The organism is Pseudomonas ogarae, from assembly GCF_014268695.2.
GTDB classification, from domain to species: domain Bacteria; phylum Pseudomonadota; class Gammaproteobacteria; order Pseudomonadales; family Pseudomonadaceae; genus Aquipseudomonas; species Aquipseudomonas kilonensis.
In genome coordinates, this window is record NZ_CP077086.1 from 978,676 (window position 1) to 1,035,673 (window position 56,998).

Below are 56,998 nucleotides of genomic sequence, written 5' to 3' on the forward strand. Positions count from 1 at the left end.
GTCACCCGAATCGGCCGGCAGGAAGTGCTGATTCGCACGGCCGACCAACTGTTCAGTGTCACCCAGGGTAAACGTCAACTGGACCTCCTCGAACAGACGGTGCCTGAAGGGCTCGATGAACAGGCGCTGCTTGACCACTACAAGGGCCTGGCGCGCGAGCATCGATTGACGCTGCCCTATACGCCGGTCCATCACTATCTGATCCCGTTCGAGGATCCCCGGCAACCGCGCTACACCACGGCCTGGTATGACGCGGGCGACGACCGCTTTCTCTATATTCGCGACGACATGGCGGTGCTCGGCGACCCTCAGCTGTCAGTCGTCATGGGCACGTCGGCGTATTTCTACGATCCCGACGGGTTCCAGATCTGGCAGACGGATTGCGCCACGGGTTTGCTCAAGTGTCGCTACCTGTTGTTGCTCCAGGAGGGGCAAAGCACCATTCGCAGCCTGGAAGCGGATGCGGAAGGGGTGATTCATGTGGTGCAGGAATACCTCCTCGATGATCAAACCATCCGGCAATACCGCTACCTGATTCATGACGGGCAATTGCTGTTGAGTTCCGTTACTTACGACACGGCGCCGCAACTGCAGGCACTGCTGTTGACCAGCGATACCCTGACCGAGTGGTCGTCCGTACTCGGCAACTTTCTGCGGCTGCCACCCGGGCCTACGAATAACGGGGCGACGACTGTCGATTGGCAGCCGGCTCCGTACGTTTCGATCTGCTGGACGATTGCGCCCGATTCCCGAGACCTGGCGTGGGTACGCAGCAGCGATCGACGGCTGATCCTTGCGCAACCCGCCAGGCCTCATCCCCGTGGCTGGGATGACTCGATCAAGAACCTGGACGGGCTGATGTTATTGCCGATGGCCGACGACAGCGATGTGTTCTTCGTTTACCAGCGCATCACCTCCAACCAGACGCTCTGCCGACTGCAACGCAGCGTGTATGACGGTCGGGCGATGTGGACCCAGCAATGGGTGCAGCCTGAGGGGCTCAAGCAAATCCTGGCCGTCGACGGGGGGTATGTGGCGCTCGATGAAAACGGGTTGTTTTTCAACCTGGGCGCGCAAGAAACATTGCAGTTTGCTGGCGTGAGCGAACAGTGGCTCAAGGGGCGCGCCCGATGGTGGCAGGCTCTGGAGCCGTTGGCCACGCGCTACCCGGGCAAGGATTTTGCCATTGCCGGTCTGCGCAACGTCGCCGGTGACGGCAACCTGTGTGCCTGGTATGTGAACAGCCGATTGTTGTTGTGCGATCCGGGACTCGACAAGGAAGTTCGCTTGCTTGGCGTGACGCCCGACAATCAGTCGGTCTGGCTGTTCGATCAGTCGAGCGGTGAAGTATTGAACCAGGCATTCTTCGACCCGCAGCGGCTTGACCAGGCATTCGGCACTGGCTCGCAATTGTTGCCGGGCGGCAGCCTGCCGGCGTATCAACGGGAGTGGGCGAGCTGGCGGTTTGCCGAGGTCACGCTTGAGGGCAGCGGTTTGCGCGGGACCAGCGTGGACGGCGTGGCGTTGGCGCTGCGTTATCAGGAAGCGGGGACCATCACCGGGGTCAACCACGACTGGGTGAGCGCCCAGGGCGAACACCTGGTGGAAGCCCTCCAGCGCCTGCTGGAGCAAGCGCAGCATGCGGAGTTCGTGTCGGTGGAATCGGAGCCTGGAAGCCTGCAATGGTATGACGTGCAAAGTGCCCGGCTGCTGCGGGTGACCGGCAAAAACCTGCCCAGGAACTTTACCCTGCTCGGCACTCAGGCTCAGGTTAACGTGCTGCTGCACAAGCATCAGGATGGACGAGTGCTCATCTATCCGGACAAGCGCAGCATCGGGCCGTTCGATTATGTCCAGCGCAACGCCCAGGTGCTGGTCGTCGAAGGGGCGAAGGTCGGCCGCGATCTCTTGCCGCTGATTCCCGATGAGGTCAACACGTTGATCCTGCGCTTGGGCCAAGGCGCGGTGACGTGTCATTTGACGAAGACGGAGTGGCTGAAACTGGACTCGGTCATTGTCGACTGTCGACATGCCCTGGGTGAACCACCCGCCACGGCAAGCACATTGATCTGGGCATTCGATGAGCCTGGAAAACTCGTGTTCGAGATTGTCCAGGCGCATCTGGTCATTGTCGATCCGGACAGTGAGCACTGCCTGATCTTGCGTGATGTGTGTTCCGCCGACCCGGTCTTGCGCGGTGAACTATGCCTGGGCTTCAACGCTGCGCAGGCCCTCCCGGTGTCGACGTTCGTGGCACGGTTACGGGACCTGGGTGGGGTCGGCAGTGCAACCCTGAAGGAGCTGCTGGCGCCGGCGCCGGTCGAAGGCTAGGCGGTCCACCTTCAGGGGACCAGGTAGCCCCTCACCCCGGTAAAAATGATCTGCGCCGCCAAGGCGCAGACAAACAGCCCCATCAGGCGGCTGACGATCTGCAAGCCCTGGTCGCCCAGGATTCGTTCGATACGGCTGGACAGGTAGAGCACGACACCGACGGTGAAACTCGCCAGGGCGATGCTGATGATGGCCATGAGTTTGTCATCCCAGTGCGGCTGGCTCACGCCCATCACCAGCAGGGCGCCGATGGTGCCGGGGCCGACGGTCAACGGAATGGTCAGCGGGACGATGGTCACGTCCTGCTGCACGTTGTCGGTCTGTACGGCCGACTTGCCCTGGGCCATGCCCAGGGCCGAAATGAACAGCACACTGCCGGCGCCGATACGGAAGGCATCCACGGTGATGCCGAACACGCTGAAAATCACCCGCCCGAACAAATACAGCAACACGCTGGAGACCAGCGTCGCCGTCGCGACCTTCCAGGCCAGGCGGCGTTGTTCCTTGCGCGAATAGCCGCGAGTCAACCCGATAAAACACGACAGCACGAAGAAGGGGCTATAGAGCACCAGCATCTTCAGGTACACGCTGAATAGTACGTGGAGCATGGTTCGGACTCATTGCGAAAGACATCGCCGGAGTCTATCAGCCTCTGAATCGACTGTCGGCATTTGATTGGATGTAGTGAAAGGGTGTTTTTTATTCGATGGGTTGTGTCTGCTTTTGTTTGAATAATATTAGTTTGGTGGTTTTTATTTTGAGGTTACAAGTTGAGAGTTGTTGTATTTGGTTAGGTTGATTAGTGTGGGGCTGCAGGTCATGGAGTGACTTGCTTGATAACTTAAGGAATAACTTATGAGTTTTGAAGTGTGTGACAGCAGCGTGGCCGCCTGTGTGGCGCGTCTGGAAAGTTATGATATCTATCCAGATATCAGTCCCCGCTCGTTGTATTCGGGTGATATCGAGCCTCCGGCGAAGGGATCGGTTGTCGGTGAAGGTATCCTGGCCTTCGCCGGTGGTCTTTCTTCGCAACACCAGGAAGATGCGCAGCATGCCTTTCTCTTTGCGTCCCTGGTCGCCAACAGGCAATACCCTCTCGAATCCCAGGGGCGAGAGTGGTACTACAAGTTTGTAGAAGTCATGACGAACGCCGGTTGGGTCGCCACGCAGCGCTTCTATGATGACCTGAGCGTCGCCGGTAACACCGTTCGGATGGACAAACTGGTGTTGGACATCCTCGCTTCCGTAGTGTCGGGTATTGCCCTCGGAAGCGCGACTTCGGCGTTGCTGTTGAGGGTTGCCGACAGTGCAATCACTGCCCTGCAGAAGAAGGAAAAGACCCTGACCCTTTTCGAGCGAAACCTGCTGGAACATGGGGTGGGCGGAATGGCGGCCGGTACCTGTGTCGAAATCGACGGTGAAGTCAGCATGCTGCTTGGCACTGTGCGCTTTATCCGGCGCAACAGCGCGACCCAGGTCTTGTTTGCAGATTGGAACAGTCGTGAAGTGAAGTTGTATAAAGGTGAGTCGGTTTTCAGGAAAGTGCCGAGTATTGTCGAACGAACCAGAGGCATCATTATTGGTCGGCTGGGTAATCATGCCGTCAGCAAGATCGAAGAGTACGAAATCTAAGTTTCATTTCAATAAGGCAGCCGGATGATCGGTTGCCTTGTTTTTAGGAAGAATAAAACATGGACAAGGAATATTCGGTTTTTGTTAACGCGGCGGCGATTGTTTTAGTTTCCTCCACTGTTCGGGGAACAGGGGTTGAAGACTTGATGAATTCGGTCTTGCTCGCGCAATTGGTGGCTAACAAGAATCTGCAGCGCATACCAAGCGCTGATTGGTACGCTAGTTATATGGACGTCCTGAGTGTCGCCTGGATAGCGGGTGCCAAACGCCGAAAGGACCTGCTACCGAAACAAGACGCTGCCAGCTCGCCATTGGAGTGGGTTACAGCAATACCCCTGGACGATCGGCCGGACCAGCAACAGCAGATCATGGCGGTGTTGGACCGTGTCGCCGCTTTACCCGGCTCGCTGCCGGCGCTGAGTATCCTGCGCAAGCATATGCAAAAACCAAACGAACCTGAGCCGACGCAGAGCCCTTCAGCGTCCAGCCCCGTGCGCTTGTTGGTGATCGTGGCGCACAGCCCCGTTTCGATGACCGGTATCTGTTTGCAATTCAGCACAGGGAAAGCGATCAATGCCAACCCTTGGGGGCAATGCTTTGATGGCAAGGACATCGACGGTTGTGTGTCGGCGCGTTATTTGCGCATGCAACTGAGCGAAACATTGTTCGCGCCGGCCCGCGAGGTTATCGCCCGTAAGGTAGGGACTGTGGTGGACGACAACGTGGTGGATATCACCGGGGTTATCGAGGATTCGGTTGTTCGTCCTGCCGAGGAGGTCGGGCGATGACCGGGCCGATTCCATCCGCTGCGGTCGTTGGCGGCAGTGTCGTTTCGTTCGCGGCCGGTTTGCCCGCGTCCCAGCGCGAAGACGTGTACTTGAGCACGCTGTATGCGCAACGGGCCACCTGGACGGCCTACCGTGCCGGACTGTCAGGGAACTGGTTTGGCTATTACTGCAACCAACTCAAATTCCTGGGATGGGACGTACCGCGCCCGCAGACGCTGCCAGCCATTGAAAGTCCGATGGGGGTGGGAGCGACACAACATATCGAGGCCGGTCTTGGCGAAGCTTTTCACGCCCCGGCCAGTGGTGCGTTGGTGGCATTGGAGAGCAATCCCAAAGCGCTAGAGCTGTTCGAATCAACCAGCCTGTCGCGCGACACAGGCATTTTCCAGATGATTCCCTGCGTGCCGAACGGTACCCATAGAATTGCAATGGGCGTGTATCACTGCCAGTTCCAACTGCGTCGACAGATGTCTCGATTCTTGTTCATCGAGCGTGGCGACTGGGTGCGCAGCAGTGTCGAGCAAATGACTGTCATCAACTTCAATACGCTGTACTACGCCACCTTCAGGGAAAAGGTAAAACGTTCGGTGATGTCCCAAACATCCACCTACCTCAGTGCCTTGGAACTCTGAGGCGTGCTCTCTCGCTGGCTTGGATTGGTTCAATAAGTCGATGCAGTCGGTTTTTGCTGATCGCGCTGGGCCACCCAGTGTTCGATCAGCTCACGCAACTGCGACAGCTCCACCGGCTTGGCCATATGCCCGTCCATCCCGGCCTGGCGCGCGCGCTCCTTGTGCTCGGCCAGGATATGCGCGGTGAGCGCCACCACGGGGGTGCGAGTCCTCTGGTTGCCCATTTCCCAGGCACGCAGTTGCTGAGTGGCGGAAAACCCGTCGAGGATCGGCATCTCGCAGTCCATCAGGACCAGGTCGTAGCGCTGCTCCTTCATGGCCTTGAGGGCTTCTTCGCCGTTGCTGGCAGTGTCGGGTTGCAGGTTGAGCTTGCCGAGCATGCCGCGGATGACCTTGGTGGAAATGCTGTTGTCCTCGGCCACCAGAATGCGGAAATCGCTCGGCACCTTCACCGGAAGGGGAGGGCCGGCGTTCACCTGCACATTCGTCGCCAGGCCCCGATTGCGCTGGTTCAGCTCGTCCGCCAGGGTGGTCTTGAGGGTATAGCCGGCCACCGGTTTGGCGAGGATGCGCTTGACCCCGCTGTTGCGTGCCACGATCTTGCTCGGCGCGTTGCTGATACCGGTGAGCATGATCAACAGGATGTCGTGGTTCAGGCTCGGGTCTTCCTTGATCTTGGCCGCCAGTTGCATGCCGGTCATGCCTGGCATGTTCTGGTCCAGCAACACCACGTCGAAATAGTCGCGCAGGTGGGCCTTGGTGCGCAGCAGCGCCAGGGCTTCCTTGCCCGATGGCACCGCACTGACGTTCAGGCCCCAGGCGCTGCACTGTTGCACCAGTACTTTGCGGCAGGTGTCGTTGTCGTCGACGATCAATACCCGCGCCCCTTGCAGCGGGCCATCGAGGTCGGAAGTCGGATGTTCGAGGCGATCCGGGTCCAGCGGCAGGGTCAGCCACAGGGTACTGCCCTGGTTGCTGCCGCTTTTGATACCGAATTCCCCGTGCATCAGCACGATCAACTGACGGGCGATGACCAGGCCCAGGTTGCCCCCAAGGCGCGTGGCCGACAGGAAATTCTTGCTGTGCAGCTCGGCGTGCATCAGCGTGTCGCGCTCTTCGGCGTCCATCGGCGTCCCGCTGTCCTGGACTGCGATGCGCAGGCGCGGCTGATTGCTGCGCTCGTCGAGGGCGACGACGATCAGCACTTCGCCCTCATCGGTCTTCTTCAGGGCGTTTTCCAGCAGGCTCAGCAGCGCCTGGCGCAGCCGCGTCGGGTCACCGCTGATCACTCGTGGCACCTGGGGCTGGATGAAACTGATCAGCTCGACATTCTGCTGTTCGGCTTTGGCCCGGAAGATACTCAGGCAATCCTCGATCAGTGCATTGAGGTCGAACTGCACGTCGTCCAGTTCGATCTGCCCGGATTCGAGCCGGGAAATGTCGAGGATCTCGTTGATCAGGGTCAGCAGTTCATTGCCGGCGCTGTGGATCGTCTGCACGTAGTCGCGCTGCTTGACCGACAACGGGGTACCCAGCAGCAGCTCAGTCATGCCCAGCACACCGTTCATTGGGGTGCGGATCTCGTGGCTGATCTTGGCCAGGAACTCGGCCTTGGCATTGATCTCGGCATTGCTCGCCGCCAGGTCGCGGCTGATGCTGAACCGGCTTTCGTTGATCGAGCGCTGGCGCTCGCCCAGGGCGACACTCATCAACAGGCCGCTGATGCAGATGAAGATCAGCAGGGTGATGATCAAGCCCTGGGGAGGGACTTCCGTGAGCCCTTGCAGGGCCGGAAGGATGATCAGCGTGCCCAGGTTGAAGACCACCATGGCCGCGACGAACAACCGGGCCGGGCGGTAGCCCTTTTGCCAGTGCCAGGCGCTGACGAACAGCATGCTCAGGCCGGCCAGGGCCACCAGGGCATAGGTCATGATATTGAGCGGCAGCGTGTTGACGAACAACAGCAACAGGCTGCACAGCATGACGAACACGATGTCCCCCAGCAGCAGCCGGTTCAACGGGTGCGGTCCCAGGGGCGCGAAGAAACGGTAGGCGAACATCAGGCCGCAGGGCGCGGTCAGCAGCAAGGCCAGGTAGGCCCCGGGCGTCTGGACGGCAGGCCAGTCGGGCAGCCAGGGCCCGGCCAGGTTCAGCAACAGTGCGAGGCTGAGCATCAGCAGCCCTTCACAGGCTGCCAGCCACAGGCAACTGCGTGAGCGGGTGTAGGCATAGCGGGTGAGGTTGTGCAGGATCAGCATGGCGATGCAGCCGAACAGCAACCCATAGATCAGCGTCTGGTTCTGATCGGCCGCCGCCACGACGGCCGATTGCAAGATGACGTAGGGGCGCAGTTCGTGGCGCGAGGCCAGTCGCAGGTAGACATCCAGCGATTTATCGCTGCGTGGCAGGGGCAGCATGAAATCGCTGCTCGGTACCACCGGTTCGGTGTGCGGCGTGGCATTGCCGCTGACCTGTTGGTCAACCAGGGCGTCGCCGTCCAGCACATAGAGGTTCAGGCGTGACAGGTCGGGGGCGAAGATGCGCAGGATCTGTTCATGCCGGTCGGGGGCCAGGCGGAAACGCAACCACAATGCCCCGCCGGGCTCGGCGGCCTTGAGGCGGTCGAGGTCGATGGGGCTGAATTGATTGGTGTAGCGGGCAGAACGGATGTCGCTCAGCGTCAGGTCGCCCTGTTCGTCGAGCAATACCGCCCAGCCACTGCCTGGCGCGGCCTGGGCCGGGAGCATGCAGAGCAGCGTCAGCAGGGTGACGGTAAGGCCTATGGCAATCCTGAGCCAGCGCACGGCGAAATCCCTTCGTAGGTTGATGCCAGATTATAACTATGCGCGGCGCCGGAACAGTCAGGCAAGGGCCGCAGACCCTTGCCTGGCTGAATGGCTGGGTTATTCCAGATTTTCGCCACGCTCGCGGGCAATGGCACGGTAGCCAATGTCCTTGCGGTAGAAGCAACCTTCCCAGTCGATCTCGGCGGCAAGCTTGTAGGCCTGCTGCTGAGCTTCGTCGACACTGGCGCCCATGGCGGTGGCGCAAAGCACGCGACCGCCAGCGGTGACCACTTGCCCATCCTTCAACGCCGTGCCTGCATGGAAGACCTTGCCTTCCAGGCGGGCCGCGGCGTCCAGGCCCTGGATCGCGCTACCCTTGGCGTAGTCGCCCGGGTAACCGCCAGCCGCCAGTACGACACCGACGCTTGGGCGCGGATCCCACTGGGCTTCGACCTTGTCCAGTGCCTGGGCCAGTGCGGCCTCGACCAGCAGGACCAGGCTCGATTGCAGGCGCAGCATCACCGGCTGGGTCTCAGGATCGCCGAAACGGCAGTTGAATTCGATGACTTTTGGGTTACCAGCCTTGTCGATCATCAGGCCAGCATAGAGGAAACCGGTGTAGACATTGCCTTCCTCGGCCATGCCGCGCACGGTCGGCCAGATCACCAGGTCCATGACGCGTTGGTGTACCTGGGCGGTCACCACCGGGGCTGGGGAGTAGGCACCCATGCCGCCGGTGTTCGGGCCGCTGTCGCCGTCGCCGACACGCTTGTGGTCCTGGCTGGTGGCCATTGGCAGGACGTTCTTGCCATCGACCATGACGATGAAACTGGCTTCCTCGCCGTCGAGGAACTCTTCGATCACCACGCGGGAACCGGCGTCACCGAAGGCATTGCCGGCGAGCATGTCGCGCACGGCGTCTTCGGCTTCGGCCAGGGTCATGGCAACGATCACGCCTTTACCGGCAGCGAGGCCGTCGGCCTTGATCACGATCGGTGCGCCTTTCTCGCGCAGGTACGCCAGGGCCGGTTCGATTTCGGTGAAGTTCTGGTAGTCGGCGGTCGGGATCTTGTGACGCGCCAGGAAATCCTTGGTGAACGCTTTCGAGCCTTCCAACTGCGCGGCACCAGCAGTCGGGCCGAAGCAGTCCAGGCCACGGGCGCGGAACAGATCGACCACACCGGCGACCAGCGGCACTTCCGGGCCGACGATGGTCAGCGAGACGTTCTTTTCGGCGAAGTCGGCCAGTTGCTCCAGGGCCAGCACGTCGATGGCGACGTTTTCGCATTTGGCTTCGATGGCGGTGCCGGCATTGCCCGGTGCCACGAAAACCTTCTGCACACGGGGATCCTGGGCCACTTTCCAGGCCAGGGCGTGTTCGCGGCCACCGCTGCCAATGATCAAAACATTCATTTCAAAAAACCTCGGATGACGCTGATTCTGGATGCAGCGCTAAAGCTGCCTTTCTGTGGGAGCGAGCTTGTGTGGGAGCTGGGCTTGCTCCCACACCAACCCAGCTCCCACAGTGGGTCGGTGTATCAGTGACGGAAGTGACGCATGCCCGTAAAGACCATTGCGATGCCAGCCTCATCGGCAGCCGCAATCACTTCAGCGTCACGCATCGAACCACCCGGCTGGATCACGGCCGTGATGCCGACCTTGGCCGCGTTGTCGATGCCGTCGCGGAACGGGAAGAACGCATCGGAAGCCATGACCGCGCCTTGTACCTGCAAACCGGCGTGTTCAGCCTTGATGGCGGCGATGCGGGCCGAGTTCACGCGGCTCATCTGGCCAGCGCCGACACCGATGGTCTGGCGGTTCTTGGCGTAGACGATGGCGTTGGACTTGACGTACTTGGCGACTTTCCAGGCGAAGATCAGGTCGTTGATTTCCTGCTCGCTCGGGGCGCGCTTGGTCACGACCTTGAGGTCTTCGCTGCCGATCATGCCGATGTCGCGGCTCTGGACCAGCAGGCCGCCATTGACGCGCTTGTAGTCCCAGGCCGGTGCACGATCGGCCGACCATTGGCCGCAGGCCAGCAGGCGGACGTTGGCCTTGGCGGCAACGATGGCGCGGGCTTCTTCGGTGACCGACGGGGCGATGATCACTTCGACGAACTGACGCTCGACGATGGCCTTGGCGGTCTCGGCGTCCAGCTCACGGTTGAAGGCGATGATGCCGCCGAAAGCCGACTCGGTGTCGGTGGCGTAGGCCAGTTCGTAGGCCTGGCGGATGCCGCCTTCGGCGTCCGGGCTCACCGCCACGCCGCACGGGTTGGCGTGCTTGACGATCACGCAGGCAGGCTTGACGAAGCTCTTCACGCATTCCAGCGCGGCGTCGGTGTCGGCCACGTTGTTGAACGACAGTTCCTTGCCTTGCAGCTGGGTTGCGGTGGCAATGCCGACTTCGGCGGGCTTGGCTTCCACGTAGAACGCCGCGCTCTGGTGCGGGTTCTCGCCGTAGCGCATTTCCTGGGCCTTGACGAACTGGGTGTTGAAGGTGCGCGGGAATTCGCTGCGGCCTTCGGTCGACAGGGTCTCAGCAGCCTGGTTCACGGTGCCCATGTAGTTGGCGATCATGCCGTCGTAGGCGGCGGTGTGTTCGAAGGCCTTGAGCATCAGGTCGAAACGCTGGGCGTAGGTCAGGCCACCGGCCTTGAGGTTGTCCAGTACGCTGGCGTAGTCGCTGGCGTTGACCACGATGGCTACGTCTTTGTGGTTCTTGGCCGCCGAGCGGACCATGGTCGGGCCGCCGATGTCGATGTTCTCGATGGCAGTCGGCAGGTCGCAGCCGGGCTTGTTGATGGTAGCTTCGAACGGGTAGAGGTTGACCGCTACCAGGTCGATCGGCTTGATGCCGTGTTCGTTCATGATGGCGTCGTCGATGCCGCGACGACCCAGGATCCCGCCGTGGATTTTCGGGTGCAGGGTCTTGACCCGACCGTCCATCATTTCTGCAAAACCGGTGTAGTCCGCGACTTCCACTGCGGCAACGCCGTTGTCCTGCAGCAGCTTGAAGGTCCCGCCGGTGGAGAGAATCTCGACGCCCAGCTGTTGCAGCTCGCGGGCGAATTCGAGGATCCCGGTCTTGTCGGAGACGCTGATCAAGGCGCGGCGGATCGGCAGGCGGGTGGTCTGGTCGGTCATTTCAATTTCCATCAAAAGCAAGGGAAGTCAGCAAAAAAGGCGACCGTTTTTTACGCGGGCGCCTTTCTGGTTTGATTGAATGCTTACAGCAGATCGTACTGCTTGAGTTTCTTGCGCAGGGTGCCGCGGTTCAGGCCCAGCAGCTCACTGGCCTTGGTCTGGTTACCCTTGACGTAGTTCATCACGCTTTCGAGCAGCGGCGCCTCGACTTCGGAAAGCACCAGGTTGTACACATCCGTGACGGCAGCGCCCTCAAGGTGGGCGAAATAATTGTGCAGCGCCTTCTCGACACTCCCGCGAAGGGTCTGGCCTTCTTCGCTGGGCGTATTGAGGTGCTGTTTCAAATTCACGTTGTCGCTCACGGGTGTTGTTCCACTCACTAAAGTCTCGGTCATCATCGTCATGCGGCCACCCCTTCGTCCCCTGTCAGGCTCTTGTAACGCTCAGCGAAGAACGCCTGAACGTCGGCGCATTGTGCTTGTGTACCATCCAAACGATTGAAACGGGCGCGAAACTCCCTGGCGCCCGGCAGGGTTGCGAGATACCAGCCCACATGCTTGCGAGCGATGCGTACACCCATGACTTCTCCGTAGAAGGCATGTAGCGCGGCCAGATGCTCTAGCAGAATACGTTCCACCTCGGACAACTGCGGCGCCGCGAGCTTTTCGCCCGTGCGCAGGAAGTGTTCGATCTCACGAAAAATCCATGGCCGCCCCTGGGCGGCCCGGCCGATCAACAGGCCATCGGCACCGGTCGCGTCCAGCACGTACCGGGCCTTCTCGGGCGAATCGACGTCGCCGTTGGCAAAGACCGGAATCGACACCGCCTGCTTGATCGCGGCGATGGTGTCGTACTCGGCTTCACCGGTGTACAGGTCGGCACGGGTGCGGCCGTGGATCGCCAGCGCCGTGATGCCCGCCTGTTCGGCGATCTTCGCCACTACCAGGCCATTCTTGTTCTCCCGGTCCCACCCGGTGCGGATCTTCAGGGTCACCGGCACATCGACCGCGGCGACGACCGCCTGCAGGATCTCGGTGACCAGCGCTTCATCTTTCAACAGTGCCGAGCCTGCGGCCTTGTTGCAGACCTTCTTCGCCGGGCAGCCCATGTTGATATCGATGATCTGCGCCCCCAGCTCGACGTTCGCCCGGGCCGCCTCCGCCAGCATCTGTGCGTCGCCACCGGCGATCTGTACCGAGCGGGGCTCGGGATCGCCTTCGTGGATCATGCGCAGACGCGATTTGCGGGTGTTCCACAAACTCATGTCGCTGGTGACCATTTCCGAAACCACCAATCCTGCGCCCAAGCGCTTGCACAGCTGACGAAAGGGCTGGTCGGTGACGCCCGCCATAGGGGCGAGAACCAGGCCGTTCTGCAATGTATATGGGCCGATGCGTACCGCCGACATAGGACTTCCCTGAAGTGGGGCCGGATCATGAGACTTCGAAAAAGGGTTGGCATGATACCCGCTCTCGATGACTGGATAAAGATCGAATTGGATAAAATCTGAACAGCTATTTTGTTATCGCCAGCGGTTTGGTCTGGGTGGGGTCAGTCAGAAAGCTGCCGTCAATCGGCCGACCCTGGCCGGTTTCATTCGGGGGAATGGAAGCTCAGGCTGTAGTTCACCGCCTTGGGCCCAGGGTCCAGGATATCCAGTGCGATGTGAATGGGCGTCTGGGGCGGCATTTCGCCGCGGTCCTGGAGGTCGCCACCCAGGTACTCCCCGGCCTTGAAGCGGCGGCTGGCGATCAGGTGCCCGTTGAGATCGGCAAAGCGCAGTTCCAGCAGCGGAAAAGGTTGGGAGAAGGGCGCACGGTTGTAGATGATCGCGTCCACCACCAGGGCACCGCTGAAGTCCGGATGGCTGCGCACCACCAGGTTGCTGCTCTTGATCTTGGCGATGTCGACCTTGGACGGTACGTCGCAGCCGATGGTCGGGCAGATTTGCAGGAACCATGGCCGGTACTGGTCCTGACGGGCCAGTTCCTCGAAATGGTAGGCGATGTACTGGCCGCCCAAGGCCGCGGCGGCGAGCAATATCAGCAGGCCCCATAACATGCGTCGCCCCCAGGGCGAGCGGCGTTTGCGCCAGTCCAGTTGCAGCGGGTCGTCGTCCAGGTCGTGGAGGGCTTCGGCGCGTATTCCCGGCTCCTGGCGTTCCCGTGACTTGCGCAGTGGCACCGGTGGCTCGGGTTCGTCGTCGTGGTCGTCGGTGGCGGACAGGCGTTCGAGGTGTTCGTCGGGCTCGTCGTCCGGCGCCAGGTGGAGGGGGGCGACAGGCTCGTCGTCCGGTTCCAGGGGTTCAAGGGCCAGGGACAGGGACGGCTCGGTGCGTGGCGGCCGGGCCGGTTCGTGGGGCTCGAACGGTTCGACAGGGGTATCGAGGATGGCTTCGGCGCGTTCGCTCAAGGTTTCGCTGTACAGGCTGTCGGGCCAGGCTTGCTGTTCGCCAGAGAGCGAGTCGCGTTGCGCGCTCAGGTTGTCTTCCCGGCGCCGGCCGGTGTTTCCCGGCGCGCGATTGTCGCGCCGCTCCAGGCGCGCCAGTTCCTTGTCCAGGTCATCCAGATCCAGCTCGGCGGCGCTCCATTGTTTCTGGCTGATCGCCCGGGGCGGGGCTTCGACCGCAGGTTTGGAGGTCGGCGCGACGGCCGGCGCCGGTTGCTTGGCAGTGCGTTGTTCCAGCAACTGTCGCGCGGCATTGAACACTTGCAGGCACGAGCCGCAACGAACCACCCCGCGGGCCACGCTCAATTGAGCATGGCTGACGCGAAAACGGGTATGGCAATGCGGGCACTGGGTGACGAAGCTGTCAGTCATGCGGCAATCCGGTGGATACAGGCGCTCATTCTAGCGCCGACGTCCGGTGATGCGCACCCAGCCATCGCGATTGGCGATGGGGTCCAGGTCAAAGTCCGCGGCATAAGCGGCGGCGACTTCTTCACCCTGTTCGGCCAAGATGCCCGACAGCGCCAGGCGTCCGCCCGGCTTGACCAGGCTCGACAGTTGCGGCGCCAGGGACACCAGCGGGCCGGCAAGGATGTTGGCCACCAGCACGTCGGCCTGGACCTGTGGCAAGTCCTGCGGCAAGTACAGCGGGAACAGGGCTTCGGCAATGTTGTTGCGCCCGGCGTTGTCGCGGGAGGCTTCCAGGGCCTGGACGTCGATGTCGGTGCCGACTGCTTCCCGGGCGCCCAGCAGGAGCGCGGCAATCGCCAGGATCCCCGAGCCGCAGCCGAAGTCGAGCACGTTGCAACCCTTCAGGTCCTGGCCGTCGAGCCATTCCAGGCACAGTGCGGTGGTCGGGTGGGTGCCGGTGCCGAACGCCAGGCCCGGGTCCAGCAGCAGGTTGACCGCGTCCGGCTCTGGCGCGGCATGCCAGCTTGGGACGATCCACAGGCGCTGGCCGAAACGCATCGGCTGGAAATTATCCATCCAGCTGCGTTCCCAGTCCTGGTCCTCGATCACTTCGCTGTGATGCTCGGGCAGCGGGCTGCCGGTCAGCAGCTCGAGATGGGCCAGTACGCTGGCCGCCTCGGTGCCGCCTTCGAACAGGGCCAGCAGGTGGGTGTGGGACCACAGTGGGGTGGTATTGAGCTCCGGCTCGAAGATCGGCTGGTCTTCGGCGTCCATGAAAGTCACCGATACAGCGCCTACTTCAAGAAACGCGTCTTCATAGGTTTCGGCTTGTTCCGGGCTGATGGCCAGACGTACTTGCAGCCAAGGCATGGCGGGCACCTTTGAAAAAAATCTACAGGGGGCAGCGCTGGGCTGCAAAGGCGCGCAGTGTACGCCAGGTCGCGGGCAAAGTGGATAAGCGAGTCTTGCGCCGTCAGGGTGGGTGTTTCGATATATATATGTATGCCATGGGCGTATCGCCGGGCGGATAAGGTGCCGGTCCACACAGCAGGGAGGAATGTGTATGGACATCACTGCCGAACGGCACAGCAACATGGCGCGCACGGGGCTGGTCTCTTCCCCGCAGGCGGCGACTGCACACGTGACCCTGGAGAAATTGACGCGTTGGCAAGTGGCTATCGACGCGCGACTGCAAACCCAGATGAGCTTGCTGGAGGTGCTGGAAGAGTACCTGCTGGTCGAGCTGCGCACCCATTATCACCAAGGCAACATCGATCCACACTTCATCGACACCCTGCTCGACACGGTGTTGCAGCGCATGATCGACCAGGCGCCTGTGGTTTATGAAGAAGAGCAGGACTTGCCCTACCGTTGGCCCGAGGGGGTAGACCTGGGGTTCGCCCCCGAGCGTCGTGAGTTCGTTGCCCGGGCGGTGGAAAGCGCGGCGGTGAGGTTTGTCTGTCACTACAAGGACTATCTGCGGCGGCATTGGCGAATCGTTTCGCAGGATGCCTCGCTCGAGGCGTTGGTCAGGCAAAAACTTGATGAGCATCGGTTCGCGGTCGACGGGCTTTTCCAGCCTGACCATCTGGCCGGCCTGGACGTCGATGAATTGCGAGAACAGATCGAAGAACTCCAGGACGCCTGGCGCCAGACGAGTCGCTTGACGGCGTTGGCCACAAACCGTGAGCGGCGGGATCTTGGAGCGCTCGCGCGATTGCAATTGCCGCATTGGCTGCGGGGTTTGAGCAATCCTGATCGTGAACGGCTGCGAGCGTTTGAAAACCAGGCCGCGCTGGCGCAGGTACAAGTCGATGAGCTGGTCGATGGCCTGGGTTCGCTGCGGGCCTTCGCTCGGCAATTGGCCAGGGACTATGCCAGGGATGAATTGGACATGGTGGTCGAGCCTGACAGCATTCGCGTGCAGTTACAGTGGCGAACGGTGATGGGGCAGCCGGTGCACACCTACAACCTGAGTGAGCTGGTGGCGGCAGGCCCGGTACGGCCGGACGCGGTGTCGGTGTTCCTGGTGGAAAATGGCGGCATGCTGCGTAACCAGTCCCTTTCGCCGGACTTCATTGGCCGATTGTTGGCAAACGTCGATGCGCCTGCCGGGTACCTGCAAGCACTGGCCGATCGATATGAGCGGGCGGACCTGAAAGCGGCCATGCTCGATTGGTTTTTGGCGCGCCTGCAGCACAGTGCGTTTATCGCGCGTTGTGCGGGCCAGTTGTCGGCGACCGGCCATGACTCGCTCAGTGCTCTGTGGGGGAGCGACGTTGCGACGCCAACCGCTAGCGTGTGGCGTGTCGCCGGTCTTGTGCTTCCCAATGGCCTGAAGTGTGCCGATCCTCTTCTGTTCTACCGCGAGGACGTGGGCGACGACGTCAGTGGCCTGCTGCTGTATGCCCCCGGCAAACCCGATGGTCAGGAGTGGGTCGAATTGACCTCGCTTCGGGCGCTGAGCGGGGAGGTCGGTGCCTGGACCCAAAACGAAGCCGGTCGCGAGTATCTGCTACAGCAACTCCCTGCGACCGATCATGGACGGGCCCGGGAGTATTTTGCCAGCGTGGCGGAGAAACCGGCTTCATGGGACTTGGGCAAAGATCTCAGGGGCCCGGTGACGGGGTTCAGGGCCTGTCTTCAGAACGCTGTCTTGACCGGCCTGGCCAATAACCTGACGCAAGTGGAGCTGAACGAGTCGCCTCGTTGGTACTCGGCGTTGCCGCTGGAGTCCCGGCGCAACATCAGTGGCTTGAACCAGGAGTTTCTGGTTCAGCGGCAGGTGTTCGATGAACAGATGGCCGACTATGAAGTCTTCATCGACTTCGCCAAGCGTACCTTCGCCCATTTGATTGCGCCGTACCTGCGTAGCAAGGGGGTGCTTGAAGCGGTCGATCCGGCCACTCTGCTCATCGACTACAGCCCAGGGCTGGCAGCCGAGAAAAAAACCGCCAGCCTGCTGGACCTTGCCATCTTCGGATATGAGCACAACTCGGATATCGACGATCCCACAAGAGGCGTGCGCTCTTCCGTCGGCCAGGATTTGAAGCAGGTCCGCAGCGCCGAACTGGCGTCATACATTCGCGTGGCTTACCTGGGGGAGCGATATGCCAAGCACATCCGCGCCAGCTTTCTCGATGCCAAGGACCCTGAGTATTCGAAACGCCGCGAGGCCTACCGCTACATGCTGTTGGCCCGGATGGATCGCGACCTGCGTGTGGCCCATGGCAAGTCGATGTTGAGCACCGACGAATTCCAGTGGCTCACCCGGCAAGTCACGCTGCTGAGCGATGGGCGGCCGATGAACAGCGCCACGCATCCTAGTGCTGCCGTGACGCGTGAAGGCGTGATCAAGTTGACCGTCGGCGGTCATGTCGTGCAAGGGGTCTACGTTTTCACTTACTTCGATCCTAAGGTTTTTTACTGGTTGTACACACCCGATGCTCCGGACGGGATCCTGTTTCGCAAGTACCTGGATTTCTCCGGGAGCATCGCCGTGCAACTGCATCATTACTTACTGGAGCGGGTCGCACTGAGCGCGCGTGCCGCTGCAGGGCGTTCGCTGGTGGCGCTGGCGACCGGGAGCACGCGTGTCGATACGGTGCGCGAATTCAATCGGGTCATGGACATCAGCGCTGAATTCGATGCCTGCATCGAGCGCGCTGTCACCGATGTGGAGGACATCACCACAAGTCGTGCCGAAATGATCAGGGATCAGGTGTTCAAGGGCCTGATCTTCGCGGCGGCTCCTGTGTGCATGGTCTACCCCCCGTTTGCCTTGTTGCTGGACATTGGCTTGGTGGCTGTCAGCGCCGGGCAGGCGGTCGAGGCGCATGGGCAGGGCGACACGGAAGGCGCGCTTGGCCACTGGCTGGCCGCGACCTGGGGGACGCTGTTCGCCACGCTCGGTGCCGCAAGCATGGCCACGCTGCTGGGGCGCGCGGCCAGGAACCTGAAGTTCGCGGTGAAACCTCTGTCGTTGTCCGCTCAACGCTTGAGGCGCGCGACATCAGGCATCGCCAAAGAGGCTGGGCCGGTGATCCCGCCCATACGCCTGAAGCCGCAGCAGGCGGTCAGCGGAACACCGGAGCACTTGCAGCCGGTGATTGAGGAGGGGATTTTTTTGGGCACCTATCGCAGCCCGCCCAGCGCAACGCAACCGCTAGGTGCCCACTATATCCGGAGCAAGGGCCGGTACTACCAGGTGATGGAGGATCCCTACTTCGGCGGGTTGTGCCTGGTGGATGCCAGGCGTCCCGGCGCGTTGTACAAGCTGCCCATCCGCAGGCTGGCGAATGGCAAATGGACCCATAACAAAGTCGGCTTGAGAGGCGGCAATGACCATGTGCGCAACCTTGGGCGAGTGGGGGAGTTGCGCGAAGCGTTTCCCGGGCATGTCTTTCCGGACGCAACGCGGGGGGCGTTGCAGGGCGAGGCTGTGGTGGCAAGGTTCAGCGAGACGGCGGACAACTATCTGTTCTCGCTGAATGCGCAAACGTGCGTGATCGCTTCGTTGTACAACCCTGCCACCAAGATGGGGGCGGTCATTCATTTCGATCACAACATCCGTGCGCTGATCGAGCGCAGCGTCCGGGACGTGACGCGGCGCCTGGGGGGATCGCCCAAGGATATTCGTGCCACGCTGGTGGGTGGGGATTGGCTGACGGGGGCTGACATTGGTGAGCCGGTCCGGTTGGTGATGAGGCGCCAGGGTCTGCAACCCACCTGGGATCACTGGTCGTATTCTTCCTGCTTTGGGAATAACTATGGTGTTGCGCTGGATCTGCGCAGTGGTATCACCTCAGTATTCAAGACCTCACAGAGTCAGGTCGAACGCTACTACGTACCCGTGCTGGCGAGGGCGAAGCAGGGTTCTGGTCCGGTATCGGTACGTGCGCGCGGGTTCATGACGCGCTTGCGCAGCGAACCGTTGGTGGCCAATGCCGACGGTGCCGTTCGCACCCACCAGGGCCGGCCGGCGACTGCGGCGCAACTTGCCTTGCAGGAATTTTCTACGGTGATGCTGGGCTGATGCCGCTGCCTGCATCGTGAGCGACAGGCAAAAAAAAGACCCCGGCCAATGACCGGGGTCTTTTTACATTACTTGAAGCATCAGTGCTGGTTGCCCAGCTTGTGTTCCAGGTAATGGATGTTGACGCCACCTTTGCAGAAGCCTTCGTCACGTACGAGGTCGCGGTGCAGCGGGATGTTGGTCTTGATCCCGTCTACCACGATTTCGTCCAGCGCATTGCGCATGCGCGCCATGGCTTCGTCACGGGTCGCCCCGTAGGTGATCAGCTTGCCGATCAACGAATCGTAGTTCGGCGGAACGGCATAACCGCTGTACAGGTGCGAATCGACGCGAACGCCATTGCCGCCCGGGGCATGGAAATGCTTGACCGTGCCTGGGCTTGGCATGAAGGTTTTCGGGTCTTCGGCGTTGATCCGGCATTCCAGCGCGTGACCGCGGATGACCACGTCATCCTGGGTGAACGACAGCTTGTTGCCGGCGGCGATGCTGAGCATCTCCTTGACGATGTCGATACCGGTGACCATTTCCGAAACCGGGTGCTCCACCTGAACACGGGTGTTCATTTCGATGAAGTAGAAACGACCGTTCTCGTACAGGAACTCGAAGGTACCGGCGCCGCGATAGCCGATGTCGATGCAGGCCTTGACGCAACGCGCCAGGACTTCCTCGCGAGCCTGCTCGTCGATGCCCGGTGCCGGCGCTTCTTCGAGGACTTTCTGGTGACGACGTTGCAGCGAGCAATCGCGGTCGCCCAGATGGATCGCATGGCCCTGGCCGTCGGACAGCACCTGGACTTCGACGTGACGTGGGTTGGTCAGGAATTTTTCCAGGTAGACCATCGGGTTGCCGAACGCCGCGCCAGCTTCGGAACGGGTCAGTTTCGCCGAGGAAATCAGGTCTTCTTCCTTGTGTACCACGCGCATGCCGCGACCACCGCCGCCGCCAGCGGCCTTGATGATCACCGGATAACCGACTTCGCGACCGATGCGCAAAGCGGTTTCTTCGTCTTCAGGCAACGGGCCGTCGGAACCCGGAACGGTCGGCACACCGGCAGCAATCATGGCGTGCTTGGCCGAGACCTTGTCGCCCATCAGGCGGATGGTGTCGGCTTTCGGGCCAATGAAGGCAAAACCGGAATTTTCGACCTGTTCGGCGAAGTCGGCGTTTTCCGCCAGGAAGCCGTAGCCAGGGTGAATGGCGGTGGCGCCGGTCACTTCGGCAGCGGCGATGATCGCCGGGATGTGCAGGTAGGAGTGCGCAGCCGACGCCGGACCGATGCAGACGGATTCGTCCGCCAGGCCCAGGTGCATCAGTTCTTTGTCGGCCTTGGAGTAAACGGCGACGGTCTTGATGCCCATCTCTTTGCAGGCACGCAGAATCCGCAGGGCGATCTCACCGCGGTTAGCGATCAGAACTTTTTCCAACTTCGCAGTCATCAAAGGCTCTCCGCGGTTCAAACGATGGTGAACAGCGGTTGGTCGTACTCAACCGGCTGGCCGTCTTCGACGAGGATGGATTCGATCACACCGCTGGTTTCAGCTTCGATGTGGTTCATCATCTTCATGGCTTCGACGATGCACAGGGTGTCGCCTTTCTTCACGGTCTGGCCGACTTCAACGAAGGACGGCGAGGATGGCGAAGACTTGCGATAGAACGTGCCCACCATTGGCGAACGGGCGACAGTGCCGTTGAGCGCTGGCGCAGCCGGTGCGGCTGGCGCTGCTGCGGCAACCGGCGCTGCTGCTGGAGCAGGCGCGGCGGCTGGAGCGTGCATCGGTGCCGGTGCATAGAACTGCTGGGCCGGGGTCTTGCTGTGGCGGCTGATGCGTACGGACTCTTCGCCTTCCTTGATCTCAAGCTCGTCGATGCCGGACTCTTCCAGCAATTCGATCAATTTCTTAACTTTACGGATATCCATGAATCATCAACTCCCAAGGGTCGGTCAGGGGCGTTTAACGCTTGTTTTCAAGCTGGTGCCTGTTTATCAAGCTGCTCTAGGGCGGCCTCCAGGGCCAGTCGGTAACCGCTGGCGCCAAGGCCGCAGATCACTCCCACTGCTACATCCGAGAAGTAGGAGTGATGGCGGAAAGGTTCGCGTTTGTGCACGTTGGACAAATGCACTTCGATGAATGGGATGCTCACCGCCAGCAGCGCGTCACGTAATGCGACGCTTGTGTGTGTAAAAGCTGCTGGATTGATCAAAATGAAGTCCACGCCTTCGCCGCGCGCGGCATGGATACGGTCGATCAATTCATATTCGGCGTTGCTTTGCAGATAGAGCAAATGATGGCCGGCGGTGCGGGCCCGCTGCTCCAGGTCCTGGTTGATCTGCGCCAGTGTCACGGCGCCGTAGACGCCCGGTTCACGGGTGCCCAGCAGGTTCAGGTTGGGTCCGTGCAGGACCAATAGGGTCGCCATCTGCTGTTCCTTGTTATCTGTGAGCAGGTATCAGAACCTGGAGACTATGCCGCAAAGCCTTTGTGACTGTCCAGTTCTCTGCAATAGCCAGCACGATGACCGATGTTTGCGCGAAATTTGTGACCCAGGTCCCTGATCCAGTCATACGGTTGGAGCTGAACCCCTGTGGGGAGCTTGCTCGCGATGACGGCGGCCCATTCAACCTCGATGCAAGCTGACCCGGCGCTTTCGCGAGCAAGCCCGCTCCCACAGGGGATTTGTGGTGAGCACAAAATTTATGCCTGCTGAAGATCCAGTGTGGGAGCGAGCTTGCTCGCGATGACGGCGGCACATTCAGCGTCGATGCAAGCTGACCCGGCGCTTTCGCGAGCAGGCTCGCTCCCACACTGGATCTGAGGTCTAAACCCGAAACGCTTGTACTGCCGTGTGCAACCGCCCACCGAGGACCAACAGGTTGTCGCCTTGTTCGCGCCCCTGGCCGATGCGCAGCAGGTTGTCGCCGCCCAGTTGGTGAATCCGCTCGCTGTGATCGCGTATTTCGCTGACGGCGCCGCTTTGTTGGGCGGTGACGTCGGCGATGCGTACTGCCGTGTCGGAGATGGTCTGGATGGCACCGACGATTTCATCCAGCGCGCCGTCGGCTGCTTGCGCCTGGTTGGCTGTGGCTTCGGCGTGTTCGACCTGGGCGCGCATGCCGTCCACTGACTGGCGCGCAGCCTGTTGCAGGCGGGCGATCAGCGTCTGGATTTCGGCGGTGGCGCCGGCCGTGCGTTGGGCCAGGGAGCGGACTTCCTCGGCCACCACCGCGAAGCCCCGGCCCATTTCCCCGGCGCGGGCGGCTTCGATGGCGGCGTTGAGGGCCAGCAGGTTGGTCTGGTCGGCAATCGAGCGAATCACCGTCAGCACGCCGCCGATAGTGGCTGACTCCTCGGCCAGTTGCTCGATCATCTGCGCGTTGCCTTGCACTTCTCCCACCAGCGCATGCAGGCCTGTGAGGCTCAGGCCGATGACTTTCTGCCCTTGCTCCACCGCCTGCCCGGCGCTGCGGCTGGCGTCTGCGGCCTGGCTGGCATCGCCGGCCACTTGCTGGATCGTCGCTTCCAGTTCGCTGAGGGAGTCGCGGATCAGCGCCGTGTCGCCAGCCTGATGCTCGGCCCCACTGTGCAGCTCGCCGCTCAGCTCGGCCAGGGTCCGGCTGCTACCCGCGACCTGTTCGGCGTTCACCCGAATGGTGCCCACCAGGTCCACCAGATAAGCACGCAGACGATTGAGCGAGGCCTCGATGTCTTGCAATTCGCGGTTGCTGGCGCCCACGTGGATATCACGGCTGAAGTCGCCCTCGGCCCAGGTCGACAGGGCCGGGGCCAAGTGCGTCAAGGTGCGGGCCAGGCGCCGTTGCAAGGTGTCGATGAGCAGCGCGATCAGCAGGATCAGGCCAATCATTACCCCTTGGATCAAGCGAACCTCTCCCTGGATCTGCCCATGCTGGGCCCGTACCGACGGCTCCATGGCATCGATCGCCTGTTGCACATCGGCGATTTTCAGGTGCGTGGCGCTGCTCAGTTCGGTGCGTTTCTGGATCAGTTCACGGGTGCGGGCCAATTCCGCCGGGTAACGGGCGAGCAGGCTGTTGAGTTCGCGCTTGAGGGCAATGCCAGCATCTTCGGCGGCGGTTTTTTCCTGGGTTTCCAAACCCATCAGCGCGGCGAAATCATCGCTGCCTGATTCGCTGCTGGCGGTGACGCCCAGCAGCGGCAGGCTGTCGAGGCGTTCGGCCTCTACACGGATGCTCGCCAGTTCCCGTTCGACATCGGCGGCCAATTCGCTACGGCCACTGCTGACCAGTTTGTCCCGCGTGAGGGACAACCGGCCCAGGTGCTGAGAAGCGGCAAACAACGCCGGCAAGTAGGCTGGGGCGCCATTGGCGTATTGGGCCAGTTGGTCGAGGCTGGCGCTCAGTTCACGCTCGGCCTGCAGCAGCAAGGCCTGCGGATCGCCGGCCAGTTTGCCGGCGGCCAGCAGATCGGTCTTGCTGAAGCCGTCGAGGTTCGACAGGCTCGGGCGCAGGGGGGTGGCCAGTGCCGGGGGAAACTGATCGAGGTCCTTTTGCAGGGCCTCCAGGGCCTGGGTGGCCGCACTCAGGCGCAAGGCGTCGCCGCTGGCCAGGTAGTCCTCGATGTTGCGCGCGACTTCGCCCTGGAACTGCCGTGACAGGCCCAGGTAGCGCTCCATCAGCAGATAGGGTCGTTCCAGGGCGATCTGCGACCACCACAGCGTGGCCCCAAGGCCCAGGCACACGGCAACTAAAAGAAGGGTGTTGAGATTGGTCAGCAGCTTCAGGCGCATTAAAGGTCTACCAGGGGCAGAATCGTAAGTGCCTGAAGTTATTGCGTTTGCGTTACAGGTTTATGACCGAATCGGTCGATTCCGATGAAAAGGTGGCACTTTGCTTTGATTGGCGGGCGCTCTGTACCCGGTTGCGCCCGGCATGCTTGGCGCGGTACAGCGCTTCGTCCGCCTGGCTGGCCATCATCAGGCTGTCGGAGTCATCGCTCATCTCCACCACGCCGGCGCTGAAGGTGCACCACAAATCATGGGGCTGGGCCGGGTAGTGGATTTCGGCAAAGCGCTGGCGAATTTCATCCAGCACTTTGCAGGCGGCGTCGATGTCGGTGTCGGGCATGACGATGGCGAACTCTTCGCCGCCGTAACGACCGATGAAGTCGGTCTTGCGCAGGCGCTGCTTGAGAAACAGCGCCAGACTCTTGATCACCCGGTCGCCCATGGGGTGGCCGTGGCTGTCATTGACCCGTTTGAAATGGTCGATGTCGAGCATGGCAAAGCTCAGGGGCTTGCCTTCGCGACGAGCGCGAAAGCTGCAATCCTCGAGCAGTTGCAGGATATGGGTGTGGTTGTACAGGCCGGTGAGGCTGTCGCGTACCATCCGCGCCTTGAGGTTGCGTGCCCGGGCGGCACGGTTGCGCACCGTGGTGATCAGGTGCCGGGGCTTGATCGGTTTGGTCAGGAAGTCGTCGCCGCCTTCGCTCATGGCGTCGAGTTGCTTGTCCAGGTCGTCTTCGGCGGACAGGTAGATGATCGGCACGCTCACGTAGCGGTCGTTGTGGCGGATCACCTTGGCCAGTTCCGTGCCGGTGCAGGCCGGCATGTACATGTCGAGGATGATCAGGTCGGGCTGGAAGTCCGCCAGCTCGGCCATGGCCTGGATCGGCTCGATCAGCGTGCGGGTGATGATGCCGGCGCTGTTGAGCAGGCGTTCGGTGTGCATGGCTTGGGCGCGGGAGTCATCGATGATCAGCACTTTGTACGGATCGTACTGGGCGACGCAGGTCAGCACTTCGATCTTTTCCAGCAGGCTCGAGGCTTCGAGGGTGCCGGTGAGAAATTCCTGCCCACCGGCGCGCACCGCGGCCAGGCGTGTGGGCGTGTCGGTTTCCAACAAGCTGAAGAACAACAGCGGCAGCGGTTGCTCCAGGCCTTCCTGGGCTTCGGCGGCCAGTTTCAGGCCGGCGCCGGGGGCGCTGAAATCCACATCCATGACAATCGCCGCCGGCAGGCGCTCGACCATCGAGGCGCGGAACGCCGCGACGCTGTCCAGCGCCTGGGCGCTGAGGCCGAAGAACTCCAACTGCTTGGCCAGGCGCTCGGCGCGGTCATGGTCCTGCAGCAACACGTAGATGGGTTTGCGCAGCGGCGGCAGGAAGGTTTGTTCCAGCTGGTCGCCGTGGCGCAGGCCGGTACGAGACAAACGCTGCATCAAACGGTTGATTTCGGTGATCAGGTGGCTGCTCAGGCGCCCGCGATTGGCGTCCACCGCTTGCAGCGACTGGCTGATGCCCTGGGCCAGTTGGGAATGCTCGGGCTGTTCGAAGCGCTCGGCAAAGCGCAGCAGGCGCAGATTGGCTTCACTGAGCTCTGAAAGGTCGGTGCTGGACCACTCACTGCGTTGCAGGCGCTGCCAAATCTCCAGGATCTGACGAGCCTGATGAATTACCCGCTGGGCAAAGTGGTGCTTGAGGCGCTCACGGCTGGGGTCTTCTGGCTCGGTCATATCCTGACTACTAGTTAGGGTGCATGCTGAGATCGACTGGTGGCTCTATGCTAGCACCTCTTTTCCTTCGCATGAGTGTCATACGTCAATATTCTGTCCAGTCGCGAAATTCAGTTCGTGACTGGCCAGTCTCGTAGGCCGATGGCACCGCTTCCTTTATAGTGCTGTTCGATTGCCCTGTCGCGCCCGGCATGATTGGCGCCGCATTATCGCGTTTCAAATCAGGCACGATGGCGTAGGGTTGTGGTCGAACCGAGAACTCAAGTGATTGAAGGGATATCGCCATGCTGGACTGGAAAAACCGCGCGGGCAGCGCGCCTGAACGTGCCGCCGAGCCGAAATCGTCCACCCGCAGCTACCTGGGTGGGCTTTTTTTCAGCCGCGCACTGGCGACGCTGATCGGCCTTTACCTGCTGGTGACCATTGCCGTCGGCTGGTATTGGAGCCAGGAGCCTGCGCTGTTCCCTGTGCAGCAGAACGCCCAGGCCGCGGCCGAGAAAGATGGCCGGCAGATGGTGGTGGGCTACACCACGGTCGAAACGCTCAAGACGGTGGCCGGGACCCTGCTGACCAAGCAAGGCGGCTACATCTCCAATGACCGCTTCCCGCCTGGCCTGTGGATGGACAACATGCCGAGCTGGGAATACGGCGTGCTGGTGCAGGTCCGCGACCTGAGCCGCGCCTTGCGCAAGGACTTCGCCCGTTCCCAGTCCCAGTCCGCCGAGGACGCCGACCTGGCCAAGGCCGAGCCGCGCTTCAACTTCGACAACCGCAGTTGGGTGCTGCCCTCCAGCGAGTCTGAATACCAGGAAGGCATCAATTCCCTGAGCCGCTACCAGGCGCGCCTGTCCGACCCAAGCCAGAAAAGCGCACTGTTCTACGCCCGCGCCGACAACCTGAACAACTGGCTGGGGGATGTCGGCACTCGCCTGGGTTCGTTGTCCCAGCGTCTGTCGGCCAGCGTTGGCCGGGTCAAGCTCAACACCTCGCTGAAAACCGAAGTCCCGGCCCCGGGCCAGGTGCCGCAGGTGGACGAAGAGGTGGTCGAGACCCCGTGGCTGCAAATCGATAACGTGTTCTATGAGGCCCGTGGCCAGGCGTGGGCGTTGTCGCACCTGCTGCGCGCCATCGAAGTGGACTTCGCCGATGTCCTGGCGAAAAAGAACGCCACGGTCAGCGTGCGGCAGATCATTCGTGAACTGGAAGCGTCCCAGGAACCGGTCTGGAGCCCGATGATCCTCAACGGCAGCGGCTTCGGTGTATTGGCGAACCACTCGCTGGTCATGGCCAACTACATTTCCCGAGCCAACGCAGCGGTCATCGACTTGCGACAACTGCTGAACCAAGGTTGATTCATGAGCGAAAGCCCCCGGGAGGTCGCTCATCGAGTGGCCTCGGATGCCGAGCTGATTGCGTGGGTCGATGAGCACGACAACCTGCTCGGCAGCCTGGTGCGTTCAGAGCTGCGTGAGCGCGGCCTGATCGGACGCGGCACCTACATCATGCTGTTCAATTCGTCCGGTGAGCTGTGTGTTCATCGGCGCACCCTGAGCAAGGCCATCTACCCTGGTTTCTGGGACGTGGCGGCGGGCGGCATGGTGCAGGCCGATGAGACCTACGCCGAATCGGCTGCCCGTGAGCTGGCGGAAGAGCTGGGCGTGAGCGGCGTGGAACTGACCGCCCATGACCATTTCTATTTCGAAGACCCTGGCAGTCGCCTCTGGTGCTCGGCGTTCTCGGCGGTGTGGGACGGCCCGTTGGTCCTGCAGCCCGAAGAAGTCCTCGAAGCGCGTTTCCTGCCCCTCGAGCAGGTGCTCGATGAAATCCAGCGCAAGCCTTACTGCCCGGACTCCCTGGCGGCGCTTGAACGCTATTTGCGCGTCCATGGCGGCAGCGTCGCAAAGAAGCTATAAATTGGCGCTGATTGGCCCTTAGCAAGTCGGCTTTTTGCCGTTACACTGCGCGACTTTTCAAGCTGAACCGTGTCTGCGGTCCAGTAGCGCTGCCCCTGCCTGAGTGGGGTTTCGCGGTCGAGGCATGTTCCCCCTCGACCAGTCTTTGTCCTCCCAAGAGGATTGCCGGTGGCCAAAAAAGCCGCATCCTTCGCCGCCTTGGGCGGCTTGGTATTTTCTACCGACGCCGGTCGTCATTGCCCTGATTGCCGTCAGCCGGTGGATGCCTGTATCTGCAAGCAGACCGCCATCCCTGCCGGTGACGGCATTGCGCGCGTGCGCCGTGAAAGCAAAGGTCGCGGCGGCAAGACGGTGACCACGATCACCGGCGTGCCGTTGGCCGAAGACGCGCTCAAGGAACTGGCCACCACGTTGAAGAAGCGCTGTGGCACCGGTGGTGCGTTGAAAGACGGCATCATCGAGATCCAGGGCGATCACGTCGAGCTGCTGCTGGCGGAACTGGTCAAGCACGGCTTCAAGGCAAAGAAATCCGGCGGCTAGCAGCTTCTGTGAAAACCACCCTCGGCTTGACCCGAACCCGACGTTCGAGGTCGCCCGCATGGTTTTCACAGAGCCTGTTCTGAACGGGTTTCTAAACTCATCGCTGGGAGCAGGGTCTACCTTGCTAACAGGCAATTCGTCATTTTCACTCTCTAGACTGCCCCAGCCTCCGACCGGATGGTGCATTTTGACTTCTTTATAGGGGACTTCGATGTCCGTACGACGCACACGCAAAGACGATGGCAGCCAATGGACAGTTGCGGACAGCCGCAGTGTTTACGGGATTCGCCATTGGGGGGCCGGGTATTTCGCGATCAATGAAGCCGGTCGCGTCGAAGTCCGTCCGAACGGCCCCGACAGCTCGCCCATCGACCTGTTCGAGCAAGTCGACCAGTTGCGCCAGAGCGGCCTGTCGCTGCCCTTGCTGGTGCGCTTCCCCGACATCCTGCAAGACCGTGTGCGCCAGCTCACCGGCGCCTTCGACAGCAACATCGCGCGCCTGGAATACCAGAGCAAGTACACCGCGCTCTATCCGATCAAGGTCAACCAGCAGGAAGCGGTGATCGAGAACATCATCGCCACCCAGAACGTCTCCATCGGCCTGGAAGCCGGTTCCAAGCCGGAGCTGCTGGCGGTCCTGGCCCTGGCGCCGAAGGGCGGCACCATCGTCTGCAACGGCTACAAGGACCGCGAATTCATCCGCCTGGCGCTGATGGGCCAGAAGCTCGGTCACAACGTCTTCATCGTCATCGAGAAAGAGTCCGAAGTCGGCCTGGTGATCGAAGAGGCCGCAACGCTTAAGGTCAAGCCCCAGGTCGGCTTGCGCGTGCGCCTGTCGTCCCTGGCGTCGAGCAAGTGGGCCGATACCGGTGGTGAAAAGTCCAAGTTCGGCTTGTCTGCCGCGCAACTGCTGTCGGTGGTCGAGCGCTTCCGCGCGGCCGGCCTGGATCAGGGCATCCGCCTGCTGCACTTCCACATGGGCTCGCAGATCGCCAACCTGGCGGACTACCAGCACGGCTTCAAGGAAGCGATCCGTTACTACGGTGAGCTGCGCAACCTCGGCCTGCCGGTGGATCACATCGACGTCGGCGGTGGTCTGGGCGTGGACTACGACGGCACGCACTCGCGCAATGCCAGTTCGATCAACTACGACATGGACGATTACGCCGGTGTCGTGGTCGGCATGCTCAAGGAGTTCTGCGATGCCCAAAGCCTGCCGCATCCGAACATCTTCTCCGAAAGCGGCCGCTCGCTGACCGCTCACCACGCCATGCTGGTGGTGCAGGTGACCGACGTCGAGAAACACAACGACGACGTACCGGTGATCGACAACAAGCAGGAACTGCCGGAAACCGTGCAATGGCTGGTTGACCTGCTGGGCCCGACCGATATCGAGATGGTCACCGAGACTTACTGGCGCGCCACCCACTACATGAGCGACGTGGCGACCCAATATGCCGACGGCAAGCTGACCCTGGCCGAAAAAGCCTTGGCCGAGCAGTGCTACTTCGCCGTGTGCCGGCGCCTGCACAACTCGTTGAAGGCCCGCCAGCGCTCGCACCGGCAGGTGCTGGATGAGCTCAACGACAAGTTGGCCGACAAATACATCTGCAACTTCTCGGTGTTCCAGAGCCTGCCGGACACCTGGGCCATCGGCCAGGTGCTGCCGATCCTGCCGCTGCATCGCCTGGACGAAGAGCCGCTGCGCCGCGCCGTGCTGCAAGACCTGACCTGCGACTCCGACGGCAAGATCAAGCAGTACGTCGACGAGCAGAGCATCGAGACCAGCCTGCCGGTTCACGCTCTCAAGCCGGATGAAGACTATCTGCTGGGCATCTTCCTGGTGGGCGCCTACCAGGAAATCCTTGGGGACATGCACAACCTGTTTGGCGACACCGACTCGGTGAACATCTACCAGAACGCCGATGGCAGCGTGTACCACGCCGGTATCGAAACCCACGACACCATCGAGGACATGCTGCGCTACGTGCACCTGTCGCCGGAGGAGTTGATGACTCACTACCGCGACAAGTGCGCCAGCGCCCGCATTAGCGCCGCCGAACGTACCCAGTTCCTCGATGCCTTGCGCCTGGGGCTGACGCGTTCGTCTTATCTGTCTTCTTGATAGAGCCCTTTTGGCGGGAGATGCTCCCTTAAGGTTGGCGCGATTCATTGTGGCGAGGGAGCTTGCTCCCGCTTGAGTGCGAAGCGCTCATCAAAGGGGGCTGCTGCGCAACCCAGCGGGAGCAAGCTCCCTCGCCACAGGGTCACATCAGCTCTAACTTTTGTCTGATCGGCAATGCCCTCCGGGGCTGTCAGAAAATGCACCGCGTGTTGCGGTTTTTTTCGGACAGTCCCGGAGGGCGTTTTTATTTGTGCCGTCGTTATTTCTGAACGTCGGTGCATTTAACCGGCGATGTCCTTATTTCGTGTAGTCCCTTTCCTAACTTGTACTTGGCCCCTCTACTCGGCCATGGCTCTCGGCGAGAATCCCCGACCGCCCCTCCTGTAGAGAAACGCCGATGTCCGATCCAGCCAGCGAGCCAGCCTTTCGTCTGGAGATAGCCGGTCTGCCCGAGCCTTTAGACGTCGTGGCCTTCACGGGTAGCGAAGCGATCAGCGAACCCTTCGTCTATGAAGCGCAGCTGTTGTTGCGCGACGCGAACCTGGACCTGGCGGGCCTGTTGTACCGCAGCGTCTGGTTGAGTTTCGGGGTCCCAGGCCGAGGCGTTCATGGGCAGCTTCATGAGTTGGTCCAACACCGTCATGGCGCCGGCTGCCGGGTGCGTATCGGGCCGAAGCTGGCCTGTCTGGCGCAGCGTTTCAGCCAGCGGGTCTTCAGCGCCCGTTCGGTGCCGCAGATCATTCGCCAGGTGCTCAAGGCCCATGGCATCAGCGGTCGCAGCCTGTGCCTGGATTTGAGTGGCGATTATCCACTGCAGGATTTCTGTACCCAGTATCGAGAGTCGGACCTGCAGTTCCTGCAGCGCGTGTGCGCCCAGGCGGGTATCCACTTTCATTTCGAACACACCCGGGACGGGCATTGCCTGGTGTTCGCTGATAATCCGCACGGTTTTCCCCCTGCCGGTAAGGCGGTCTACGCGGACGACGACCCGATTGCCGCGGTGCGGTCCTTCAGTGTGCAAACCGATGTGTCGGGGGAGCAGGTCGCCCAGGGCCGCAGCGACTTGATGACCCTGCACGGTGGTCAGGTGCTGACGCTGACGGCCCATCCGTTTGCCGGCTGGAACCGGCGCTGGCTGCTGACGAAGGTCGAGCACCGCGCAGAGGCGGGGGTGTACGGCAATCATTTCAAGGCCATTCCCCGGGGTGTGCTGTTTATGCCAGACGAGGTCCCGGCAAAACCGCGCATGGTGAGCCGGCAACGTGGCTGGGTCGTGGCGGTGGACGAACCGTCGGAGCTGGGCGCGGGACGCGTAGCGGTGCAGTTTGACTGGCTTTACCAGGGCGAAGGTTCCAGCCCCAGTCATTGCTGGCTGCCCTTGGCGCCCGAACTGGCCACGGGCGTGGCGGGTGCCCTGAGTGACGGCACCGAGGTGCTGGTGAGCTTTATCGAAGGTGATCCGGATCGGCCAATGATCAGTGCATTTCTGGATGTGCCTGCCTCAGTAGAGGTTGTGGATGAGTTATCCACCGGCGGAACACATGGGCCATCGGTTGCCGATCCGCTCCTGTTGTCTGCAATCCGTGATGCGGAGCCTTTGGTCTTGTTGTGCTTGTTGCCCGAAGGCGGGCCTTTCAGCCCCTGCGCCCAGCCACTATGCACCTGCCGTATGCTCATGCGGCGCGGCGCGGGCATTGCTCGATGAACGCCGCGACCCACTCTGGATCACCGCCGCAATGGCTGCTGCTCGACGTACCGAGTGCGCCTGGCGCTGCGTGGCTTGTGCACACGCAGTTCGCCAAGGCCCGATGCTTTGCCTTGTTTGAAAACACCGAGCTGCATGGGCTGCGAGAGCACGGTCCGCTGCTGGTGGATCTGCGCCATTCGCCTGCGCTGGTCAGCCTCTGTCGTCTGGACCCACGCTCGTGGCCGGGGTTGTTGTTGGTCAGCCCATCGCCCGCTGCGCAATTGCTGGCGCATCTGCGACGCATGCTGACGGTGACCCTGGGTCTGCATCACAAAGCCTTGTTGAGCTACTACAACCCACACATCGCCAGCTATTTCTTCGACGGTTGCGACCCTCAAGAACTCAGTTGCTGGCTGGGCCCGATCAGCCTGTTGCGCTGGTTTGGCGGCACGTGGGCCGATCGGGCGATCGGCAGCCAGGGGTGGCAACAACTGTCCAACCCGGGGCTGTCGGTGGCGGCGCTGGAGAAAGAGCACGGCCTCAGCGACCGACAGCAGGACCAGTTGCAACGATGCCTGCTGGAGCGTCACGCCTGGCAATGGTCCCGTTCCACCGGATGTGATTACCAGCGGCTCTGGGGGGATTTGCAGCAGGGCCTTGCCCTGGGATTTACCGAGCGTGCGGTGCTCGATGACTGGCTGTGGTTGCGCCTGCAATACCCCGATGCCCGGCCAGTGTCTGGCCTGACGGGCGGTTCGCAGCGCGAGAGACTCGATCAACTGCGGCGGCGCTGGCAGGGCAGCCAGGATTGAACGTTAGTGGTCTGATGCTCCGAGCCAGCGGTCGTGCCGCTGCAAGTGCCAGGCGAATGCGCCGAGGGTCAGGCTGCGCAGGGCCATGAACAGCAGGAAGGTGATCCACAGCCCATGGTTGCCCAGCCCTTGCAGCGCCCAGGCGATGGGCAACACCAGCAGCAGGGTCAGCAGCATGCCGTTGCGCATTTCCCGGGCACGGGTGGCGCCAATGAACAGCCCGTCGAGCAAGTAACTCCAGACCGCAATCAGTGGCAGGGCCGCGAGGTAAGGCAGGTAGTTGTAAGCGGTGGCGCGCACGTCGGGTATGTCGGTCTGCATGTCGATGAACAGGTGGCCGGCGAGCAGGAACAGCAGGGCAAAGCCGAGGCTTGCAATCAACGACCAGCCGCACGCCACCACCAATGAGCGGCGCAGTGCCAGGCGATCGCGGGCGCCAATGGCATGGCCGCACAGCGCTTCGACGGCATGGGCCAGGCCGTCCAGGGCATGGGCTGTCAGCAACAGGCCGTTGAGCAGCAGGGCATTGGCCGCCACGGTCGCATCCCCCAGGCGTGCGCCTTGCACGGTGATCAGGAAAAACACCGCTTGCAGCACCAGGCTGCGGATGAAAATGTCTCGGTTCACCGCCAGCAGCGGGCGCCAACTGTGCCACAGCCCCAGGGCGGCCCAGGCGATCTGCCCGGGCCAGGCGCGCAGTGTGTTGCGGGCCAGGGCCAGGCCGACCAGCGCGCCGGTCCACTCGGCGATTACCGACGCCCGGGCCGAGCCGGTCACGCCCCAGTCCAGGCCGATCACGAACCACAGGTTCAGGGCGATGTTTATCAGGTTGGTCACCAGCAGGATCGCCAGCGGGGCCCGGGCATTCTGGGCGCCGAGGAACCAGCCTACCAGCGCATAGCTGGCCAGCGCCGCCGGCAAGCCGAAGAGCCGGGTGTGGAAGAAGTCCCGGGTCAACTGGTTGAGCTCGGCGGACGGTTGCATGAAGTGCAACGCCACGTCGCTCAACGGCACGCCGATGGCACCGAGCAGCACCGCTAACCCCATCGCCAACAACAGTCCTTGCAGCAACACTTGTCGCAACGCCGCCCCATCACCACGCCCGGCAGCCTGGGCGGCGAACCCGGTGGTACCCATGCGCAGGAAACCCATGGCCCACGCCAGCACCGTATACAAACTCGCCCCGACCGCCACCGCGCCCAACTGATGAGCATGGGGCAAATGGCCAATGACGGTGCTGTCCACCAAGGCCACCAGCGGTACGGAAATGTTCGAGAGAATCATTGGCGCAGCCAGCGCCCAGACCCGGCGATGGGTAAGGCGGTCGCGCCAGTCGGTGGTCAGGTTGGACATGCGGGCTCCTTGATGGAGCGCGATTGTAGCGGGTTCTCGCCTGATCGTTCTTTGCGTAAGTCGGACCTGTTTGTGGCGAGGGAGCTTGCTCCCGTTGGGTCGCGTAGCGGCCCTGTTTTTTCGGGGCCTGCTGCGCAGTCCAGCGGGAGCAAGCTCCCTCGCCACAGGTGCCGTGTCCGGCGCGGGCCCTGTGGTGCTGGAGCGATGGCTAGACTAGTGAATGATCCAACTCAACAACCACAACCCCAGCACCAGCCAGATGATGCCCATGACGATCGAGGCCCGCATGAACGCGCGGATCGCCGAGTAGAGCAGCATCAGCCCGAGGATCAGCGCGATGATGCTGATGATCGAGGTGTCCATGCCCAGGGTGCGTGACAGCCCATCGACAAAATTGCCGCCGGCATTGGCCAGGGTGTTGAAGAGACCGCTGAGCAGGTCGACGATGAAACGGATCACCGAACCGAGCGCCTGGCCGAGCCATTCGAAAAAGCTTTCTACCTGCATATGTGCATCCTGATGGGAGGGAATCTGCGCTGAGCCGTTGGCTCCTGATTGTAGGAGCTGTGGCGGCCGAGTTGGTTCGATTATGGGGCAAACCGTCGCTGCGTACCGAGACTCTTGCCTTCCCTGGTCATCCCCCTGAAGCTATGCGCATTCAGGAGAACCCGATGAACCTTGTTGAACTGACCGAACGCCTGCATGCCATTCGTGACCGTAACGACTGGCGGCAATTCCACAGCCCGAAAAACCTCGCCATGGCCGCCAGTGTGGAAATGGCCGAACTGGTGGAGATTTTCCAGTGGCTGACCGAGGACCAGTCGCGCCAGTTGCCGGCGGACAAACTGGCCCACGCCGGGCAGGAGGTCGGTGACATTGTGTTGTACCTGTTGCTGCTTTGCAGCGAACTGGGCCTGGACATGGACGCCGTGGTGCGCAGCAAGCTGGCCGACAGCGAACGGCGGTTCGGCCAATGAGCGACCGTCATTTCGATCAGCTCGCCACGCGTTTTGCCGAAAAAATCTACGGTGGGGCCAAGGGCGCGATCCGCCTGGCAGTGCTTCAGGCCGATCTGCTGGAAAGCTTGCCACAGCGTCCGTTGCGCGTGCTGGACATCGGCGCCGGCCTGGGCCACATGTCGTTGTGGCTGGCCGAGCGCGGTCACCAGGTGACCCTGGCCGAACCGGCCGAGCCCATGCTCGAAGGCGCCCGCCAGCGCTTTGCCGAGGCGGGCCAGAGCGCCACGTTCATCCAGGCGCCGTGGCAGGACCTGCTCGGCCTGCTCACTGAACCCTACGATTTGGTGCTGTGTCACGCGGTGCTGGAATGGCTGGCCGAGCCCCACGCGATCCTGCCGGTGTTGCACCAGCTCACGGTCCCGGGCGGTTGGCTGTCCCTGGCGTTCTACAACCGCGACGCGCTGGTCTATCGCAACCTCCTCAAGGGGCATTTCCGCAAGTTGCGCAAAAACGACATGGCCGGTGAAAAACAGAGCCTGACGCCGCAACAACCCCTTGATCCGCGAGAATTGGCGGCGCAACTTGAAGGCCTGTGGCAGGTCGAAAGCCAGAGTGGCGTGCGGGTTTTCCATGACTACATGCCGGTGGAGTTCCAGGGCCGCGTGGAGCTTGCGCAGTTGCTGGAAATGGAACTGGCCCACCGTCGCCATCCGGCGTTTGCCGGGTTGGGACGTTATCTGCACTGGATCTGCCGTCCAGTGTGACCGGAGAGCGAAATGAAAGGTCGTTCAGGGTTGTTGATGCTGTGCCTGGGACTGGCGGCTTGCCAGGGCAGCAACCCCTATGTCGCCACGTCCAATCCGCTGCCGCCGGCGCCGCCCGAGGCCGCCACGGTGTTCGACCGTAGCGCTTACCCTGCGCCGCCCCGTGACTACGGGCGCTATCGCAGTTGGGCCTGGCGCGACGGGCGCCTGCCACCCGGTACCGCCTGGGCGGATTCGGCCCAGGTGGCCGAAGCGGTGAGCAATGCCCTGGACCAGCGTGGCCTGCGCCCGCTGCATGACAACCGGCCCGCCGACTTGTTCGTCAGCGCCGACCTGCGCCTGGAGACCCGCGTGCGCCAGGTTCGGGATGATTATGATGCCGGCTACTACGGCGGCTATAACCGTTATGACCGCTACGGTCCGGGTTATGGCATGTACCGCCCGGTGCCGATGGTGCGCACGTATCAGGAGCAGGTCGTGGTGGTTCGGGTGGATCTGTTCGATGCCCGCACGGGGCAACCGGTGTGGAGCGCCAGCGCCGAGACCGGTCAGCGGGGCAGTCAAAGCGAGCGCACCGATGCCATTCGTGCAGCGGTGGAAAAAGCCATGTCGGCGTATCCTCCAAGTTGATTACGCAACGGAGAAAAACCATGTTTCGCCGTCTCGCTCTACTGGCCTTCACCCTGTTGTTGGGCGCTTGTGCCTCTAACCAGGTCAACCATGATTTCGACACCAGCCGCGATTTCGCGGCGTATCGCAGTTGGAGCTGGAAAGACCCGGCGCTGCAATATCGCCCCGATGACCCTCGCATCAAGAGCGACCTGACCGAACAGCGGATCCGCCAGGCGGTGGCCGATCAACTCGACCAACGCGGCCTGCGCCAGGCCCCGGCTGGCGGGCGCGGCGATGTACTGGTCCTGGCCTATCTGATCGTCGAGGACCGCCAGCAGCAGGTCACCACCCACTATGGCGGCGGTTGGGGCAGCCCTTGGAATGGCTATTGGGGCGGGCCGATGTACAACGAAACCCGCAACATCAGCTACAAGGTCGCCACCGTGCAGATCGATCTGCTCGATGGCAAGGACGGCAAACTGGTGTGGCGTGGCAGTGATGAACGAATGCTCAGCAACTCGCCCAACCCGACTGATCGCAACACGGCCGTGCGCGAGACGGTGGGGCGGATTCTGTCCAACTACCCGCCGCACTGACCACGGCGCATTCAAGATGGATGCAATCTGACCCACCGCCATCGCGAGCAAGCTCGCTCCCACAGGGATTTTGTGGCGGACACCTGCTCTGTGAACACCCCGGAACAAACTGTGGGAGCGGGCTTGCTCGCGAAGACGGCTGCACAGTCAACATTGATGCAGACTGACCCACCGCTTTCGCGAGCAAGCCCGCTCCCACAGGGATGTACGGTGAACACCATCGACTTGCTCAGGCCACCGGCCGCCACTCTCCCACCATATGCTCCAACTCCCCAGCCCCCATCAGTTGCAGTTGCCCACTGGAGCCTGCCGCACTCGCCAGCAGCGTGACTTCACTGGGCAGGCGCACCGGTTTCTTGAAGGTCACATCGATCTCGACGTTGGCCTCGGGCAAGTGGTCATCCAGCGCCGCCAGGGTCCGGGCCTTGTTCCACAGGCCATGGGCGATGGCGGTGGGGAAGCCGAACAACCGGGCGCTGATGCCGCTCAGGTGAATCGGGTTGTAGTCGCCAGACACCTTGGCGTATTGCCGCCCGATGTCTGCCGGTGCGGTCCAGTGCGCGACTTCAATCAAGGGCTGGCTGGTCTGCGGCGAGTCCTCCACGAGTGCCCCGTCGAGCTGGACACCTTTGCAAAGCATCTGGCTTTGGGCCTCCCACAGCGTCCCCAATTGATCATCGAGGCGTGTCACCAGGTCGAATACCGCGCCCTTGGGGTGGGCTTGCAGGTTCTCGACGTTGACGCTGGCCCGAACCTGGCCAACCCCGCCCATGGGCCGCAATACACGAATGCGGTTGCTCAAGTGGATCAGCCCCAACAGCGGAAATGGAAAATTCCGCGCGGTGAGCAATTGCATTTGCAGGGCGAACGCCAAGACGTGGGGATAGGTCGGCGGCAGCAGTCCGTTATCGACGAAACCGCAGACTTTGCGATAGGCCGCCAGGCGTTGCGGGTCGACCTGAAGCACCTGGCGCAGGCCTTCCTCGGGCAAGGTCGTTCCGGTGACCTTGCGCCGTGTCGCCGCTTTCGAATAAAGCCCGGACATCGATGGCGGGCTGCTGACTTCGTGCCATTGGATCGTCATGGTCACGCTCCCAGAAGGCTTTGCCCGCATACCCGCAACGCCTGCCCGGTCACGGCACCCGTGCCCGGTTGTGCGAGCCAGGCCACGGCTTCGGCGACATCCTGGGGCAGGCCGCCCTGGCCCAGGGAGCTCATGCGCCGCCCGGCTTCGCGCAAGGCGAAGGGGATGTCGGCGGTCATGCGGGTTTCAATGAAGCCCGGCGCCACGGCGTTGATGCTGATGCCCCGTGGCTGCAGCAGCGGCGCCCAGGCCTGGGCCAGGCCGATCAGCCCGGCCTTGCTCGCCGCATAGTTGGTCTGCCCACGGTTGCCGGCAATGCCGCTGATGGACGCCAGCAGAATCACCCGGCCATTGTCGCGCAGGGTGCCGCTGTCGAGCAGGGCCTTGGTCAGCACTTGCGGGGCGTTGAGGTTGACGGCCAGTACCGCGTCCCAGAACTCCGGGGTCATGTTGGCGAGGGTCTTGTCCCGGGTGATGCCGGCGTTGTGCACCACGATGTCGACGCCGTCGGGAAGGTGTTCGATCAACTGGGTGGCGGCGTCTTCGGCGCAGATATCCAGGGTGACGCTGCGTCCGCTCAGGCGTGCCGCCAGGGCGTCGAGGTCGGTCTTGGCTTGCGGGACGTCCAGCAGGATCACGTCGGCGCCATCGCGGGCCAGGGTTTCGGCGATGGAGGCGCCGATCCCGCGGGCTGCGCCAGTGACCAGCGCCTTGAGCCCCGTGAGCGGTCGGGTCCAGTCCTGGACCTGAGTGTCACAGGCGTTGAGGCGAATGACCTGCCCGGAGATGAAGGCACTCTTGGGCGACAGGAAAAACCGCAGCGCACCTTCCAGCTGGGCTTCGGCGCCGTCGCCGACGTACAACAGTTGCAGCGTCCCGCCGTGGCGCAACTCTTTGGCCAGGGAGCGGCTGAAACCTTCCAACGCTCGCTGGGCACTGGCGGCGAACGGGTCGGCAAGACTTTCCGGCGCGCGACCGAGAATGACGACATGGGCGCTGTGGTCGAGGTTTTTCATCAGCGGCTGGAAAAATTCCCGCGGCTGCTTGAGCTGGTCGGCCTGCGCCAAATGGCTGGCGTCGTACACCACCGCCTTGATTTTCGGGCCATGGCCGGGGATCCACTCGGTGGCCAGGGTCGGCTCGCCGCCGTAGATGAAGATGGTGTCGGTCAGGCGCTTGGCAAACGTGCCGATCTGTTCGGTCAACGGCCCGCCGCCCAGCAGCAGTGCGCCTTCGATCGGCCGCAGGCGCCCGGCCTGCCAGCGTTCCAGGCGCACCGGCGATGGCAGGCCGAGGGACCCGACCATGCGCCGGCCAATGGGCGAATTGGCGAAGTCGATATAACGGTCAGACATGGAACACACTCCGGCTGATGAGGTTCCAAGTGTGGACCATGATTGGCAATCAGTCGTTCGATCGGCGAGATAAAGCCTAAGCTTGAGCGGGAGCGCTTTTTCCAGGGCACCGAATCCCTGTGGGAGCAAAGCTTGCTCGCGATGCAGACACCGCGTTTTTCAGGTAGGTCGCGTCATCGTTCATCGCGAGCAAGCTTTGCTCCCACAGGGTTCGGTTGAGTCTTCATAGGGCACTAGACCTACACAGGGGAGTTCTTCATGACACAACTACGCCGCGTCGCGATCATCGGTGGTAACCGCATTCCGTTCGCCCGCTCCAACGGGCCCTATGCCACTGCCAGCAACCAGGCGATGTTGACGGCTGCCCTCGAGGGGCTGATCGAACGCTACAACCTGCATGGCCTGCACATTGGCGAGGTGGCTGCCGGTGCGGTGCTCAAGCACTCCCGGGATATGAACATGACCCGCGAATGCGTGCTCGGTTCGCGGCTGTCACCGATGACGCCGGCCTATGACGTACAACAGGCCTGTGGCACCGGGTTGGAGACAGTGCTGCTGGTGGCCAACAAGATTGCCCTGGGCCAGATCGACAGCGGCATTGCCGGCGGCGTGGACACCACGTCGGACGCGCCGATCGCGGTCAATGAAGGGCTGCGCAGGATCCTGCTGCAAGCCAATCGCGCCAAGACCACCGCCGACAAGATCAAGACCTTCCTGCAACTGCGTCCCCAGCACCTCGTCCCCGACCTGCCGCGCATCAACGAACCGCGCACCGGCCTGAACATGGGTGAGCATTGCGAATTGATGGCCCAGACCTGGCAGATCCCCCGGGAGGCGCAAGACCAGTTGGCCCTGGAAAGCCATCAGAAAATGGCCGCGTCCTATGCCGAAGGTTGGCAGAACGACTTGATGACACCGTTTCTTGGCCTGACCCGGGACAACAACCTGCGCCCGGACCTGACCCCGGAAAAACTCGCCTCCCTCAAGCCGGCCTTCGAGAAAAGCGCCAAGGGCACGATGACCGCGGGCAATTCCACGCCACTGACCGATGGCGCTTCGTTGGTGCTGCTGGGCAGCGAAGAGTGGGCCAAGGCCCGAGGCCTGCCAATCCTGGCGTACCTGCGCGATGGCGAAACGGCGGCGGTGGATTTCGTCAATGGCGCCGAAGGGCTGTTGATGGCCCCGGTGTACGCCGTGCCGCGATTGCTGGCGCGCAACGGCTTGACCTTGCAGGACTTTGATTACTACGAGATCCACGAAGCGTTCGCCGCCCAGGTGTTGTGCACACTGAAGGCCTGGGAAGACCCGGACTACTGCAAGACCCGCCTGGGCCTCGACGCGCCGCTGGGGGCCATCGACCGCAGCCGGTTGAACGTCAAGGGCAGTTCCCTGGCCGCCGGGCACCCGTTTGCCGCTACGGGCGGGCGCATTGTCGCCAACCTCGCCAAGTTGCTCGATGCGGCCGGGCGAGGTCGCGGGTTGATTTCCATCTGCGCCGCCGCTGGCCAGGGCGTGACGGCGATTATCGAGCGCTGAGGACGGCGCCGTCCTGGCGGGACGCCAGTTCCCGGTGATGGCTGGCGTAGCGCTCGGCGAGGATCGAGCAGACGATCAACTGCAGCGGGTGATAGATCATGATCGGCAGCAGGATCAGTCCCAGGCCGGGATGGTTGCCGAAAATCAACGCCGCCATGGGCACGCCGGCGGCGAGGGATTTCTTGCTGGCACAGAACACCGCGGCAACTTCATCGGCGCTGCTGAATTTCAGGGCGCGGGCGGTGCGGGTGGTCGCCCACAAGATGATCGCCAGCAGCACGGCACTGCCAAGCACTGCACTCAATAGCACGCCGTGGCCTTGCTGTTGCCAGATGCCGGACACCATCGAGTTGCAGAACGCCGCATAGACCAGCAGCAGGATCACCAGTTTGTCGATGATGCTGGTGTAGCGCTTGTACCTGCCGAAAAAGCCAGCCAACCAACGCCGCAGGAACTGCCCCAGCACCAGTGGCAGCAGCAACATCATGCACAGGTCGAGCAAGGTGGACCCCAGGTCGATGCCACCGGCGCCGCTGCCGACCACGAAACTGACCAGCAGCGGTGTCAGGAAAATCCCCAGTACGCTGGACAGGCTCGCGTTGAGAATCGCCGCCGGCACGTTACCGCCGGCACTGCCGGTCAGCGCCACCGAGGACGAAATGGTCGAGGGCAGGGCGCACAGGTAGAAGAAGCCCAGCATCAGCAGCGTCGGCACATGGCTGCCGACTAGCCAGTGGCTGATCAGCCAGAGCAACGGAAACACGCCAAAGGTGAAACCCTGCACCATCACGTGCAGGCGGATGTTCTTCAAACCGTGGCGGATCTGTTCGCCGGACAGGTTGACCCCGTGCAGGAAGAACACCACGAAGATGCCGATGTTGACCACCCATTCGGCATGCATGGCACCGCCCGTGGCGCCAAAGGTTGGAAAGAAGTACGCCAGCAGCGTGGCGAGCAACATGCCGCACAGGAACCAGTCGGTCACCATGCGTTTGAGGTGTCTGAGGATATGCATAGGGCACCGCAAGTTGTAAGAAAAGTCGACATAGCCTAACGTCGTCCCTACTAGTCGTCTTGCGACATAAGGCCAATCAATGCCGCCTAACGGACACCAACAGCTCGAACGCCGCATCCCCGACCTGGCGCAATTGCCAAGGCCGCTGTACGCCCGTGTCGAAAGCTTGAGCGCCGGCTCCTGGACGCAAGCCCATCGTCATGACTGGGTGCAATTTTCCTACGCCATCAGTGGCGTTCTCGGCGTACACACCGCAGCGGGCAGCTTCTTTGCCCCGCCACAACGGGGCATCTGGATCCCGGCCGACCTGGAACACCATGTGGTGACCTCCACCCGAGCGGAAATGCGCAGCCTGTATGTGCATCGTCACGCCTGCCCCTGGGCCGATGAGCGCTGTCGGGTGCTGGAAGTCACGCCACTGGCCCGTGAGTTGATCAAGGTGTTCTGTCAGCTTCCGGTCGATTACCCGCAAGGCGACACCCAGGAACAACGGTTGGTGCAGGTGTTGCTGGACCAGTTGGCGACTTTGCCGGAGGTGGGATTCTCCCTGCCGCTGCCGCGACATGCCCGTCTGTTGGGGCTGTGTAACGAGTTGATCGAACAGCCTGAGCAGAGCGTCACCTTGCACGCCTGGGCTGAGCGCCTGGGCACGTCGGAAAAAACCTTGATGCGCCTGTTCCAGCGCGAGACCGGCCTGAGCTTTCGCGCCTGGCGCCAGCGCATGCGCTTGTTGTCGTCCCTGGGTTCGCTGGAGCAGGGCGACAGCGTCACCAGTGCCGCGTTGTCCTGTGGGTATGATTCAACGTCCGCGTTCATTGCGGCGTTCAAGGGGATGTTCGGGTTTACGCCGGGGGAACTGTTCAAGCATTGAGTCGTCGCACTTCCTACAGCCGACGATAGACATGGCTGTCAGCTCTTGTCGCAAATGCCTGGGCATTCAGTTAGCAATGCCAGGTTCGGTCTCGGCTATGATTCGGCTCGGTCGATTGATCCGGCACATTGTGTGCATCACAGGTTCATAGGTCGGCAACCCCTCCCCGTGGAGGAAGGATTGCCGTATAACGACTGTCATTCGCGTGTTTGGTAATAAAGGACCCACAATAAAAGCTGATGAAGACTCCAAAACGCATTGAACCCCTGATCGAGGACGGTCTGGTCGACGAGGTGCTGCGCCCACTCATGAGTGGCAAAGAAGCAGCTGTTTATGTGGTGCGCTGCGGTAACGAGCTACGTTGCGCGAAGGTCTACAAGGAGGCGAATAAGCGAAGTTTTCGTCAGGCGGCCGAATATCAGGAAGGCCGCAAGGTCCGCAACAGCCGTCAGGCCCGGGCCATGGCCAAGGGCTCGAAGTTCGGGCGCAAGGAAACCGAGGACGCCTGGCAGAATGCTGAAGTGGCGGCGCTGTTCCGCTTGGCTAGCGCGGGTGTGCGCGTGCCCAAGCCGTACGACTTCCTTGAAGGCGTGCTGCTGATGGAACTGGTGGCCGACGAGTACGGCGATGCAGCACCGCGTCTGAACGATGTGGTGCTGGAGCCGGACCAGGCCCGTGAATATCACGCCTATCTGATTTCCCAGATCGTGCTGATGTTGTGTACCGGTCTGGTGCACGGCGACCTGTCGGAGTTCAACGTCCTGCTCACGCCAACCGGGCCGGTGATCATCGACCTGCCACAGGCCGTGGATGCCGCGGGTAACAACCATGCCTTCAGTATGCTGGAGCGGGACGTGGGCAACATGGCGTCCTACTTCGGTCGGTTTGCCCCGGAGCTCAAGCGCACCAAGTACGCGAAGGAAATGTGGGCGCTGTACGAAGCCGGCACCCTGCACCCGGCCAGCATGCTGACCGGCGAGTTCGACGAGCCGGAAGAAATGGCGGATGTCGGCGGGATCATGCGTGAAATCGAGGCTGCTCGCCTGGACGAAGAACGCCGCCAGGCTGTCCGCGCCGCCGACGATGCCCCGCCCGGCAAGGCCGAAGAACCGCCTCCGCCATGGATGCAATGATCGGTTGAACAGAAACCCGGCCAATGGCCGTAATGCTGCTCAACTTAGAAAAAACGGCGCTTCTTTCAGAAATGGGAAGGCGCCGTTTTTTTGGGGGGGAGTGTGTATATCCATTTCTGCGGTAACGGCGGCTTAGGGTTCCGCCCTTACGGCGGGTCACTTTTGAGAAGCGCAAAAGTAACCAAAACGCTTCTGCCCCACCACTCGGTGCCTCGCCTAGGCTCGGCATGCCTGAACGAAGGCGTTGCTCCGTGGGCCGCCGCGAAGGGCCATCCATGGCCCAGCGCGGCTACCTCGGCATCCATGCCGAGGTGCCCACTGCGCAACACCTTCGTTCAGCCATCGTGGTTAACGGGGCGCCCGAGATCAACGTCCACCGCGAGGCGGCCTGATAGCCGACCTGGTTCTGGGTGATCGCGTTTCTCCTGTGGGAGCGAGCTTGCTCGCGAATGCGGTGGCTCAGCCACATAGATGCTGGACATGCCCCCCGCTTTTGCTTTGCTTTGGATCTTGATCTGGACGCCCCGTTAACCACGCTGGCCGAACGCAGGCATTGCGCAGTGGGCATCCCGGCATGGATGCCGGGATAGCCGCGCTGGGCCATGGATGGCCCTTCGCGGCGGGCCCACGGAGCAATGCCTTCGTTCGGGCACACCGAGCCTAGGCGAGGTGCCGAGTGGTGGGGCAAAGCGCTTTTGGTTACTTTTGGCGCTCTTCCAAAAGTGACCCGCCGTAAGGGCGGAACCCTAAGCCGCCGTTACCGCAGAAATGGATATACACCCTTACCCCAATGGGTCGAAACTGAAGATCCACAGCCTTAAGTGAACAGCATTAGGCCCTGGCCGGTTTTTTTGTGGGCACTCCAAAATCTCATACCCACCGCAGCCCCCTGTGTGCGAGCTTGCTCGCGATAGCGGTGGGTCAGCTTGCATCGACGTTGAATGTGCCACCGTCATCGCTAGCAGGCTCGCTCCCACAGGGGGACGGTGGTTGGCATCAGCTCTTGCAACACCCCGACGCCAGTTCCTTGAGGATCGGGCAATCCGGGCGGTGGTCGCCATGGCAGTGCTCTACCAGGTCTTGCAGGGTGTCGCGCAGTTCGGCCAGTTCGCGGATTTTCTGGTTCAGTTCCTCGATGTGCTGCCGGGCCAGGGCCTTGACGTCGGCGCTGGCGCGTTGGCGGTCTTGCCAGAGGGTCAGCAGTTTGCCGACCTCTTCCAGGGAAAAACCCAAGTCGCGGGAGCGCTTGATAAAGGCCAGGGTGTGCAGGTCATCGGCACCGTAGATCCGGTAGCCGCTGTCGGTACGATGGGCGGCCTTGAGCAGGCCGATGGATTCGTAATAGCGGATCATCTTCGCGCTCAGACCACTCTGGCGGGCCGCTTGGCCGATGTTCATCGCTTGTCCTCCAACTGCTTGGGTGTCCAGAATTTCAACAGTAACGCATTGCTCACCACGCTGACGCTCGACAGCGCCATGGCCGCGCCGGCCAGCACCGGGTTGAGAAAACCGAACGCCGCCAGGGGGATGCCGATCAAGTTATAGACGAACGCCCAGAACAGGTTCTGGCGGATCTTGGCGTAGGTCTTGCGGCTGATGTCCAGCGCCGCCGGCACCAGTCGCGGATCGCCGCGCATGAGGGTGATGCCCGCGGCATGCATCGCCACGTCGGTGCCGCCGCCCATGGCAATGCCGATGTCGGCGGCGGCCAGGGCGGGGGCGTCGTTGATGCCGTCGCCCACCATCGCCACCACTGAATGGCGCTTCAACTGTTGGACGATGGCGGATTTATCCGCTGGCAATACCTCGGCATGGACATTGGAGATCCCCAGCGCCTGGGCCACCACCCGGGCGCTGCCTTGGTTGTCGCCGGTGAGCAAGTGGCTGGCGATGTGTTGCTCATTCAGGGCTTGTACCGCGGCGAGGGCGCCGGGTTTGAGGGTGTCACCGAAGGCGAACAGGCCGAGCACCCGAGGCGTCGCGCCTTGTTCGATCAGCCAGGACAGCGTGCGGCCTTCGTTTTCCCAAGCCTGTGCCGACTCGGCCAGCGAACCGGGCTCCAGGCCCAGTTCGTCCAGCAGGCGTCGATTGCCCAGGGCCAGGCGGCGCCCGTCGAGGCTGCCGGCGATACCGCGTCCAGCCAGGGACTGGCTGTCGCTGACATCCGCCACGTCCAGGCCGCGCTCGGCGCAGCTGTCCAACACGGCTTTGGCGAGAGGGTGCTCACTGCCGCGTTGCAGGGCGCCGGCCATTGTCAGCAGCCCATCGTCATCACCGTCGAGGGCGGTCATGTGGGCGATGCGCGGCGTGCCGGAGGTCAGGGTGCCGGTCTTGTCGAACACTACGGTGTCGACTTCATGGGCGCGCTCCAGGGCCTCGGCGTCCTTGATCAGAATCCCGTGGCGCGCGGCCACGCCGGTGCCAGCCATGATCGCCGTGGGCGTTGCCAGGCCTAGGGCGCAGGGGCAGGCAATCACCAGCACGGCGACGGCGTTGATCAGCGCGGCTTCCAGCGGCGCACCGTACAGCCACCAACCAATCAGCGTCGCCAGGGCCAGCACCAGCACCACCGGTACGAAGACCTGGCTGACTTTATCCACCAGTTTCTGAATCGGGGCCTTGGCGGCCTGGGCATCTTCTACCAGGCGGATGATGCGCGCCAGGACGGTTTCGGTACCCAGGGCCAGCGTGCGTACCAGCAGCCGGCCTTCGCCGTTGATGGCACCGCCAGTGACTTTGTCGCCGGGCTGTTTGGGCACCGGCAGGCTTTCGCCGCTGATCAGCGCTTCGTCGGCGTGGCTCTGACCTTCCAGCACTTCGCCGTCCACCGGGAAGCGTTCGCCGGGCTTGACCAGCACCAGGTCATTCAAGCGCAGGGCGCTGATGGCAACGTCCCGCTCCTGACCATCGACCACCTGGATCGCCCGCTCCGGGCGCAAGGCTTCGAGGGCGCGGATGGCGCTGGCGGTTTGCCGCTTGGCGCGACTTTCCAGGTATTTACCGAGCAGTACCAGGGCGATCACCACGGCCGAGGCTTCGAAATACAGGTGCGGCATGCCACCAGGGCGGGCGATCACCCATTCATAAAGGCTCAGGCCGTAGCCGGCGCTGGTGCCCAGGGCCACCAGCAAGTCCATGTTCCCGGCACCGGCACGCACGGCCTTGAAGGCGGCGACGTAGAAACGTGCACCGAAGATGAATTGCACCGGCGTGGCCAGGGCGAACTGCACCCAGGCCGGGAGCATCCAATGCACGCCGAACGGCTGCAGCAGCATGGGTAACACCAGCGGTATGGACAGTAGAATCGCCAGCACCAATACCAGGCGTTCACGGTTCAGGCGATTGGCCTGCGTGTCAGCGGGCTGTTCGGCCTGCCAGACAGTGGCGTCATAGCCGGCGCGCTTGACCGCATCGATCAGGGTTTGCGGCTCCACCTGGCCGAGCAGTTCGAGGTGGGCCCGCTCATTGGCAAGGTTGACGCTGACCCTGTTCACGCCATCGACCTTGCCCAGGGCGCGTTCGACCCGGCCGACACAGGAGGCACAGGTCATCCCGTCGATGTTCAGCTCCAGGGTTTGCACGGGAACGCTATAGCCGGCCTGTTCGACGGCCTGCATCAAGGCCGGCAGGCTGCCTTCGGGGGCCTGCACACGCGCCAGTTCAGTCGCCAGGTTCACGCTGACGGCGCTGGCCCCGGTGACTTTGCTCAAGGCCCGCTCGACCCGCCCGGCGCAGCTGGCGCAGGTCATGCCGGCAATCGGTAGATCGAACATGGTGGATTCGGACATCGGTCAGGCTCCCTGTAGTGAATGACTACAGGATCAACCTTGCCATGCGGGCAAGGTCAAGCGCCAATCCCAATTTGTGGGAGCAAGGCTTGCCCGCGATGAAAGCACCGCAGCTTTCTGAATGACTGCGGCGCCTGGATCGCGAGCAAGCTTTGCTCCCACAAAGCTTGCCCACCGGGGCAAGTGGTGTATCAGTAACCGAGCCCAGCCTGCTTGAGGTACATGCCTTGTTCATTCATGGCGATGCGGAACTTCAAGATGTCTCCGGCCCTGAGGGTGATGTTCTGCGACCCTGGCGCGAGCATGCCCGGGTTGCACCCCGGCGCCTGTCCCGGGAGCAATTTCAGGCGCAAGGAAAACTGGCCCGGTGGCAGGTTGAACGAGGTGCTTTGCTCCTGGAACAGCCTGGCCGAGAGCTGATCCTGGATGTAGATGCCGATTTCGCAATTGGTCGACACTTCCAGGCGCTCGCGGGAAATGATCACCACGCCATAGTCTTCGCCAGCGGCCGAGGCCTGGGGCGCCACCGCTGAAAAACCGAGCATGCAAAACAGGCTGAACGCTGACCAGCGCATGGCTGAACCTCCGGTGTTAAATCCTTGATGCGTGCAGCTTGGCTGAGCGCGATGCCGATTGCCAGCCCGGCAGTTTTTGTCAGAACTTGACCTTGCCATGATGGCAAGCTTGAGACTGCTGGCAACCTCAATCCCAAGGAGTCATCTCATGCACACTTTCATTGTCCAAGGCATGTCTTGTGGTCACTGCGTCAAGGCCATCACCCAGGCTGTCCAGGCCAAGGACCCGGCGGCCGACGTGCAAATCGACCTGGGTGCCAAGACTGTCCAGGTCCAGAGTTCGTTGCCGGCCGATGCCGTGCTCGCGGCCATCAAGGAGGAGGGCTATGAGGCCAGTGTCGCCTGAAATTTTTTAATCGTTAGCGACCTATCGGAATGTTCAAGAGCGCCCGGCACGGCTAGACTGTCGGGCTGTCGAACGACGCCTGAGCTGGACGCCCGATGAACCTCCGTACCATTCTGATTCTTGGCGCCTTGAGCGCTTTCGGTCCCTTGGCGATCGACTTCTACCTGCCCGCCTTCCCTGCGATGGCCACGGCCTTCGGTACCGATGAAAAACACATCCAGTTGACCCTGGCGGCTTATTTCCTCGGCTTGTCCATCGGGCAACTGGCTTATGGGCCGGTGGCGGATCGCTTCGGACGGCGCATTCCATTGCTGACCGGGGTCGGTTTGTTCACGTTGGCGTCCCTGGCCTGCGCCTACGCGCCGAACCTCGAATGGCTGATCGGCGCCCGCTTCGTCCAGGCCCTGGGTGGATGCGCCGGGATGGTGATCTCGCGGGCGGTGGTCAGCGACAAATGCGACGCGGTGGGCTCGGCCAAGGTGTTCTCGCAACTGATGCTGGTGATGGGCCTGGCGCCGATTCTCGCGCCGATGCTGGGTGGGCTGCTGGTGAACCTGCATGGCTGGCAATCGATCTTCATTGCCCTGACCGTGTTCAGCGCATTGGCGTCGACGGCGGTGGCCTTGTGGCTGCCGGAAAGCTTGCCGGACCATGTGCCTCGGCAACCGTTGTCGGGGGCGTTGCGCCAATATGGCCGGTTATTGACCGACGCCGTCTACCTCGGCCATGCGCTGACGGGGGGCATCGCTATCGCTGGGATGTTTGCCTACATCGCCGGCTCGCCTTTCGTCTTCATCAAGCTTTACGGGGTACCGGCCGAACACTTCGGATGGCTGTTCGGCACCAACGCGGCGGGCTTCATCCTGGTTGCCCAGGTCAACGCCCGGCTGCTGTCCAAGCGCGGCCCGGCGTTCCTGCTGACCCGCGCGGTATGGGTCTACCTGGGCGCAGGGCTGAGCCTGCTGGCCGTCAGTTCATTGCAACCTGCGCAGTTGTGGCCGCTGCTGGCTCCGCTGTTTATCTGCATCGCCAGCCTGGGGTGCATCCTTCCCAACGCCTCGGCTTGCGCCATGAATGGGCAGGGCGCCCGAGCCGGCAGTGCTTCGGCGATGCTGGGATGCCTGCAGTTTTCCGTGGCCGCCGGGGCAGCTGCGTTGGTGGCGGCGCTGCATGACGGCACCGCCGTGCCAATGGCGCTGGTCATCAGCCTTTGCGGGCTGTTGGTGGTGGGCGCAGCGATGCTGACCCGTCGCCTGCAAAATGCCCGGGCGCTGGCCCAGGCCAGTCGCGAAGGCTGACTCAGCCGGCCGCGCGCTGCTGTTGTTCGGGGAAATGATGGGGCGCGAGGATCCGCGCTTGCAGAGTGTTGGCGAAGGCCTGGGCTTCGGCCTCGGTACGGAAGGTGACGACGTGCTGGTCAAGGCGCACTTGCCATTGGGATTTTGCCACTTCTTTTATCAGGATCTTCATTGCTGACCTCCTCACGAAAAGATTGCGTTGCAAAGGCCTCGAGTGTAGACCCGAATGCGATCGCAATTGTGACAAGGATCAATTCTCGGACTGACGGCATGGTTTTTTGTGGGAGCAAAGCTTGCTCGCGATAAATGGCGACGCGGTTTTATAGAGAACCGCGTCGCCTCCATCGCGAGCAAGCTTTGCTCCCACAAGCGCCAGGCCCTCATCGCGGGTCAGAAGCCCTCGAGCACAATCTTGCCCTTGGACTTGCCGCTTTCCAGCAAGGCATGCGCCCGGCGCAGGTTCTCGGCGTTGATGGTGCCGAAATGCTCGCCAACCGTGGTCTTCAGCGTGCCGGCGTCGATCAGGGCGGCCACGCGGTTGAGCAGTTTGTGTTGTTCAAGCATGTCGGCCGTCTCGAACAGGGAGCGGGTGTACATGAATTCCCAATGCAACGACAGGCTCTTGCGCTTGAGCTTGGTCACGTCCAGCGCCTTGGGATCGTCGATCAGCGCCAGTTTGCCCTGGGGCGCGAGGGCTTCGACCAACTGGTCCAGATGCTGGTCGGTCTGGGTCAGGCTGGCGACGTGAGTCACCTGGGGCTGGCCCGCTTCTTTCAACACCTCGCTCAATGGCTGGCTGTGGTCGATCACCAGGTCAGCCCCCAGGCCGCGCACCCAATCCTGGGTCTGCACACGGGACGCGGTGCCAATCACCTGCAGCCCGGTGAGTTGGCTGGCCAGTTGCGTCAGGATCGAACCGACGCCGCCCGCAGCGCCGACGATCAACAGGCTCTGGCCCAGGTCGCTTTGGCCTTCCTGGATTTGCAGGCGCTCGAACAACAACTCCCAGGCGGTAATGGCCGTCAGCGGCAGCGCCGCCGCTTCGGCGAAACCAAGGGTTTTGGGCATGTGGCCGACGATGCGCTCATCCACTACGTGCAACTCGCTGTTGCCGCCGGCCCGGGCGATGGAACCGGCGTAGAACACCTGGTCCCCGGCCTTGAACAGCGTGACCTCGCTGCCCACTGCCTTGACCACGCCGGCCACGTCCCAGCCCAGCACCTTGGCTGCGCCGTCTTCGGGCTGGACGTTCTGGCGGACCTTGGTGTCTACCGGGTTGACCGAAATAGCCTTGACCTCCACCAGCAGGTCCCTGGGACCGGCGACCGGTTCCGGCAGCTCTATGTCCTGGAGCGATTGCGGGTCGGTGATGGGCAATGAGTGGTAGTAGGCGATGGCTTTCATGAAGCGGCTCCGTGAGATGAGTTCGATGAAGGCCATGTTTAGCTATTTATCGTCGAGATAAAACCGGCTAAAAGAACAGGCTCTTTCAATAATTTTTTGATAATGGAGTCGTCATGCTTCGCTTCGATGACTTGCAGTTGTTTGTCCGTGCGGCGGACCTGGGCAGTCTTTCGGCTGCGGCCAGGGTCATGGACCTGTCGGCGGCGGTGGCCAGTGCCGCGTTGAAACGGATCGAGCAGCACCTCGGCGCGCGGCTGTTGGCCCGTTCCACCCGTAGCCTGCGCCTGACGGCCGAAGGTGAGGGTTTTCTCGAATATGCCCGGGCTGCATTGAGCAGCCTTGACGAAGGCCGGCGGTTGTTGACCAGCGGCCAGGATCAGGTCAGTGGGGTGTTGCAGTTGTCCGCACCGTCGGACCTGGGACGCAACCTGCTGCTGCCCTGGCTGGACGCGTTCCAGCGCGAGCACCCCGGGCTGACGGTGCGGCTGTTGCTGGGCGATCGCATGGCCGATCTGTTCAAGCAGCCGGTGGACATCGCCTTGCGTTATGGCGAGCCGGAAGATTCAAGCCTGGTCGCCTTGCCCATTGCCGCGGATAACCGCCGGGTGTTGTGCGCGTCGCCGGACTATCTGGCTCGCCAGGGTGAACCCCATCAGCTGGAACAATTGGCCCAGCACAACTGCCTGTTGTACATGCTTGGCAGTCGGGTCCATGACCGATGGGGTTTTCATGACGGCAAACGGGAAGTGAGCCTCACCGTCAGTGGCGACCGTTTCAGTGACGACGCCGATGTGGTGCGGCGCTGGGCGGTGGCGGGTGCCGGGATTGCCTATAAATCGTGGCTGGATGTGTCCACCGACGTGCTGGCCGGACGCTTGAAAATCCTCTTGCCGCACCTGCAATGCGAACGCGCGCCCCTCAATCTGCTGTGTGCCCACCGGGCGCAATTGAGCAAGCCCATCAACCTTTTGCGGGACATGCTCAAGGCCCGCTGCGGTGAGTTGACGGCTCGTTTTCCACTCTCTACGGGGGCCGGCCATTAGTCGCGGGCAAATAGAGAATTTTCCCTCAGGAACAATCGCCTCCAAAGGTTTCCGGAGGACAGGAAAGCTCGACCGCCCCGCTTATACTAGCGGCCGCCTGCGCCAGAGCAGTAGACGAATGATTCAACAGGGAGTGAATACATGGAACATGCACCTTGCATCAGCCAGATCGCCACGCTGCTGGCTGACCCCAAGCGCAGCGCAATGATGTGGGCCTTGATGGACGGTACGGCCCGCCAGGCCGAGGAGTTGGCGTTGCTCGCCGGGCTGTCGCCGTCCTCGGCCAACGCGCATCTGGGACGCCTGTCCGCCGGAGGCCTGTTGAAAGTCGAAGCCCGGGGCCGCAAGCGGTTTTTCCGCCTGGCAGCGCCTGAAATCGGTGCTGCCGTCGAAGCGCTGGCCAGCGCGACGCTGGTCAGTACGCCGCGGCAGATTCCAGACGTCTTCAAGCGCCGGGTCATGCCGACCAGAGCGCCGTCGGCTCCCGCGTCGTTGATGCGGGCCAGGCTTTGCGACGATCACCTGGGGGGCACCCTGGCGGCGGACCTGTATCAGCGCCTGCTGGATGCCGGGTGGATCGAGCAGTTCGAGCAGCGGGTGATCGTCACCCACAAAGGCGCCAATCAGTTGGCCGAACGTGGTCTGTTCATCCAGGCCCTGGTCCATCGCAACGCCCGCATTGCCTGTGCCTGCCCGGACTGGAGCGAGCGGCGTCCACACCTGGGGGGCGCGCTGGGGGCGGCCTTGCTGCAACTGTTCATGCAGTCGGGTTGGCTGAGCTTGCCCAACGATTCGCGAGCCCTGCAGGTGACGACGCTCGGCCAGCAGGAAATCCACCGGTTCGCCCGGCAGGACACGGTGGAGATGGCAATCTAGGGAACGCTCCCGATGCGTCGCTCAGGGCTGTCGGCAGGTCGTATTCAGCAATAGCCACCTGCGAGGTTCGCGCACACTCGGTCCGGGGAATTATCGGATTGGGGGAGGCAGCATGGACACTCACGGCTACAGCGCGGCGGAACGCCTGGAACGGTTACCCATCAGCGGTTACCACCGGGTCATCTTCATCATCATCGCCCTGGCGTTTTTCTTCGACTCCATGGACCTGGCGATGATGACGTTCCTGTTGGGATCGATCAAAGCCGAGTTCGGCCTGAGCACGGCCCAGGCCGGTTTGCTCGCCAGCTCCAGCTTCTTCGGCATGGTGGTAGGGGCGTCGCTGTCGGGCATGCTGGCCGATCGTTTCGGGCGCAAACCGGTGTTCCAGTGGAGCATCGTGCTGTGGGGGATTGCCAGTTACTTGTGCTCCACGGCCCAGGACATCGAGACCTTGACGCTGTTTCGCATCCTGCTGGGCATCGGCATGGGCATGGAGTTTCCGATTGCCCAGTCGATGCTTTCGGAGCTGATCCCGGCCAAGCGTCGGGGCCGCTACATCGCCTTGATGGACGGCTTCTGGCCGCTGGGTTTCGTGGCGGCGGGGGTGCTGTCGTATTTTCTGCTGCCGGTGATCGGCTGGCGCGACATCTTTCTGGTGCTGGCGGTGCCGGCGGTGTTTGTCCTGGCGATTCGTTTCTTCATTCCCGAGTCGCCGCGCTGGCTGGAACAGGCCGGCCGGGGTGATGAAGCGGACGCGGTGCTCAAGCGAATCGAAGACAAGGTCCGGGCCTCGCTGGGGCATCAGAACCTGCCGGAGCCGATCCGTTTGCCAAGGGTTGAGAGTACGCCGGGTAATTTCTTTTCGGCCCTGGCGCAGATCTGGTCACCGCTGTACCGCCAGCGCACGATGATGATCTGGAGCGTCTGGTTCTTTGCCTTGCTCGGTTTCTACGGCCTGACGTCCTGGCTCAGTGCGTTGTTGCAGCAGTCGGGGTTCGCGGTGACCCAGTCGGTGTATTACACCGTGCTGATTTCCCTGGGCGGGATTCCCGGCTTCTTGATGGCGGCCTGGCTGGTGGAGCGCTGGGGGCGCAAACCGGTGTGCGTCATCACGTTGCTGGGCGGTGGGGCGATGGCGTTTCTGTATGGGCAGAGCGCGGTGTTTGGCGGCAACGTCGGCCTGTTGATCGGTACCGGCTTGCTGATGCAGTTTTTCCTGTTCGGCATGTGGGCGGTGCTCTACACCTACACGCCGGAGCTGTACCCCACCTCGGCCCGGGCCACCGGCTCGGGGTTTGCTTCGGCGGTGGGACGCGTCGGTTCGCTGCTCGGCCCGCTGGTGACCGGGCTGGTCTTTCCCATCACCGGCCAGGGTGGCGTGTTCGCCCTTGGCGCGCTGTGCTTCGCCGTGGCGGCAGGGGTGGTCTGGTTGTTCGGGATGGAGACGCGGGGCAAGACGTTGGAGGAGTTGAGCGAGGCGATAGTCGCCGATTAACACCATCCCCCTTGTGGGAGCGAGCCTGCTCGCGATAGCGGTCCGACATTCAACATCTATGTTGACTGACACTCCGCCTTCGCGAGCAGGCTCGCTCCCACAGGGATTTTCGGTGACGCTTAAGGTTTTACCAGGCGCGCATCCAGGCTGTTCTGGGCCAGGCGCTTAGCCTGGTCCTGGGTCATGCCCAGGTGGGTATACAACGCGTGGAAGTTCTCGGTGACGTAGCCGCCGAAGTACGCCGGGTCATCGGAGTTCACCGTCACTTTCACGCCGCGCTCGAGCATGTCGAGGATGTTGTGCTGCGACATGTCGTCGAATACACACAGCTTGGTGTTGGAGAGCGGGCACACGGTCAATGGAATCTGCTCGTCGATGATCCGCTGCATCAGCCGCTCGTCTTCGATGGCCCGCACACCATGGTCGATGCGCTGGATCTTCAGCAGGTCCAGGGCTTCCCAGATGTACTCGGGCGGGCCTTCTTCACCAGCGTGGGCGACGGTCAGGAAGCCTTCGTTGCGTGCGCGGTCGAATACGCGCTGGAACTTGCTCGGTGGATGGCCCATTTCCGAGCTGTCCAGGCCCACGGCCACGAAGGCCTCGCGGAATGGCAGCGCCTGGTCGAGGGTCTTCTCGGCTTGTTCTTCGCTCAGGTGGCGCAGGAAACTCAGGATCAGGCCGCTGGTGATGCCCAGTTGCTGCTCACCGTCCTTGAGGGCGGCGGCGATGCCGTTGAGCACCACTTCGAACGGGATACCACGGTCGGTGTGGGTCTGCGGGTCGAAGAACGGTTCGGTGTGGATCACGTTCTGCGCCTTGCAACGCAACAGGTAGGCCCAGGTCAGGTCGTAGAAATCCTGGGAGGTGCGCAGCACATCGGCGCCCTGGTAATACAGGTCGAGGAATTCCTGCAGGTTGTTGAAGGCATAGGCCTTGCGCAGGGTATCGACGTCGCTCCACGGCAGGGCGATCTTGTTGCGTTCGGCCAGGGCGAACAGCAACTCGGGCTCCAGCGAGCCTTCCAGGTGCAGGTGCAGTTCAGCCTTGGGCAGGGCGTTCAGCCAGTCGTACATGGTCTTTTCTCATCAGCGAATCGATGGCGGGCATTCTACAGGCGCTGGCCGCCCTGTCGGGTAAAACCTGACCGGCTGATCCACTACACGGCGAGCGGCTCTCGCCGGTAAGCATAGGTGTCGGCGAAGCGCGACAACAGGAATTCGGCGCAGGTAGTCGTTGGGTACTTCGGCGGGTGGGCGTCATCCTGGCAACCGGGCAGGCATTGGATCAGCGTGTCGGGGTGCGGCTCGGCAAAGAACGGCATCGAGTACCGGTCCACCCCCAGTGGGCTGATCACCCGATGCGGCGTGGACAGGTAACGGTCGTTGCTCCAGCGCGCCATCATGTCACCGAGGTTGACCACGAAGGTGCCGTCGATGGGCGGCGCGTCGATCCACTGGCCGTTGACGTTGCGCACTTGCAGGCCGCCGGCGGCGTCCTGATAGAGCAGGGTGATGCAACCATAATCGGTATGGGCGCCGGCACCTTGCTGCTCGGCGCTACTGGCGGTGTCGCGGGGCGGGTAGTGGATCAGGCGCAGCACGCTGACCGGTTCGTTGAAGCGCGTGTCGAAAAAGTCCCGCTCGATACCCAGGGCCAGGGTCATGGCTCGCAGCAGGGTTTGCGCAAGCGCCTGCATGTCGCGGTAATGCTGCTCCATCAAGGCTTCCCAGCCAATCAGGTCGGGGTGGCGGTTCGGGCCACGCAGGGGTTTTTCCGCCAGCACTTCCGGGTGATCGGCCGGCAGGTGCAGGCCCATGTCGAAGGTTTCCTTCAGGTCGCTGGGCTTGGTCGGGTCCAGTTGTTCGGTGGCGACGGCGCCATAGCCACGGTGGTGGCGGGTCTGGGTGATGTCGATCTTGAGTTTTTCTTCGACGGGCAGGCCAAAGAAGCGTTGGGCACTGCCCAGTACCTCGGCGATGCGCGCCGGAGTGATGGGATGGCCCTTGATGTAGAAAAAGCCCCATTGGCGGCAGGCGCGATCGATCTGTTCGGCGACGGTTTGCCAGGCGCCGGCTTCATCGCCGTAGAGCGGGCTGATGTCGATGATGGGAAGGCTGTTCAT

The 56,998-nt window shown here is 62.3% G+C and carries 49 protein-coding genes (1 of these 49 cut by a window edge); 24 read left to right on the forward strand and 25 right to left on the reverse strand.

Going from position 1 to position 56,998, the window contains the following annotated elements; translation table 11 throughout:
- On the forward strand, nt 1–2,331 hold the final stretch of the coding sequence (locus HU749_RS04175; RefSeq protein WP_186651156.1) for a TcdA/TcdB catalytic glycosyltransferase domain-containing protein. 4,725 nt of this gene lie to the left of the window's left edge; 2,331 of the gene's 7,056 nt are visible here — the last part of the coding sequence; its start codon lies beyond the left edge, outside the window; its stop codon occupies nt 2,329–2,331.
- Between the two features lie 11 nt (nt 2,332–2,342).
- On the opposite strand, the gene HU749_RS04180 is transcribed toward HU749_RS04175, so the two are convergent.
- Nucleotides 2,343–2,939, reverse strand: a complete 597-nt coding sequence (locus HU749_RS04180; protein ID WP_014336378.1) for a MarC family protein — start codon at nt 2,937–2,939, stop codon at nt 2,343–2,345.
- 247 nt (nt 2,940–3,186) lie between these two features.
- On the opposite strand from HU749_RS04180, the gene HU749_RS04185 reads away from it, so the two are divergent.
- The 3 genes from HU749_RS04185 to HU749_RS04195 are packed head-to-tail and all read left to right on the forward strand — an operon-like array spanning nt 3,187 to nt 5,383.
- The gene (locus tag HU749_RS04185; protein ID WP_046064390.1) at nt 3,187–3,963 is read left to right on the forward strand and encodes a hypothetical protein; all 777 of its coding nucleotides are present in this window, start codon (nt 3,187–3,189) and stop codon (nt 3,961–3,963) included.
- A 59-nt stretch (nt 3,964–4,022) separates the two neighbouring features.
- On the forward strand, nt 4,023–4,751 hold the full coding sequence (locus HU749_RS04190) for a hypothetical protein (RefSeq protein WP_095963119.1): 729 nt from the start codon (nt 4,023–4,025) through the stop codon (nt 4,749–4,751).
- Nucleotides 4,748–5,383, forward strand: a complete 636-nt coding sequence (locus HU749_RS04195; protein WP_225919125.1) for a hypothetical protein — start codon at nt 4,748–4,750, stop codon at nt 5,381–5,383. The genes HU749_RS04190 and HU749_RS04195 overlap by 4 nt, the downstream gene beginning before the upstream one ends.
- 29 nt (nt 5,384–5,412) lie before the next feature.
- Here the strand turns inward: HU749_RS04195 and HU749_RS04200 are convergent, their stop codons facing one another.
- From HU749_RS04200 to prmA, 7 genes are all read right to left on the reverse strand, one after another.
- Nucleotides 5,413–8,187, reverse strand: a complete 2,775-nt coding sequence (locus HU749_RS04200) for a hybrid sensor histidine kinase/response regulator (RefSeq protein ID WP_095974547.1) — start codon at nt 8,185–8,187, stop codon at nt 5,413–5,415.
- A 99-nt stretch (nt 8,188–8,286) separates the two neighbouring features.
- The gene (gene purD, locus HU749_RS04205; protein WP_003197406.1) at nt 8,287–9,582 is read right to left on the reverse strand and encodes a phosphoribosylamine--glycine ligase; all 1,296 of its coding nucleotides are present in this window, start codon (nt 9,580–9,582) and stop codon (nt 8,287–8,289) included.
- Between the two features lie 125 nt (nt 9,583–9,707).
- The gene (gene purH / locus HU749_RS04210) at nt 9,708–11,315 is read right to left on the reverse strand and encodes a bifunctional phosphoribosylaminoimidazolecarboxamide formyltransferase/IMP cyclohydrolase (RefSeq protein WP_014336383.1); all 1,608 of its coding nucleotides are present in this window, start codon (nt 11,313–11,315) and stop codon (nt 9,708–9,710) included.
- 83 nt (nt 11,316–11,398) lie between these two features.
- On the reverse strand, nt 11,399–11,719 hold the full coding sequence (gene fis, locus HU749_RS04215) for a DNA-binding transcriptional regulator Fis (RefSeq protein WP_003186237.1): 321 nt from the start codon (nt 11,717–11,719) through the stop codon (nt 11,399–11,401).
- Nucleotides 11,716–12,723 (reverse strand): tRNA dihydrouridine synthase DusB, encoded by a 1,008-nt coding sequence (gene dusB, locus HU749_RS04220; protein WP_186651158.1) that lies wholly within the window; start codon nt 12,721–12,723, stop codon nt 11,716–11,718. The genes fis and dusB overlap by 4 nt, the downstream gene beginning before the upstream one ends.
- A gap of 185 nt (nt 12,724–12,908) precedes the next feature.
- Nucleotides 12,909–14,135, reverse strand: a complete 1,227-nt coding sequence (locus HU749_RS04225) for a DUF3426 domain-containing protein (RefSeq protein ID WP_186651160.1) — start codon at nt 14,133–14,135, stop codon at nt 12,909–12,911.
- A 30-nt stretch (nt 14,136–14,165) separates the two neighbouring features.
- Nucleotides 14,166–15,044 (reverse strand): 50S ribosomal protein L11 methyltransferase, encoded by an 879-nt coding sequence (prmA, locus tag HU749_RS04230; RefSeq protein ID WP_013692161.1) that lies wholly within the window; start codon nt 15,042–15,044, stop codon nt 14,166–14,168.
- Between the two features lie 193 nt (nt 15,045–15,237).
- On the opposite strand from prmA, the gene HU749_RS04235 reads away from it, so the two are divergent.
- Nucleotides 15,238–19,209, forward strand: coding sequence for a dermonecrotic toxin domain-containing protein (locus tag HU749_RS04235; protein ID WP_186651162.1), 3,972 nt, complete (start codon nt 15,238–15,240; stop codon nt 19,207–19,209).
- An 80-nt stretch (nt 19,210–19,289) separates the two neighbouring features.
- On the opposite strand, the gene accC is transcribed toward HU749_RS04235, so the two are convergent.
- The 5 genes from accC to HU749_RS04260 form a co-directional block, all read right to left on the reverse strand.
- Nucleotides 19,290–20,645, reverse strand: coding sequence for an acetyl-CoA carboxylase biotin carboxylase subunit (accC, locus tag HU749_RS04240; RefSeq protein WP_003197421.1), 1,356 nt, complete (start codon nt 20,643–20,645; stop codon nt 19,290–19,292).
- 17 nt (nt 20,646–20,662) lie between these two features.
- Entirely contained in the window at nt 20,663–21,127 is a 465-nt protein-coding gene (accB, locus tag HU749_RS04245; protein WP_003197423.1) for an acetyl-CoA carboxylase biotin carboxyl carrier protein, read from the reverse strand.
- A 47-nt stretch (nt 21,128–21,174) separates the two neighbouring features.
- Entirely contained in the window at nt 21,175–21,627 is a 453-nt protein-coding gene (gene aroQ, locus HU749_RS04250) for a type II 3-dehydroquinate dehydratase (protein WP_014336388.1), read from the reverse strand.
- A 399-nt stretch (nt 21,628–22,026) separates the two neighbouring features.
- Nucleotides 22,027–23,973, reverse strand: a complete 1,947-nt coding sequence (locus HU749_RS04255) for a methyl-accepting chemotaxis protein (RefSeq protein WP_079301699.1) — start codon at nt 23,971–23,973, stop codon at nt 22,027–22,029.
- A 52-nt stretch (nt 23,974–24,025) separates the two neighbouring features.
- Nucleotides 24,026–25,696 (reverse strand): GGDEF domain-containing response regulator, encoded by a 1,671-nt coding sequence (locus tag HU749_RS04260; protein WP_014336390.1) that lies wholly within the window; start codon nt 25,694–25,696, stop codon nt 24,026–24,028.
- Nucleotides 25,697–25,980: 284 nt separating this feature from the next.
- Here HU749_RS04260 and HU749_RS04265 point away from each other — a divergent pair, with 284 nt between their 5' ends.
- The 6 genes from HU749_RS04265 to HU749_RS04290 all read left to right on the forward strand — a co-directional run bounded on the left by HU749_RS04265 (nt 25,981) and on the right by HU749_RS04290 (nt 32,773).
- The gene (locus HU749_RS04265) at nt 25,981–27,048 is read left to right on the forward strand and encodes a DUF2333 family protein (RefSeq protein ID WP_186651163.1); all 1,068 of its coding nucleotides are present in this window, start codon (nt 25,981–25,983) and stop codon (nt 27,046–27,048) included.
- Between the two features lie 3 nt (nt 27,049–27,051).
- The gene (locus HU749_RS04270) at nt 27,052–27,609 is read left to right on the forward strand and encodes an NUDIX hydrolase (RefSeq protein WP_024617882.1); all 558 of its coding nucleotides are present in this window, start codon (nt 27,052–27,054) and stop codon (nt 27,607–27,609) included.
- Between the two features lie 168 nt (nt 27,610–27,777).
- Nucleotides 27,778–28,149, forward strand: coding sequence for a translation initiation factor Sui1 (locus tag HU749_RS04275; protein ID WP_003197435.1), 372 nt, complete (start codon nt 27,778–27,780; stop codon nt 28,147–28,149).
- 211 nt (nt 28,150–28,360) lie between these two features.
- Entirely contained in the window at nt 28,361–30,274 is a 1,914-nt protein-coding gene (speA, locus tag HU749_RS04280; RefSeq protein ID WP_014336393.1) for an arginine decarboxylase, read from the forward strand.
- A 397-nt stretch (nt 30,275–30,671) separates the two neighbouring features.
- The gene (locus tag HU749_RS04285; RefSeq protein ID WP_095963123.1) at nt 30,672–31,979 is read left to right on the forward strand and encodes a type VI secretion system Vgr family protein; all 1,308 of its coding nucleotides are present in this window, start codon (nt 30,672–30,674) and stop codon (nt 31,977–31,979) included.
- Nucleotides 31,976–32,773 (forward strand): DUF4123 domain-containing protein, encoded by a 798-nt coding sequence (locus tag HU749_RS04290; protein ID WP_079301701.1) that lies wholly within the window; start codon nt 31,976–31,978, stop codon nt 32,771–32,773. Before HU749_RS04285 ends, HU749_RS04290 begins: the two co-directional genes overlap by 4 nt.
- Before the next feature lie 3 nt (nt 32,774–32,776).
- Here the strand turns inward: HU749_RS04290 and HU749_RS04295 are convergent, their stop codons facing one another.
- Nucleotides 32,777–34,126, reverse strand: a complete 1,350-nt coding sequence (locus HU749_RS04295) for an MATE family efflux transporter (protein ID WP_186651166.1) — start codon at nt 34,124–34,126, stop codon at nt 32,777–32,779.
- Nucleotides 34,127–34,339: 213 nt separating this feature from the next.
- Nucleotides 34,340–34,633, reverse strand: a complete 294-nt coding sequence (locus HU749_RS04300; protein ID WP_003197447.1) for a hypothetical protein — start codon at nt 34,631–34,633, stop codon at nt 34,340–34,342.
- 164 nt (nt 34,634–34,797) lie between these two features.
- Between HU749_RS04300 and HU749_RS04305 the strand changes: the two genes are divergently transcribed.
- From HU749_RS04305 to HU749_RS04320, 4 genes are read left to right on the forward strand one after another with little or no spacing between them, the layout of a single operon-like run.
- Nucleotides 34,798–35,103, forward strand: a complete 306-nt coding sequence (locus HU749_RS04305; protein ID WP_003186192.1) for a MazG-like family protein — start codon at nt 34,798–34,800, stop codon at nt 35,101–35,103.
- A complete protein-coding gene (locus tag HU749_RS04310) occupies nt 35,100–35,849 on the forward strand; it encodes a methyltransferase domain-containing protein (protein ID WP_046064404.1) in 750 nt (249 codons plus the stop codon). The genes HU749_RS04305 and HU749_RS04310 overlap by 4 nt, the downstream gene beginning before the upstream one ends.
- Nucleotides 35,850–35,861: 12 nt before the next feature.
- On the forward strand, nt 35,862–36,479 hold the full coding sequence (locus tag HU749_RS04315) for a DUF4136 domain-containing protein (RefSeq protein WP_186651168.1): 618 nt from the start codon (nt 35,862–35,864) through the stop codon (nt 36,477–36,479).
- 20 nt (nt 36,480–36,499) lie between these two features.
- Complete coding sequence (locus HU749_RS04320) at nt 36,500–37,057, forward strand: DUF4136 domain-containing protein (protein ID WP_186651170.1); 558 nt, start codon at nt 36,500–36,502, stop codon at nt 37,055–37,057.
- Nucleotides 37,058–37,286: 229 nt separating this feature from the next.
- On the opposite strand, the gene HU749_RS04325 is transcribed toward HU749_RS04320, so the two are convergent.
- Nucleotides 37,287–38,141, reverse strand: coding sequence for a MaoC family dehydratase (locus tag HU749_RS04325; RefSeq protein ID WP_186651172.1), 855 nt, complete (start codon nt 38,139–38,141; stop codon nt 37,287–37,289).
- 2 nt (nt 38,142–38,143) lie between these two features.
- On the reverse strand, nt 38,144–39,496 hold the full coding sequence (locus HU749_RS04330; protein ID WP_186651173.1) for a 3-oxoacyl-ACP reductase: 1,353 nt from the start codon (nt 39,494–39,496) through the stop codon (nt 38,144–38,146).
- A 258-nt stretch (nt 39,497–39,754) separates the two neighbouring features.
- Between HU749_RS04330 and HU749_RS04335 the strand changes: the two genes are divergently transcribed.
- On the forward strand, nt 39,755–41,032 hold the full coding sequence (locus HU749_RS04335) for an acetyl-CoA C-acetyltransferase (RefSeq protein WP_014336403.1): 1,278 nt from the start codon (nt 39,755–39,757) through the stop codon (nt 41,030–41,032).
- Here HU749_RS04335 and HU749_RS04340 read toward each other — a convergent pair.
- Complete coding sequence (locus HU749_RS04340; RefSeq protein ID WP_186651175.1) at nt 41,019–42,047, reverse strand: bile acid:sodium symporter family protein; 1,029 nt, start codon at nt 42,045–42,047, stop codon at nt 41,019–41,021. The genes HU749_RS04335 and HU749_RS04340 overlap by 14 nt on opposite strands.
- Before the next feature lie 79 nt (nt 42,048–42,126).
- On the opposite strand from HU749_RS04340, the gene HU749_RS04345 reads away from it, so the two are divergent.
- The 3 genes from HU749_RS04345 (at nt 42,127) to HU749_RS04355 (ending at nt 44,443) form a co-directional block, all read left to right on the forward strand.
- The gene (locus HU749_RS04345) at nt 42,127–42,918 is read left to right on the forward strand and encodes an AraC family transcriptional regulator (protein WP_046064410.1); all 792 of its coding nucleotides are present in this window, start codon (nt 42,127–42,129) and stop codon (nt 42,916–42,918) included.
- Between the two features lie 239 nt (nt 42,919–43,157).
- A complete protein-coding gene (locus HU749_RS04350) occupies nt 43,158–44,051 on the forward strand; it encodes a PA4780 family RIO1-like protein kinase (protein WP_095974543.1) in 894 nt (297 codons plus the stop codon).
- A gap of 227 nt (nt 44,052–44,278) precedes the next feature.
- Complete coding sequence (locus HU749_RS04355; RefSeq protein WP_217870594.1) at nt 44,279–44,443, forward strand: hypothetical protein; 165 nt, start codon at nt 44,279–44,281, stop codon at nt 44,441–44,443.
- Between the two features lie 604 nt (nt 44,444–45,047).
- On the opposite strand, the gene cueR is transcribed toward HU749_RS04355, so the two are convergent.
- From cueR to HU749_RS04370, 3 genes are all read right to left on the reverse strand, one after another.
- Nucleotides 45,048–45,449, reverse strand: a complete 402-nt coding sequence (gene cueR, locus HU749_RS04360; RefSeq protein ID WP_014336407.1) for a Cu(I)-responsive transcriptional regulator — start codon at nt 45,447–45,449, stop codon at nt 45,048–45,050.
- Nucleotides 45,446–47,839, reverse strand: a complete 2,394-nt coding sequence (locus tag HU749_RS04365; protein ID WP_186652494.1) for a heavy metal translocating P-type ATPase — start codon at nt 47,837–47,839, stop codon at nt 45,446–45,448. Before HU749_RS04365 ends, cueR begins: the two co-directional genes overlap by 4 nt.
- Before the next feature lie 191 nt (nt 47,840–48,030).
- A complete protein-coding gene (locus tag HU749_RS04370) occupies nt 48,031–48,414 on the reverse strand; it encodes a hypothetical protein (RefSeq protein ID WP_018603226.1) in 384 nt (127 codons plus the stop codon).
- 148 nt (nt 48,415–48,562) lie between these two features.
- On the opposite strand from HU749_RS04370, the gene HU749_RS04375 reads away from it, so the two are divergent.
- Together HU749_RS04375 and HU749_RS04380 are read left to right on the forward strand one after the other, a co-directional pair.
- Nucleotides 48,563–48,760, forward strand: coding sequence for a heavy-metal-associated domain-containing protein (locus HU749_RS04375; RefSeq protein ID WP_186652495.1), 198 nt, complete (start codon nt 48,563–48,565; stop codon nt 48,758–48,760).
- A 95-nt stretch (nt 48,761–48,855) separates the two neighbouring features.
- A complete protein-coding gene (locus tag HU749_RS04380) occupies nt 48,856–50,058 on the forward strand; it encodes a multidrug effflux MFS transporter (protein WP_095974919.1) in 1,203 nt (400 codons plus the stop codon).
- Nucleotide 50,059: 1 nt separating this feature from the next.
- Here the strand turns inward: HU749_RS04380 and HU749_RS04385 are convergent, their stop codons facing one another.
- Entirely contained in the window at nt 50,060–50,230 is a 171-nt protein-coding gene (locus tag HU749_RS04385; protein WP_014336412.1) for a hypothetical protein, read from the reverse strand.
- A 218-nt stretch (nt 50,231–50,448) separates the two neighbouring features.
- Complete coding sequence (locus HU749_RS04390) at nt 50,449–51,462, reverse strand: zinc-binding alcohol dehydrogenase family protein (RefSeq protein WP_079301710.1); 1,014 nt, start codon at nt 51,460–51,462, stop codon at nt 50,449–50,451.
- A 113-nt stretch (nt 51,463–51,575) separates the two neighbouring features.
- Between HU749_RS04390 and vimR the strand changes: the two genes are divergently transcribed.
- The 3 genes from vimR (at nt 51,576) to HU749_RS04405 (ending at nt 54,876) form a co-directional block, all read left to right on the forward strand.
- On the forward strand, nt 51,576–52,505 hold the full coding sequence (gene vimR, locus HU749_RS04395; protein ID WP_186652496.1) for a transcription regulator VimR: 930 nt from the start codon (nt 51,576–51,578) through the stop codon (nt 52,503–52,505).
- Between the two features lie 141 nt (nt 52,506–52,646).
- Nucleotides 52,647–53,381: an ArsR/SmtB family transcription factor gene (locus tag HU749_RS04400; protein WP_186652497.1), complete on the forward strand. Its 735-nt coding sequence runs from the start codon at nt 52,647–52,649 to the stop codon at nt 53,379–53,381.
- A gap of 112 nt (nt 53,382–53,493) precedes the next feature.
- On the forward strand, nt 53,494–54,876 hold the full coding sequence (locus HU749_RS04405; RefSeq protein WP_095963126.1) for an MFS transporter: 1,383 nt from the start codon (nt 53,494–53,496) through the stop codon (nt 54,874–54,876).
- A 119-nt stretch (nt 54,877–54,995) separates the two neighbouring features.
- Here the strand turns inward: HU749_RS04405 and HU749_RS04410 are convergent, their stop codons facing one another.
- Together HU749_RS04410 and HU749_RS04415 are read right to left on the reverse strand one after the other, a co-directional pair.
- Nucleotides 54,996–55,949, reverse strand: a complete 954-nt coding sequence (locus HU749_RS04410) for an adenosine deaminase (protein WP_003197486.1) — start codon at nt 55,947–55,949, stop codon at nt 54,996–54,998.
- Between the two features lie 83 nt (nt 55,950–56,032).
- Nucleotides 56,033–56,998, reverse strand: coding sequence for a 2-oxoglutarate and iron-dependent oxygenase domain-containing protein (locus HU749_RS04415; protein ID WP_046064419.1), 966 nt, complete (start codon nt 56,996–56,998; stop codon nt 56,033–56,035).

Coding starts and splice junctions, on each gene's coding strand:
- HU749_RS04325 (WP_186651172.1), bottom strand. CDS start 38,141: ATGACGATCCAATGGCACGAAGTCAGCAGCCCGCCATCGATGTCCGGG.
- HU749_RS04270 (WP_024617882.1), top strand. CDS start 27,052: ATGAGCGAAAGCCCCCGGGAGGTCGCTCATCGAGTGGCCTCGGATGCC.
- HU749_RS04375 (WP_186652495.1), top strand. CDS start 48,563: ATGCACACTTTCATTGTCCAAGGCATGTCTTGTGGTCACTGCGTCAAG.
- aroQ (WP_014336388.1), bottom strand. CDS start 21,627: ATGGCGACCCTATTGGTCCTGCACGGACCCAACCTGAACCTGCTGGGC.
- fis (WP_003186237.1), bottom strand. CDS start 11,719: ATGACGATGATGACCGAGACTTTAGTGAGTGGAACAACACCCGTGAGC.
- HU749_RS04400 (WP_186652497.1), top strand. CDS start 52,647: ATGGAACATGCACCTTGCATCAGCCAGATCGCCACGCTGCTGGCTGAC.
- HU749_RS04355 (WP_217870594.1), top strand. CDS start 44,279: ATGCCTGAACGAAGGCGTTGCTCCGTGGGCCGCCGCGAAGGGCCATCC.
- HU749_RS04410 (WP_003197486.1), bottom strand. CDS start 55,949: ATGTACGACTGGCTGAACGCCCTGCCCAAGGCTGAACTGCACCTGCAC.
- HU749_RS04345 (WP_046064410.1), top strand. CDS start 42,127: ATGCCGCCTAACGGACACCAACAGCTCGAACGCCGCATCCCCGACCTG.
- HU749_RS04285 (WP_095963123.1), top strand. CDS start 30,672: ATGTCCGATCCAGCCAGCGAGCCAGCCTTTCGTCTGGAGATAGCCGGT.
- HU749_RS04300 (WP_003197447.1), bottom strand. CDS start 34,633: ATGCAGGTAGAAAGCTTTTTCGAATGGCTCGGCCAGGCGCTCGGTTCG.
- speA (WP_014336393.1), top strand. CDS start 28,361: ATGTCCGTACGACGCACACGCAAAGACGATGGCAGCCAATGGACAGTT.
- HU749_RS04385 (WP_014336412.1), bottom strand. CDS start 50,230: ATGAAGATCCTGATAAAAGAAGTGGCAAAATCCCAATGGCAAGTGCGC.
- HU749_RS04390 (WP_079301710.1), bottom strand. CDS start 51,462: ATGAAAGCCATCGCCTACTACCACTCATTGCCCATCACCGACCCGCAA.
- prmA (WP_013692161.1), bottom strand. CDS start 15,044: ATGCCTTGGCTGCAAGTACGTCTGGCCATCAGCCCGGAACAAGCCGAA.
- HU749_RS04235 (WP_186651162.1), top strand. CDS start 15,238: ATGGACATCACTGCCGAACGGCACAGCAACATGGCGCGCACGGGGCTG.
- HU749_RS04315 (WP_186651168.1), top strand. CDS start 35,862: ATGAAAGGTCGTTCAGGGTTGTTGATGCTGTGCCTGGGACTGGCGGCT.
- vimR (WP_186652496.1), top strand. CDS start 51,576: ATGCTTCGCTTCGATGACTTGCAGTTGTTTGTCCGTGCGGCGGACCTG.
- HU749_RS04295 (WP_186651166.1), bottom strand. CDS start 34,126: ATGTCCAACCTGACCACCGACTGGCGCGACCGCCTTACCCATCGCCGG.
- cueR (WP_014336407.1), bottom strand. CDS start 45,449: ATGAACATCGGCCAAGCGGCCCGCCAGAGTGGTCTGAGCGCGAAGATG.
- HU749_RS04195 (WP_225919125.1), top strand. CDS start 4,748: ATGACCGGGCCGATTCCATCCGCTGCGGTCGTTGGCGGCAGTGTCGTT.
- HU749_RS04335 (WP_014336403.1), top strand. CDS start 39,755: ATGACACAACTACGCCGCGTCGCGATCATCGGTGGTAACCGCATTCCG.
- HU749_RS04225 (WP_186651160.1), bottom strand. CDS start 14,135: ATGACTGACAGCTTCGTCACCCAGTGCCCGCATTGCCATACCCGTTTT.
- accB (WP_003197423.1), bottom strand. CDS start 21,127: ATGGATATCCGTAAAGTTAAGAAATTGATCGAATTGCTGGAAGAGTCC.
- HU749_RS04405 (WP_095963126.1), top strand. CDS start 53,494: ATGGACACTCACGGCTACAGCGCGGCGGAACGCCTGGAACGGTTACCC.
- HU749_RS04330 (WP_186651173.1), bottom strand. CDS start 39,496: ATGTCTGACCGTTATATCGACTTCGCCAATTCGCCCATTGGCCGGCGC.
- dusB (WP_186651158.1), bottom strand. CDS start 12,723: ATGTCGGCGGTACGCATCGGCCCATATACATTGCAGAACGGCCTGGTT.
- HU749_RS04340 (WP_186651175.1), bottom strand. CDS start 42,047: ATGCATATCCTCAGACACCTCAAACGCATGGTGACCGACTGGTTCCTG.
- HU749_RS04305 (WP_003186192.1), top strand. CDS start 34,798: ATGAACCTTGTTGAACTGACCGAACGCCTGCATGCCATTCGTGACCGT.
- HU749_RS04290 (WP_079301701.1), top strand. CDS start 31,976: ATGAACGCCGCGACCCACTCTGGATCACCGCCGCAATGGCTGCTGCTC.
- HU749_RS04370 (WP_018603226.1), bottom strand. CDS start 48,414: ATGCGCTGGTCAGCGTTCAGCCTGTTTTGCATGCTCGGTTTTTCAGCG.
- HU749_RS04260 (WP_014336390.1), bottom strand. CDS start 25,696: ATGACCGAGCCAGAAGACCCCAGCCGTGAGCGCCTCAAGCACCACTTT.
- purH (WP_014336383.1), bottom strand. CDS start 11,315: ATGACCGACCAGACCACCCGCCTGCCGATCCGCCGCGCCTTGATCAGC.
- HU749_RS04415 (WP_046064419.1), bottom strand. CDS start 56,998: ATGAACAGCCTTCCCATCATCGACATCAGCCCGCTCTACGGCGATGAA.
- HU749_RS04185 (WP_046064390.1), top strand. CDS start 3,187: ATGAGTTTTGAAGTGTGTGACAGCAGCGTGGCCGCCTGTGTGGCGCGT.
- HU749_RS04310 (WP_046064404.1), top strand. CDS start 35,100: ATGAGCGACCGTCATTTCGATCAGCTCGCCACGCGTTTTGCCGAAAAA.
- HU749_RS04365 (WP_186652494.1), bottom strand. CDS start 47,839: ATGTCCGAATCCACCATGTTCGATCTACCGATTGCCGGCATGACCTGC.
- HU749_RS04255 (WP_079301699.1), bottom strand. CDS start 23,973: ATGCGCCTGAAGCTGCTGACCAATCTCAACACCCTTCTTTTAGTTGCC.
- HU749_RS04190 (WP_095963119.1), top strand. CDS start 4,023: ATGGACAAGGAATATTCGGTTTTTGTTAACGCGGCGGCGATTGTTTTA.
- accC (WP_003197421.1), bottom strand. CDS start 20,645: ATGACTGCGAAGTTGGAAAAAGTTCTGATCGCTAACCGCGGTGAGATC.
- HU749_RS04350 (WP_095974543.1), top strand. CDS start 43,158: ATGAAGACTCCAAAACGCATTGAACCCCTGATCGAGGACGGTCTGGTC.
- HU749_RS04180 (WP_014336378.1), bottom strand. CDS start 2,939: ATGCTCCACGTACTATTCAGCGTGTACCTGAAGATGCTGGTGCTCTAT.
- HU749_RS04380 (WP_095974919.1), top strand. CDS start 48,856: ATGAACCTCCGTACCATTCTGATTCTTGGCGCCTTGAGCGCTTTCGGT.
- HU749_RS04265 (WP_186651163.1), top strand. CDS start 25,981: ATGCTGGACTGGAAAAACCGCGCGGGCAGCGCGCCTGAACGTGCCGCC.
- HU749_RS04320 (WP_186651170.1), top strand. CDS start 36,500: ATGTTTCGCCGTCTCGCTCTACTGGCCTTCACCCTGTTGTTGGGCGCT.
- purD (WP_003197406.1), bottom strand. CDS start 9,582: ATGAATGTTTTGATCATTGGCAGCGGTGGCCGCGAACACGCCCTGGCC.